Annotated in this window: 52 protein-coding genes, 1 pseudogene and 1 riboswitch (2 of these 54 cut by a window edge); of the genes and pseudogenes, 16 read left to right on the plus strand and 37 right to left on the minus strand. The window is 70.2% G+C overall.

What is annotated here, in order from left to right; genetic code table 11:
• From AB0D59_RS36775 to AB0D59_RS36785, 3 genes are all read right to left on the minus strand, one after another.
• On the minus strand, positions 1 to 538 hold the 5' end (the start) of the coding sequence (locus AB0D59_RS36775) for an acetolactate synthase large subunit (RefSeq protein WP_362574970.1). Its footprint begins 1,313 nt before the window's first position; only the first 538 of its 1,851 coding nucleotides appear in the window; its start codon is at positions 536 to 538; its stop codon lies beyond the left edge, outside the window.
• Between the two features lie 243 nt (positions 539 to 781).
• Entirely contained in the window at positions 782 to 3,772 is a 2,991-nt protein-coding gene (locus AB0D59_RS36780; RefSeq protein ID WP_362574972.1) for an EAL domain-containing protein, read from the minus strand.
• A gap of 402 nt (positions 3,773 to 4,174) precedes the next feature.
• Positions 4,175 to 5,125 (minus strand): 2-hydroxyacid dehydrogenase, encoded by a 951-nt coding sequence (locus tag AB0D59_RS36785; RefSeq protein WP_362574974.1) that lies wholly within the window; start codon positions 5,123 to 5,125, stop codon positions 4,175 to 4,177.
• A 72-nt stretch (positions 5,126 to 5,197) separates the two neighbouring features.
• Between AB0D59_RS36785 and AB0D59_RS36790 the strand changes: the two genes are divergently transcribed.
• Together AB0D59_RS36790 and AB0D59_RS36795 are read left to right on the plus strand one after the other, a co-directional pair.
• Positions 5,198 to 6,196, plus strand: a complete 999-nt coding sequence (locus AB0D59_RS36790) for an aldo/keto reductase (protein WP_362574976.1) — start codon at positions 5,198 to 5,200, stop codon at positions 6,194 to 6,196.
• A gap of 227 nt (positions 6,197 to 6,423) precedes the next feature.
• The gene (locus AB0D59_RS36795) at positions 6,424 to 7,596 is read left to right on the plus strand and encodes a PQQ-dependent sugar dehydrogenase (protein WP_362574978.1); all 1,173 of its coding nucleotides are present in this window, start codon (positions 6,424 to 6,426) and stop codon (positions 7,594 to 7,596) included.
• Here AB0D59_RS36795 and AB0D59_RS36800 read toward each other — a convergent pair.
• From AB0D59_RS36800 to AB0D59_RS36820, 5 genes are all read right to left on the minus strand, one after another.
• On the minus strand, positions 7,584 to 10,664 hold the full coding sequence (locus tag AB0D59_RS36800; protein ID WP_362574980.1) for an AAA family ATPase: 3,081 nt from the start codon (positions 10,662 to 10,664) through the stop codon (positions 7,584 to 7,586). The genes AB0D59_RS36795 and AB0D59_RS36800 overlap by 13 nt on opposite strands.
• Before the next feature lie 436 nt (positions 10,665 to 11,100).
• Positions 11,101 to 11,292, minus strand: a complete 192-nt coding sequence (locus AB0D59_RS36805; protein WP_362574982.1) for a hypothetical protein — start codon at positions 11,290 to 11,292, stop codon at positions 11,101 to 11,103.
• 197 nt (positions 11,293 to 11,489) lie between these two features.
• Entirely contained in the window at positions 11,490 to 12,134 is a 645-nt protein-coding gene (locus AB0D59_RS36810; protein WP_362574984.1) for a hypothetical protein, read from the minus strand.
• A 35-nt stretch (positions 12,135 to 12,169) separates the two neighbouring features.
• On the minus strand, positions 12,170 to 12,745 hold the full coding sequence (locus tag AB0D59_RS36815) for a GNAT family protein (RefSeq protein ID WP_362574986.1): 576 nt from the start codon (positions 12,743 to 12,745) through the stop codon (positions 12,170 to 12,172).
• Between the two features lie 99 nt (positions 12,746 to 12,844).
• Positions 12,845 to 13,168: a hypothetical protein gene (locus AB0D59_RS36820; protein ID WP_362574988.1), complete on the minus strand. Its 324-nt coding sequence runs from the start codon at positions 13,166 to 13,168 to the stop codon at positions 12,845 to 12,847.
• A gap of 186 nt (positions 13,169 to 13,354) precedes the next feature.
• On the opposite strand from AB0D59_RS36820, the gene AB0D59_RS36825 reads away from it, so the two are divergent.
• Complete coding sequence (locus AB0D59_RS36825) at positions 13,355 to 14,152, plus strand: methyltransferase domain-containing protein (RefSeq protein WP_362574990.1); 798 nt, start codon at positions 13,355 to 13,357, stop codon at positions 14,150 to 14,152.
• 52 nt (positions 14,153 to 14,204) lie between these two features.
• Here the strand turns inward: AB0D59_RS36825 and gatB are convergent, their stop codons facing one another.
• The 6 genes from gatB to AB0D59_RS36855 all read right to left on the minus strand — a co-directional run bounded on the left by gatB (position 14,205) and on the right by AB0D59_RS36855 (position 18,803).
• Positions 14,205 to 15,719, minus strand: a complete 1,515-nt coding sequence (gene gatB, locus AB0D59_RS36830) for an Asp-tRNA(Asn)/Glu-tRNA(Gln) amidotransferase subunit GatB (RefSeq protein WP_362574992.1) — start codon at positions 15,717 to 15,719, stop codon at positions 14,205 to 14,207.
• 15 nt (positions 15,720 to 15,734) lie between these two features.
• Positions 15,735 to 15,977, minus strand: a complete 243-nt coding sequence (locus AB0D59_RS36835; protein ID WP_351739584.1) for a hypothetical protein — start codon at positions 15,975 to 15,977, stop codon at positions 15,735 to 15,737.
• Positions 15,974 to 17,482, minus strand: coding sequence for an Asp-tRNA(Asn)/Glu-tRNA(Gln) amidotransferase subunit GatA (gene gatA, locus AB0D59_RS36840; protein ID WP_362574994.1), 1,509 nt, complete (start codon positions 17,480 to 17,482; stop codon positions 15,974 to 15,976). The genes AB0D59_RS36835 and gatA overlap by 4 nt, the downstream gene beginning before the upstream one ends.
• Before the next feature lie 6 nt (positions 17,483 to 17,488).
• Positions 17,489 to 17,785 carry an Asp-tRNA(Asn)/Glu-tRNA(Gln) amidotransferase subunit GatC gene (gatC, locus tag AB0D59_RS36845; RefSeq protein ID WP_018544665.1) on the minus strand — a complete coding sequence of 99 codons (297 nt, stop codon included), beginning with the start codon at positions 17,783 to 17,785 and terminating at the stop codon, positions 17,489 to 17,491.
• A gap of 111 nt (positions 17,786 to 17,896) precedes the next feature.
• Positions 17,897 to 18,388, minus strand: a complete 492-nt coding sequence (locus AB0D59_RS36850) for a cupin domain-containing protein (RefSeq protein WP_362574997.1) — start codon at positions 18,386 to 18,388, stop codon at positions 17,897 to 17,899.
• Positions 18,389 to 18,431: 43 nt separating this feature from the next.
• Positions 18,432 to 18,803 (minus strand): DUF4267 domain-containing protein, encoded by a 372-nt coding sequence (locus AB0D59_RS36855; protein WP_362574999.1) that lies wholly within the window; start codon positions 18,801 to 18,803, stop codon positions 18,432 to 18,434.
• Positions 18,804 to 18,897: 94 nt separating this feature from the next.
• On the opposite strand from AB0D59_RS36855, the pseudogene AB0D59_RS36860 reads away from it, so the two are divergent.
• Positions 18,898 to 19,140 (plus strand): annotated as a pseudogene (locus tag AB0D59_RS36860) (helix-turn-helix domain-containing protein); the annotation flags it as partial.
• Positions 19,141 to 19,291: 151 nt separating this feature from the next.
• On the opposite strand, the gene AB0D59_RS36865 reads toward AB0D59_RS36860, so the two are convergent.
• From AB0D59_RS36865 to AB0D59_RS36885, 5 genes are all read right to left on the minus strand, one after another.
• Positions 19,292 to 21,523 (minus strand): bifunctional diguanylate cyclase/phosphodiesterase, encoded by a 2,232-nt coding sequence (locus tag AB0D59_RS36865; protein ID WP_362575001.1) that lies wholly within the window; start codon positions 21,521 to 21,523, stop codon positions 19,292 to 19,294.
• Positions 21,524 to 21,736: 213 nt separating this feature from the next.
• The gene (gene ligA, locus AB0D59_RS36870) at positions 21,737 to 23,932 is read right to left on the minus strand and encodes an NAD-dependent DNA ligase LigA (RefSeq protein ID WP_362575003.1); all 2,196 of its coding nucleotides are present in this window, start codon (positions 23,930 to 23,932) and stop codon (positions 21,737 to 21,739) included.
• Between the two features lie 13 nt (positions 23,933 to 23,945).
• On the minus strand, positions 23,946 to 24,947 hold the full coding sequence (locus AB0D59_RS36875) for a methionine synthase (RefSeq protein ID WP_362575005.1): 1,002 nt from the start codon (positions 24,945 to 24,947) through the stop codon (positions 23,946 to 23,948).
• Positions 24,948 to 25,099: 152 nt separating this feature from the next.
• On the minus strand, positions 25,100 to 25,789 hold the full coding sequence (locus AB0D59_RS36880; RefSeq protein ID WP_362575007.1) for an SDR family oxidoreductase: 690 nt from the start codon (positions 25,787 to 25,789) through the stop codon (positions 25,100 to 25,102).
• 16 nt (positions 25,790 to 25,805) lie between these two features.
• A complete protein-coding gene (locus AB0D59_RS36885; RefSeq protein WP_362575009.1) occupies positions 25,806 to 26,345 on the minus strand; it encodes a TIGR00730 family Rossman fold protein in 540 nt (179 codons plus the stop codon).
• A gap of 50 nt (positions 26,346 to 26,395) precedes the next feature.
• Here AB0D59_RS36885 and AB0D59_RS36890 point away from each other — a divergent pair, with 50 nt between their 5' ends.
• A complete protein-coding gene (locus AB0D59_RS36890; RefSeq protein ID WP_362575011.1) occupies positions 26,396 to 26,722 on the plus strand; it encodes a DUF427 domain-containing protein in 327 nt (108 codons plus the stop codon).
• 18 nt (positions 26,723 to 26,740) lie between these two features.
• On the opposite strand, the gene mnmA is transcribed toward AB0D59_RS36890, so the two are convergent.
• A complete protein-coding gene (mnmA, locus tag AB0D59_RS36895; protein WP_362575013.1) occupies positions 26,741 to 27,874 on the minus strand; it encodes a tRNA 2-thiouridine(34) synthase MnmA in 1,134 nt (377 codons plus the stop codon).
• 60 nt (positions 27,875 to 27,934) lie between these two features.
• Here mnmA and AB0D59_RS36900 point away from each other — a divergent pair, with 60 nt between their 5' ends.
• Together AB0D59_RS36900 and AB0D59_RS36905 are read left to right on the plus strand one after the other, a co-directional pair.
• Positions 27,935 to 28,588 (plus strand): N-acetylmuramoyl-L-alanine amidase, encoded by a 654-nt coding sequence (locus tag AB0D59_RS36900; RefSeq protein WP_362575015.1) that lies wholly within the window; start codon positions 27,935 to 27,937, stop codon positions 28,586 to 28,588.
• 222 nt (positions 28,589 to 28,810) lie between these two features.
• Complete coding sequence (locus tag AB0D59_RS36905; RefSeq protein ID WP_362575017.1) at positions 28,811 to 30,427, plus strand: multicopper oxidase domain-containing protein; 1,617 nt, start codon at positions 28,811 to 28,813, stop codon at positions 30,425 to 30,427.
• Between the two features lie 82 nt (positions 30,428 to 30,509).
• Here AB0D59_RS36905 and AB0D59_RS36910 read toward each other — a convergent pair whose 3' ends face one another.
• The 3 genes from AB0D59_RS36910 to AB0D59_RS36920 form a co-directional block, all read right to left on the minus strand.
• Positions 30,510 to 31,673 (minus strand): cysteine desulfurase family protein, encoded by a 1,164-nt coding sequence (locus AB0D59_RS36910; RefSeq protein ID WP_362575019.1) that lies wholly within the window; start codon positions 31,671 to 31,673, stop codon positions 30,510 to 30,512.
• A gap of 164 nt (positions 31,674 to 31,837) precedes the next feature.
• A complete protein-coding gene (locus AB0D59_RS36915; protein ID WP_362575146.1) occupies positions 31,838 to 32,110 on the minus strand; it encodes a DUF4190 domain-containing protein in 273 nt (90 codons plus the stop codon).
• A gap of 33 nt (positions 32,111 to 32,143) precedes the next feature.
• Entirely contained in the window at positions 32,144 to 32,311 is a 168-nt protein-coding gene (locus tag AB0D59_RS36920) for a hypothetical protein (protein WP_362575021.1), read from the minus strand.
• Positions 32,312 to 32,433: 122 nt separating this feature from the next.
• Between AB0D59_RS36920 and AB0D59_RS36925 the strand changes: the two genes are divergently transcribed.
• Positions 32,434 to 33,063 carry a TetR family transcriptional regulator gene (locus tag AB0D59_RS36925; protein ID WP_362575023.1) on the plus strand — a complete coding sequence of 210 codons (630 nt, stop codon included), beginning with the start codon at positions 32,434 to 32,436 and terminating at the stop codon, positions 33,061 to 33,063.
• A 64-nt stretch (positions 33,064 to 33,127) separates the two neighbouring features.
• Here the strand turns inward: AB0D59_RS36925 and AB0D59_RS36930 are convergent, their stop codons facing one another.
• Both AB0D59_RS36930 and AB0D59_RS36935 read right to left on the minus strand, forming a co-directional pair.
• On the minus strand, positions 33,128 to 33,514 hold the full coding sequence (locus AB0D59_RS36930) for a hypothetical protein (RefSeq protein WP_362575025.1): 387 nt from the start codon (positions 33,512 to 33,514) through the stop codon (positions 33,128 to 33,130).
• Between the two features lie 205 nt (positions 33,515 to 33,719).
• Positions 33,720 to 34,598: a thioesterase family protein gene (locus AB0D59_RS36935; RefSeq protein ID WP_362575027.1), complete on the minus strand. Its 879-nt coding sequence runs from the start codon at positions 34,596 to 34,598 to the stop codon at positions 33,720 to 33,722.
• 172 nt (positions 34,599 to 34,770) lie between these two features.
• On the opposite strand from AB0D59_RS36935, the gene AB0D59_RS36940 reads away from it, so the two are divergent.
• On the plus strand, positions 34,771 to 36,000 hold the full coding sequence (locus AB0D59_RS36940; protein ID WP_362575029.1) for an alpha/beta hydrolase-fold protein: 1,230 nt from the start codon (positions 34,771 to 34,773) through the stop codon (positions 35,998 to 36,000).
• Here AB0D59_RS36940 and AB0D59_RS36945 read toward each other — a convergent pair.
• From AB0D59_RS36945 to AB0D59_RS36975, 7 genes are all read right to left on the minus strand, one after another.
• The gene (locus tag AB0D59_RS36945; protein ID WP_362575031.1) at positions 35,909 to 36,568 is read right to left on the minus strand and encodes a trimeric intracellular cation channel family protein; all 660 of its coding nucleotides are present in this window, start codon (positions 36,566 to 36,568) and stop codon (positions 35,909 to 35,911) included. The genes AB0D59_RS36940 and AB0D59_RS36945 overlap by 92 nt on opposite strands.
• A 47-nt stretch (positions 36,569 to 36,615) precedes the next feature.
• Positions 36,616 to 38,007: a M1 family metallopeptidase gene (locus tag AB0D59_RS36950; protein WP_362575033.1), complete on the minus strand. Its 1,392-nt coding sequence runs from the start codon at positions 38,005 to 38,007 to the stop codon at positions 36,616 to 36,618.
• Positions 38,008 to 38,107: 100 nt separating this feature from the next.
• Positions 38,108 to 39,523 carry a dipeptide ABC transporter ATP-binding protein gene (locus AB0D59_RS36955; protein ID WP_362575035.1) on the minus strand — a complete coding sequence of 472 codons (1,416 nt, stop codon included), beginning with the start codon at positions 39,521 to 39,523 and terminating at the stop codon, positions 38,108 to 38,110.
• On the minus strand, positions 39,520 to 40,617 hold the full coding sequence (locus AB0D59_RS36960) for an ABC transporter ATP-binding protein (protein ID WP_362575037.1): 1,098 nt from the start codon (positions 40,615 to 40,617) through the stop codon (positions 39,520 to 39,522). Before AB0D59_RS36960 ends, AB0D59_RS36955 begins: the two co-directional genes overlap by 4 nt.
• The gene (locus AB0D59_RS36965) at positions 40,614 to 41,615 is read right to left on the minus strand and encodes an ABC transporter permease (protein ID WP_362575039.1); all 1,002 of its coding nucleotides are present in this window, start codon (positions 41,613 to 41,615) and stop codon (positions 40,614 to 40,616) included. The genes AB0D59_RS36960 and AB0D59_RS36965 overlap by 4 nt, the downstream gene beginning before the upstream one ends.
• A 125-nt stretch (positions 41,616 to 41,740) precedes the next feature.
• Complete coding sequence (locus AB0D59_RS36970; protein ID WP_362575041.1) at positions 41,741 to 43,510, minus strand: ABC transporter substrate-binding protein; 1,770 nt, start codon at positions 43,508 to 43,510, stop codon at positions 41,741 to 41,743.
• Between the two features lie 92 nt (positions 43,511 to 43,602).
• Positions 43,603 to 44,598 carry an ABC transporter permease gene (locus AB0D59_RS36975; protein ID WP_362575043.1) on the minus strand — a complete coding sequence of 332 codons (996 nt, stop codon included), beginning with the start codon at positions 44,596 to 44,598 and terminating at the stop codon, positions 43,603 to 43,605.
• A gap of 615 nt (positions 44,599 to 45,213) precedes the next feature.
• On the opposite strand from AB0D59_RS36975, the gene AB0D59_RS36980 reads away from it, so the two are divergent.
• Positions 45,214 to 45,516: a hypothetical protein gene (locus AB0D59_RS36980; protein ID WP_362575045.1), complete on the plus strand. Its 303-nt coding sequence runs from the start codon at positions 45,214 to 45,216 to the stop codon at positions 45,514 to 45,516.
• Between the two features lie 71 nt (positions 45,517 to 45,587).
• Here the strand turns inward: AB0D59_RS36980 and AB0D59_RS36985 are convergent, their stop codons facing one another.
• From AB0D59_RS36985 to AB0D59_RS36995, 3 genes are all read right to left on the minus strand, one after another.
• A complete protein-coding gene (locus AB0D59_RS36985) occupies positions 45,588 to 46,385 on the minus strand; it encodes an enhanced serine sensitivity protein SseB C-terminal domain-containing protein (protein WP_362575047.1) in 798 nt (265 codons plus the stop codon).
• A 175-nt stretch (positions 46,386 to 46,560) separates the two neighbouring features.
• Positions 46,561 to 47,352, minus strand: coding sequence for an enhanced serine sensitivity protein SseB (locus AB0D59_RS36990; RefSeq protein ID WP_362575048.1), 792 nt, complete (start codon positions 47,350 to 47,352; stop codon positions 46,561 to 46,563).
• Between the two features lie 103 nt (positions 47,353 to 47,455).
• A complete protein-coding gene (locus AB0D59_RS36995) occupies positions 47,456 to 48,184 on the minus strand; it encodes an AAA family ATPase (protein ID WP_362575148.1) in 729 nt (242 codons plus the stop codon).
• Between the two features lie 155 nt (positions 48,185 to 48,339).
• Positions 48,340 to 48,437, plus strand: a riboswitch (glycine riboswitch).
• 157 nt (positions 48,438 to 48,594) lie between these two features.
• Here AB0D59_RS36995 and gcvT point away from each other — a divergent pair.
• The 6 genes from gcvT (at position 48,595) to AB0D59_RS37025 (ending at position 54,717) form a co-directional block, all read left to right on the plus strand.
• A complete protein-coding gene (gcvT, locus tag AB0D59_RS37000) occupies positions 48,595 to 49,722 on the plus strand; it encodes a glycine cleavage system aminomethyltransferase GcvT (protein ID WP_362575050.1) in 1,128 nt (375 codons plus the stop codon).
• A 139-nt stretch (positions 49,723 to 49,861) separates the two neighbouring features.
• Positions 49,862 to 50,239, plus strand: a complete 378-nt coding sequence (gcvH, locus tag AB0D59_RS37005) for a glycine cleavage system protein GcvH (protein ID WP_351323430.1) — start codon at positions 49,862 to 49,864, stop codon at positions 50,237 to 50,239.
• Between the two features lie 38 nt (positions 50,240 to 50,277).
• Complete coding sequence (gene glyA, locus AB0D59_RS37010) at positions 50,278 to 51,540, plus strand: serine hydroxymethyltransferase (protein ID WP_362575052.1); 1,263 nt, start codon at positions 50,278 to 50,280, stop codon at positions 51,538 to 51,540.
• A gap of 56 nt (positions 51,541 to 51,596) precedes the next feature.
• On the plus strand, positions 51,597 to 52,964 hold the full coding sequence (locus tag AB0D59_RS37015; RefSeq protein WP_362575054.1) for an L-serine ammonia-lyase: 1,368 nt from the start codon (positions 51,597 to 51,599) through the stop codon (positions 52,962 to 52,964).
• A gap of 239 nt (positions 52,965 to 53,203) precedes the next feature.
• Positions 53,204 to 53,818, plus strand: coding sequence for a type IV toxin-antitoxin system AbiEi family antitoxin domain-containing protein (locus tag AB0D59_RS37020; RefSeq protein ID WP_362575056.1), 615 nt, complete (start codon positions 53,204 to 53,206; stop codon positions 53,816 to 53,818).
• Positions 53,818 to 54,717 (plus strand): nucleotidyl transferase AbiEii/AbiGii toxin family protein, encoded by a 900-nt coding sequence (locus tag AB0D59_RS37025; protein WP_362575058.1) that lies wholly within the window; start codon positions 53,818 to 53,820, stop codon positions 54,715 to 54,717. The genes AB0D59_RS37020 and AB0D59_RS37025 overlap by 1 nt, the downstream gene beginning before the upstream one ends.
• Before the next feature lie 268 nt (positions 54,718 to 54,985).
• On the opposite strand, the gene AB0D59_RS37030 is transcribed toward AB0D59_RS37025, so the two are convergent.
• On the minus strand, positions 54,986 to 55,633 hold the full coding sequence (locus tag AB0D59_RS37030; RefSeq protein WP_362575060.1) for a hypothetical protein: 648 nt from the start codon (positions 55,631 to 55,633) through the stop codon (positions 54,986 to 54,988).
• 42 nt (positions 55,634 to 55,675) lie between these two features.
• Positions 55,676 to 55,913: the 3' portion of a hypothetical protein gene (locus tag AB0D59_RS37035; RefSeq protein WP_362575062.1), read on the minus strand. The gene runs 797 nt beyond the window's last position; 238 of the gene's 1,035 nt are visible here — the last part of the coding sequence; its start codon lies off the right edge, out of view; the stop codon is at positions 55,676 to 55,678.

Here is a 55,913-nt window from a genome sequence, read left to right on the forward strand (position 1 = left end):
GGCCGGGACGGCCGGTGGAGGCGATGTGGAACGCCTGGGCGATGACCCGGGGGATGTCCTCGGCCTTGGTGACCAGGAAGTTGTGCTTGGTGATCGGCATGGTGATGCCGACGATGTCCGCCTCCTGGAAGGCGTCCGTGCCGATCGAGGAGGACGCGACCTGCCCGGTGATCGCCACGAGCGGCACCGAGTCCATGTGCGCGTCCGCGATCGGCGTCACCAGGTTGGTGGCGCCCGGACCCGAGGTGGCCATACAGACGCCGACCTTCCCGGTGGCCTGCGCGTAGCCGGTGGCCGCGTGACCGGCGCCCTGCTCGTGCCGGCACAGGACGTGGCGCACCCGGGTGGAGTCCATCAGCGGGTCGTAGGCCGGCAGGATCGCGCCGCCGGGGATACCGAATACCGTGTCAGCGCCGACCTCCTCGAGGGAGCGGATGAGGGACTTCGCACCCGTGACGTGCTCGACGGGCGCGGACTGCTGTCCTCCGGAACGGGGCCGCGGCTGCGGATGGTGGGCCCCCGGGGCCTGCTCGGTCATCGGCATTCTCTTCTCGATGCTGAGGGTTTTTGCGAGGTTCGTACGGATTTCTGCCGCCGTACGTCTGGTGCTGGTGCAACAAAAAACCCCTCGTGCCGGAAGGCAAGCGAGGGGAGCGCGTCGGTGTGGTCGCTGGGGGTTCCGGATACTTCTCCGGTGGTTCCCAGCTCAGCCGACGCGCTGTCCAAGTACGAGAATTCGGGTGCGCATGGAACTGACCCTCCCTCTGACGCGCACCACGTGTCAAGTGGGTGGGACGGGAGTCTCATTATGTGAGCGAAGGGCACTGCCGCCTCCGAGCACCGCGGGCACACCACTGGTGTACACCCCGCCGCCTCCGCCCGCGAACGCCGGCTCGGCCGGTGCGTGCGGCACCGGATAGTGGCCGGAACCGAGGGCCCGGCGCAGCCGGTACTCGTCCACCGGGCCGGAGAAGGCCATGCCCATCCCGTGCGTGCATCCCATCGCGCGCAGCGCCGTGACCTGCTCGGGCAGGTCCACGCCCTCGGCCACCGACTGGAGCCCGAGATCGCCGGCGATCCGCAGCAGCCCGCTGGTGATCTTGTGCAGCCGGGGCGACTCGACGACCCCCTCGACCAGACTGCGGTCGAGCTTGAGCATGTCGACGGGAAGCTTCCGCAGGGCCGTGATCGCCGCGTAGCCGCTGCCGAAGCCGTCCAGCGCGATCCGGACACCGTGCCGGCTGAGCGCGGTCAGACGCCGCTCCAGCTCGTCCAGCGGAACCCTGGGATCGGTGTCGGACAGCTCCAGGATCAGCGCCCCCGACGGCAGCCCGTGCCGGGTGAGCAGAGCCTCCACGGAGCCGAGCGGCGAGGACCGGTCGAGCAGCCGCCGGGCGCACGTCCGGACGGCGACCGGCACCACGAGCCCGCCCGCGGCCCGCTCGGCGGCCTGTTCGACCGCCTCCTGGAGGATCCAGCGGTCCAGTTCGGAGGTCTTGTCGCTGTCCTCGGCGACCCGCAGGAACTCGGCCGGTGTGAACAGCACCCCCTGCGAGGAGCGCCAGCGCGCCTGTGCGGAGACCGAGTCGATCCGGCCGCTCTCCAGGCACACCACGGGCTGGTGCAGCAGCGCGAACTCGCCGTCGTGCAGCGCGGCCCGCAGCCGGGTGGCCAGTTCCGCCTTGCGTACGACGTCCTGCTGCATCTGCGGCTTGTACAGCTCGACGCGGCCCTTTCCTGCCGACTTGGCGCGGTACATCGCGAGGTCGGCGTTGCGCAGCAACTCCCCGGCGCCAAGACCCGGTTCGGCGAAGGCGACGCCGATGGACGCGTTGACACGGACATCGTTGCCGTCAATGGCGTACGGCTGCGAGAGGGTCACCCTGAGGCGGTCGGCGAGCTCCAGGATGTGCCGCTCCCGGGCACTGCGTTCACGGGTGCCGTCACCGACGATCAGCGCCGCGAACTCGTCGCCGCCCAGCCGGGAGGCGGTGTCGCCGTGGCGAACCGCGTCCTGGAGTCTGCGCGCGGCCTGGACGAGCAGTTCGTCGCCGGCCTGGTGCCCGATCGTGTCGTTGACGGCCTTGAACCCGTCCAGGTCGATGAAGAGCACGGCCGTGTTCCGCAGGGCGGGACCCCGGTCCGAGGAACGGCGGCCGGACAGGGCCTGCTGCACGCGCCGGGTGAACAGGGCGCGGTTGGGCAGGTCGGTCAGCGGATCGTGCTCGGCGTTGTGCTGGAGCTGCGCCTGCAGCCGCACTCTTTCGGTCACGTCCCGGCTGTTGAAGATGAGGCCGCCGTGGTGCCGGTTGACGGTGGACTCGACATTGAGCCAGCCGCCGTCGCCGGACCGGAAACGGCACTCGATACGGGTGGTGGCTTCCTCCAGGGGGCTGGTGGCGAGGAAGCGGCGCACCTCGTGCACCACGCAGCCCAGGTCCTCCGGGTGGATGAGGTTGCCCAGCTCGGAGCCGACCAGCTCCTCGGCGGGCCGACCGTAGACCCCGGCGGCGGCCGGGGAGACGTACCGGAGGATGCCGTTGGGCGCGGCGATCATGATGACGTCGCTGGAGCCCTGCACCAGGGAGCGGAAGTGGTTCTCCTTCTGCGCCAGTTCCTGGGTGAGGGTGATGTTGTCGAGCAGCATGATGCCCTGGCGCACCACGAGCGCGAGGACCACACAGCCGGCGGTGATCAGGACGACGTGGTCCGGGCTGCGACCGTTGAGCACGTTGTAGAGGATGCCCAGCGTGCACACGGCGGCGGCCAGGTACGGGGTGAGCGCGGCCAGCGAGCCGGTCAGGGGGCGGCCCACCGGGTACCGGCTGATCTCGCCGCCCGGGGCGGACGCCTGCTTGGGTGCCGTGGCCCGTCCGCCGGGCACGTGCTCGTGGACCACGCGCGTGTGTCCCTCGGGCTCCCCGGTCGGTCGGGGAGCGGCCCAGGGGGCGTACGCCAGCAGCAGCGAGCCGGCGAACCAGCCCGCGTCCAGCAGCTGGCCGGAGCGGTAGCTGCTGTGCAGCAGTGGGGAGGTGAACAGGGCGTCGCACATCACGGTCAGGGCCAGCGCGCCGATCGCGGTGTTCACCGCGGTGCGGTTGCCCGGCGAGCGCCGGAAGTGCAGCGCGAGCACCATGCTGACCAGGGCGATGTCCAGCAGCGGATACGCCAGCGAGAGCGCGGTGTGCGCGACGCTGGGCCCGTCGAGCCGGGCGGCTTGGGCGAGCGCGAGGCTCCACGACAGGGTGAGCAGCGAGCCGCCGATCAGCCAGGCGTCCAGCGCCAGGCAGGTCCAACCGGCCCTGCTCATCGGCCGCTTGGCCAGCACCAGCAGACCGACGATGGCGGGCGGCGCGAAGCACAGGAAGAACAGGTCGGCGTAGCTGGGGCTGGGCACGGGCCGCTGGAGCACGACCTCGTACCACCCCCAGACCGCGTTGCCCAGGGCCGCCATCGCCGAGGAGAGGGCGAACAGCAGCCACGCGGGACGAAAGCGGACCCGCGGGGAGCGGGCGTAGCAGAAGCAGGACACGGCGGCGGTGCCAGCGGCCGCGGTCAGACCGAAGTCACCCATGAACAGGGCGATTTGGTTCGAGCCCCAGTCGAACGCGGAACCGACGGCGTATCCCGCGCAGAGCAGGGCCAGGACGAGTTGGCGGACCATGCCGGTCCCGCCGCCGGTGGCCGGCGGCCGGGAGTGCGGCATCCCCGCCGGAGGCTGTGCCCGCAGCGCTCCGGGGAGGGTGGTCGTCACAGGCGTCGGCGCTGTCACCGGATGCTCCCGGTCTGCGCCGCTCCCGAGTCCCTCGGGTCCCGGTGCGCCGGGTGAGCGTGCCTCCTGCGTCCGCTGTGCCTGCGGTGGTGGTGATGGCTGGTGTGGTGGCCGCGTCTGCGCGCAGCTGTGCGCCAGGGTCGCCGCCGGCGGCTCCGCCGCGTCGGATCGTTCGCCCATAGGCCGTGCATCGCCCGTCGCCCCCCTCACAAATCTGAAATGTCCATCCCCGGCGCCGAACGGTGCGCGGCGCAGCCCCTGTCGGGACGATACACCAGTCTCGTCACTCAGGGACATAGCTTCTCTACGCTCCGTGACGGCCAGCGGCTATACGCGTACGCACCGCGCCCGGAAGGTCGCGGACCGTACCGGAAGCGGATTACACGCGTGTTGCTGCGATTGTCAGTTGTCGGTGGATCCCGTCGTAAGGATCACGTTTCGCAACGGCTCCCGGTTCACGAAGCGGGTCAACTGGTCGGTGACGAGCCGCTTGGCGCGCGGCAGGAAGGCCGAGGTGGGACCGCCGACATGAGGGCTGATCAGCACGCCGGGCGCCTGCCACAAGGGATGTCCGGCGGGCAGCGGCTCGGGATCGGTGACGTCCAGGGCGGCGGTGAGGCGGCCGCTCTCCAGCTCGGTGAGGAGCGCCTTGGTGTCCACGACGGGCCCGCGCGCGATGTTCACGAGCAGTGCGCCGTCCTTCATCCGCGCGAGGAACTCCGCGTTGACCAGGCCACGCGTGGTGTCCGTGAGCGGCAGGGCGAGGATGACGACATCGGCTTCCGGAAGCAGTTGCGGCAGTTCGGTGAGCGGATGCACAGGACCGCGCGCCGAGGCGCGCCCGGAGCGCGCGACGCGCGCCACCCGCGCAACCTCGAACGGCACGAGCCGGTCCTCGACGGCCGAACCGATGGCGCCGTAACCGACGATGAGGACGCTCTTGTCGGCGAGGGCGGGGTGGAAGCCGCCCTCCCAGTGCTCCTGCTGCTGGGCCCGCACGAACCCCGGGACACCGCGCAGGGACGCCAGGGTCAGGGTGAGCGCGAGTTCGGCGGTGCTCGCCTCGTGCACCCCGCGCGCGTTGCACAGCGGCACGCCGGGGACGATGAGGGCGCGGGCCGCGATCATGTCGTCGACACCGGCGGTGAGGGTCTGGATGAGGCGCAGGTTGCGCATCTCCGGCAGCGGCCGCGCTCGCACCTTCTGCGGCTTCGTGTAGGGGACGACATACACGGCGCAGTCGGCGGGATCACCGGGAAAGTCCTGGTCCCCGTCCCAGAAGAGATAGTTGAGGCCGTCGGGGAGCTCCTGGAACTCCTTCAGCGGGATGGGGAGCCATGCGTCTTGGGTCATGCCAGGAGGCTATGTCAGGGAGTGCGCGCGCAGAGGTTAGGTTGGGGGCTCTAGAAGGAGGTTCACGAGCTGGTGGAGCGCAGGACGATCGGCGCGGGGGCGCTCGCGGTGGGGGCCGTCGGACTCGGGTGCATGCCGATGAGCTGGGCCTACAGCGGGTCGCGGCAGCGCGGTGACGAGTCGGTGAGGGCGGTGCACCGGGCGCTGGACCTGGGCGTGACGCTGCTGGACACCGCGGACATGTACGGCCCGTTCACCAATGAGCTGCTGCTGGGGCGGGTGCTCAAGGAGCGGCGTGCCGAGGCCTTCGTGTCGACCAAGGTGGGCCTGCTGGTCGGCGACCAGCACATCGTGGCGAACGGCCGGCCCGGCTATGTGAGGCGCGCCTGCGACGCGTCCCTGCGGCGGCTGCAGACCGACGTCATCGACCTCTACCAACTGCACCGCGCCGATCCCGAGGTTCCCGTCGAGGAGACCTGGGGCGCGATGGCAGAGCTGGTGCAGGCGGGGAAGGTGCGCGCGCTGGGGCTGTGCGCCCTGGGGGCGCGCGGGGGGCGCAGGTCCGGCGCGCGGCTGCACGACGCGACCCTGCGCCAGTTGCGGCGGGTGCAGCAGGTGTTTCCGGTGAGCGCGGTGCAGGCGGAGCTGTCGGTGTGGTCGCCGGAGGCGCTGGAGGCGCTGCTGCCGTGGTGCGAGGCGCGGGGTGTGGGTTTCCTGGCGGCGATGCCGCTGGGCAACGGCTTCCTCACCGGCACGCTCACGCCGGGCGAGGGCTTCGAACCGGACGACGTGCGGGCTCGGCACCCTCGCTTCACGGCGGAGATGATGGCGGCCAACCAGCCGATCGTCGCGGGGCTGCGGCGGGTCGCCCGGCGGCACGGTGAGGAGGTCACCGCGGCTCAGGTGGCGCTGGCGTGGGTGCTGTCGCGGGGGCGGCACGTGGTTCCGGTGCCGGGGACCAAGCGGGAGCGGTGGGCGGCGGAGAACGCGGATGCGGTGGATGTGCGGCTGACCGCGCAGGACCTGGGGGAGCTCGGGCTGCTGCCTGCCGCGCAGGGCTCGTGGGACTGAGGGCGCTGTCGGAGGTGCCGCGACGGGTGGTCGGGGCGCTGCCGCGCCTTCGTGGCTGGTCGCGCCCGCGCGGCGGAGCCGCACAGCAACACGGCCCCGCGCCCCTTACGGGGCGCCTGTTCGGGGCGCTTCCCGGAAACGCCCCGCGTCATGATCCGCCGGACAGGTGCCCGGCCGCCGGGCTACGGTCGAAGGTGCCGGTGGACCGTGTCCGTGTCGAAGGGACCATGATTGTGCGACGTCGTGCTGTGCCGGCCGTGTTGGCCGCGGCCGGACTCCTGCTGGTGGCGGGGTGTTCCTCCGGCGGCGGTGATGAGGATCTGCCCACGCCGTCCTGGGCCGGGGGTACGTCGGCCGCCGGTTCCTCCGCGTCCGCAGGGGCGAGCCGGTCGCCCGCGCCCGCGAAGGGCTCGGTGAAGGTGGTGCGCACGGTCGCCGAGGGCCTGAAGTCGCCGTGGGGGCTCGCGCCGCTGCCGGACGGTTCCGGGCTGCTCGTCTCCGACCGCGACGACGGCACGATCAGCAAGGTCGACGAGAAGACCGGGAAGAAGACCGAACTGGGCACCGTCTCCGGGGTGTCCGCGGCCGGTGAGGGGGGTCTGCTGGGCATCGCCCTCTCCCCCGGCTTCGCCTCGGACCACATGATCTACGCGTACTTCACCTCGGCCTCCGACAACCGCGTCGTGCGCATGCTCTGGGACGAGGGCAAGCCGGCCGGGGAGCAGCTGGGCGCCCCCGACACGATCTTCAAGGGCATCCCCAAGGGGTTCATCCACAACGGCGGCCGGATCGCCTTCGGCCCGGACGGCATGCTCTACGCCGGCACCGGCGAGAGCGGGCAGCGGGGCCTCGCCCAGGACAAGGACTCCCTCGGCGGCAAGATCCTGCGGCTTACCCCGGAGGGCGAACCGGCTCCCGGCAATCCCTTCCCCGGCTCGCCGGTCTACACCTACGGCCACCGCAATGTGCAGGGCCTGGCCTGGGACGACCACCAGCGGCTGTTCGCCTCGGAGTTCGGCCAGGACACCTGGGACGAGCTGAACGCCATCAAGCCCGGCGGCGACTACGGCTGGCCGAACGCGGAGGGCCGGTCCTCCGACGCCAAGTACGTGAACCCGATCGCCCAGTGGCACACCGACGACGCCTCCCCCAGCGGCATCGCCTACGTCGACGGCGTGATCTGGATGGCCGGGCTCAAGGGTCAGCGGCTGTGGCGCATCCCGCTGAAGGGCACCGTCGCGGGCGCCGAACCCCAGGCCTTCCTCAAGGGCGAGTACGGCCGGCTGCGCACGGTCGTCGCGGCGGGCGGCGACAAGGTGTGGCTGGTGACCAGCAACACCGACGGGCGCGGGAAGCCGAAGCCGGGCGACGACCGGATCCTGGAGCTTCAGGTGCGCTGACCGGCGGTGGCGCCGCGGTCGGTGCGGTCCGTGCGGTCGGGCCGGTCCGTGCGGTCGGGCGGGAACAGCTCCAGACGGTGGGCCATCGCCGCGGCCTCTCCCCGCCCCGAGACGCCGAGCTTGCCCAGGATGTTGGAGACGTGGACGCTGGCGGTCTTCGGGGAGATGAAGAGCTCCTCGGCTATCTGGCGGTTGGTACGGCCCGCCGAGACCAGCCGCAGGACGTCCCGCTCCCGGCTGGTGAGGCCGAGGCTCTCGGCGGGGTCCAGGGACCGGCGCGGGCTGCCGGTGGTGAGGCTGAGACGGGCACGCTGGGCGAGCAGGGCGACGGCCTCGGCGAGCGGGCGGGCGCCCAGGTGGCCGGCGACCGCCCCGGCCAGCCGGAGCAGTTCGGTCGCGCGGTCGCGCTCGTCGTCGCCGGACGCCTCTTCGAGGAGGACCTGGGCGAGGCGGCGGCGAACCCGGGCGAGGTCGTAGGGGCGGTCCAGGCGCTCGAAGTCGGTGACCACGTCGGACCAGATCGCGGCGGTGTCGGTGCCCCGGGCCCGGTGCAGTTCGGCCCGGGTCCAGCGCTCGTACGCCAGCCAGAGGGGCGCACCGGTGGTGAGTTTGCGGACGGCCTCGGTGAGCCGGTCCAGGAACTCGGCGCGGCCGTCGGCGACCGCGGGCAGGGCCCGGGCGTCGGCCTCGGCAACGGCGGCGGCCAGCAGCAGGGGCCAGCCGTAGCGCTGGGTGCCCGGCGGGAAGCCGCGCTCCAGGGCACGGTCCAGCTCGGCGCGGGCGTCGAGGAACCGGCCCTCCTCGGCGGCGACGCCGACCGCGATCCGGGCGACGGGCAGCAACGCCTGGGGCATCGGATCGTGGGTGCCGTAGTGCTCGTGGGCGATGGCGAGTTGGCGGGCGGCCTCGGCGGCGTCCCCACGGGCGAGGGCGATTTTCGCGAGACGCAGGGCGCCGGCGCCCCGGGGCTTGGCGGTGGCCGCGGAGCCGAGGGCGCCCGCAGCGGCTTCGGCGGCCTCGTCCCACTGACCGAGCGCGTACAGCGAGTCGGAGAGGTTGCCCCAGATCCACACCTCGGAGTCCAGCAGGCCGTACCTGCGGGCGAAGACGAGGCCCTCGCGCAGGATGGGCACCGCCTCCCCGCTGCGGCCGACCGAGTCCAGCTCGGAGGGCAGGTTCACATAGGCGCGGCCCGCGACACCGGCCGCGCCCTCCCGGAGGGCGGCCTCCTTGACCTGGCGCAGTTCCGCCATCCCGTTCTCGACATCGCCCGCGTCGACCATGAGGCAGCCCACGGTGATGCGGGCGTTGAGCTCGATCTCCCGGGCGCCCACCATCCGCGCGTACTCCACGGCCCGTTCGGCGGCGGCGAAGGCCTCGGGGCCGGGTTCGTGGAGCATGCACCAGTTGGCGACGTTGGCCAGGACATCGGCGTGCACCTCCGAGGGCGGCAGGCCGCGCACCAGCTCCTGAGCGGTGTCGAGCTCCTGCCAGCCGTCGCCCCGGGCCAGGTCCTGGACCAGGCGGGAGCGCTGCACCCAGAACCAGGCCGCGCGCAGGGGATCCCCCTCGTCCTCGACCATCCGCAGCGCCCTCTTGGTGATCTTCAGGGCGCGTTCGCGCTCCCCGCAGAAGCGGCCCGCGACCGCCGCCTCCGCCATCAGGTCGAGATAGCGCAGCGGTGTGGTGGCCGGATCGCAGCCGCAGGGAGGGTAGACGTCGGTGTAGTCGACGGGGCGCAGGGCGGCGCGGATCTCCTCGGGGGCCGAGTCCCACAGCTCCATCGCCCGCTCCAGGAGCCGCAGTTGCTCGCTGTAGGCGTACCGGCGGCGGGCCACGACGGAGGCGCCGAGGACGGCGGGCAGGGCCTTGGCGGGGTCGTGGGCCTGGTACCAGTAGCTGGCCAGCCGGGTCACCCGCGCGTCGGCCGGCACCAGCCCCGGGTCGGACTCCAGGGCCTCGGCGTAGCGCCGGTTGAGGCGGGAGCGTTCGCCGGGGAGCAGGTCGTCGGCGACGGCCTCGCGGACCAGGGAGTGCCGGAAGCGGTAGCCGTCGCCGGCGGGCGTGGCGGTGAGGATGTTGGCTCCGACGGCGGCCCGCAGCGCCTCGATGAGGTCGTCCTCGGCGAGCTGGGCGACGGCGGCGAGGAGCCGGTACTCGACGGTGGAGCCGCCCTCGGCGACGATCCGGGCGACCCGCTGGGCGCTCTCGGGCAGCGCCTCGACCCGCACCAGCAGCAGGTCGCGCAGTGAGTCGGTGAGCCCGGTGCAGCAGCCCTCGGCCCAGGCGACGGCGAGCTCCTCGACGAAGAAGGCGTTGCCGTCGGAGCGCTCGAAGATCTTGTCGACCTGGGCGGGGTCGGGTTCGGCGGCGAGGATGCCGGCCATCTGGCGGCCGACCTCCTCCCTGTTGAAACGGGCGAGTTCGACACGGCGGACGGTGCGCAGCCGGTCGAGTTCGGCGAGGAGCGGGCGCATCGGGTGGCGGCGGTGGATGTCGTCGGAGCGGTAGGTGGCGAGGACGACGAGCCGGCCGGTGCGCAGGGTGCGCAGCAGATAGGAGAGGAGGTGGCGGGTGGAGGCGTCGGCCCAGTGCAGGTCCTCCAGGGCGACGACCACCGTGCGCTCGGCGGCGACCCGTTCCAGCAGCCGTGCGGTGAGCTCGAAGAGCCGGGCCATACCCTGCTCGTCATGGCGACTGGAGGAGGCCTCGCCGAACTCCGGCAGCAACCGGGCCAGCTCGTCCTCCTGCCCGGCGGCGGCCGCGGCCAGTTCGTCGGGCAGCGCGGCCCGCAGCGCGCGCAGCGCGGTGGAGAAGGGGGCGAACGGCAGCCCGTCGGCGCCGATCTCCACGCAGCCGCCGAGCGCGACGACCGCACCCCGGCGGCAGGCGGCCGCGGCGAACTCCTCGACCAGCCGTGTCTTGCCGACCCCGGCCTCGCCGCCGAGCAGCAGCGCCTGAGGCTCGGCGGCCTCGGCACGCGCCAGCGCGTCGTGCAGCGTCCCCAACTCGTCGCTGCGGCCTACGAACACGGGACTCACGGACCTGGTTTCCACAGGCCAGAGCATCGCATGCGGTTCGGAGCGGACGGCAGCGGTTTTCCACAGTCCCGGTGCGCTTGTCATACGACCCCCCGACGAGCCGCCCAACGGTGACCGACCCCCCGCGCACCCTCCAACGACACACGACCTGACGGCATCCCGCCCGACGGCACACGGACAGACGGCCCACCACTCACCGGCAGACGGACCGACGGCCCACCACTCACCGGCACACGACCCGACAGCGTCCCGCCCACCGGCACACGACCCGACGGCGTACAGGCCGACGGCGTAGGAACCGAAGACGTAGGAGCCGAAGACGTAGGAGCCGAAGACGTAGGAGCCGAAGGCAGTCCCGGGGACCGGTGGCCGACCCCCGTACGGCCACCGGTCTCCGGGTCCTCGGCCGGGCCCCCGGCCGGGTTCTGGGTCGCCGGGCGGTCGGTGCCGCCCGGCCCCCTGTTCACACCGTGCCCGGGAGCCGGCGTCGGCTGCGGCGGCCGGTATGGACTTCCTCCGGCACGGCGGCCTGGCGGGCCGTCTGCGCGCTGCGGGCGACCCGGCGGGAGCGGACGGCCTCGCGGGCCAGGCGGGCCTCGGCGGCCTGGCGGTGCAGTTCGGCGGCACGGACCTGCTGGAGTTCGAACTCGAACATGATGTTTCCCTTGTGAGAGACGGCGGTTGGGCTTCGCTTGTCGCGATGCCTCCACCTTCGTCTCCCAGGGGGGTCCGCCACATCGGGAGAGTTCCGCATCTTCGGACGGCCGCCGGGCCCCGGGCACGCATAAGGGGCCTCAGGTCGTCCATAAGGTGCTTACGGACGCCCTAAGGCCCCTTCCGACCTGGGCTGTCTCAGCTGGTCGAGGGGAGTCCGAGGAGCGCGTCGGAGTACTTGAGGACGGCCAGCAGCAGGCCGATGACACCGAGGGCGACACCCGCCCAGGCGACCGACTTGATCCACGGCGCCTGCGGCTTGCCGGGGGCACCGAAGGCGGGCCGGGCGAGCACCACGACGCCGGTGATCAGCGCCACCAGCGCGAACGCGCCGGCCCACAGCGCGGTGGTCTGCCAGGCGTCGCCGTAGACCTCCTTGACCTGCTTGGCGACGCTCGCGCTCGACGAGGTCTGGAGCTGGCCGACGAGTGTCTCGCGGGCGGCGGCCACCGTACCGATCCAGCCACCCGTGAGGGAGACCAGGCCGAGCACGACGGAGACGACGGCGGCGGCGCCCTGGCCGACCCCGGACGGGCCCTCGGCCAGGTCCTCGGCCGGCTCTCCGGCAAGGTCGGCGTCGTCCTCCAGGTCCTCCGCGTCCAGTTCGGCGTCCGTGCCGTCGGCGGCCTCGGTCCCGGCGGCCGCCGCCTCCGGCTCGGCACCGGCCTCCGCCTTGGACTCCGTCACGTCGTCGGCGTTCTTGGTGACGCTCACCTTCTCCTCGTCGGTCGTGGCCTCGGCGCCCGTCTCGGCACCGGTCTCGTCAGCTGTCTTGGTTCCCATGTCCGGCACCGTACGGATCCTGTCTGAGAGGCGTCTTAATGATCGTTCTGTGCGGCACGCGCGCGTGCTTCGCGCCATTCCGGGGCGAGGATCGACCACACCTCCAGGTCGTGCCGTAGGCCACCATAGGGGTGCGCCTGGCGGCGTACGCCATCGCGGGTCATCCCCAGCCGCCGTGCCACGTTCAGGCTGGGCTCGTTGCCCGAGGCGGCGACCCACTCGATCCGGTGGATGCCGCGCTGCTCGACCGCGAAGTCGATCAGTACCCGCATCGCGCGCGTGACGAGTCCGCGCCCGGTGCCGGCCGGCTCCAGCCAGCAGCCGACCTCGCAGTTCCCGGTCTCCGCGTCGAAGTTCAGGAAGAGCACCCCGCCGACGAGCGTGCCCTTCAGCCACAGGCCGTGCAGGGAGCCGGTGTCGGCGGCGCGCAGGTCGGCGTACCGCTGGAGCATCGCCCGCGCGGAGGGCACGTCCGTCTCCCTGGAACCGAAGGAGATGAACTGTCCGATGAACTCCCGCCCGCGTTCCAGGTGGGCCAGGAACTCCTCGGCGTGCCAGGGCTCCAGCGGACGCAGTTCGGCGCCGTCGTCGCCCAGGGATATCGCGTACATCGTGCTTCTCCAGTTCCACCACGTCTTCGACCAGCACGTCGAGCCTCTCATGCGCGGCGCGGCACTCGGGCGGCTCGATGCTGATCCGGGGCGGGTAGCTCAGTCGAACTGGTCTCCGAGAGCCATGACCATGACCCCCAGGATCATCAGCCAAAGGGCTCTGCGGGTACGGCCCCGGGCCCCGAGCGCCCCCGCGGCCACACACACGGCGGAGCCCACCGCATAGGCGGCCGGGACCAGTACGGGTACGCCGCCGCCCAGTCTCATCAGGGAGGCGGTCAGACCCATCAGGGTCAGCAGGACCCCGGTCAAGGTGGCGGTCCAGCGGGCCCGACGGGCGTCCTCGTAAGGATCCTCGTCGTCCTCCGCGGCCTCCACCTCGGTTATCTCGGGTTCGGTGTCGGATTCCGCGTATCCGGTCATGGCGGGCGAGCGTAGTACCCGCACCTGAGGAAACCTGCTGCGAATGATGTCGACAACTGCTAGCTTCCGCTGGTCAGCCTTGATCGGCCCCTCGCCGACGACCGAAGCGGGTGCATTGTTTGCCGGTCCGAATGAGCTCCTACGCATCGCCTTCCACTACGAAGATCACAAGGAGCCCGTTCACCCATGTCCGACACCAGGACCGGGGGCGACCGCCTCACTGACCGGCTGACCCACCCCCGTTACCCGCTCAGCAACTCCTATGACCCCCGCTGGGTGGTCGAGAACCAGATGGGCCCGCACGCCCTGTGGCTGCTGGAATGGCTGGCACCCGCCCTCGGTCTGGACGCCCTGCGCCCCTGCGCCCGCGTGCTCGACCTCGGCTGCGGCCGGGCGATGACGTCGGTCTTCCTGGCCCGGGAGTTCCACGCCCAGGTCACCGCCGCCGACCTCTGGATCAAGGCCGACGACAACGCCCGGCGCATCGCGGAGGCCGGGTTCGCCGACCGGGTGCAGCCCGTGCGTGCCGAGGCACATGACCTGCCGTTCGCCGAGGGCGGCTTCGACGCGATCGTAAGTATCGACGCCTACCAGTACTTCGGTACCGACGACCTCTATCTCCCCACGCTGGCCCGTCTGTTGCGGCCCGGCGGCCGGATCGGTGTGGTCGTACCGGCGCTGCGGGAGGAACCCGCGGGGGCGGAGCCGCCCGAGCACCTCAGGCCCTGGTGGGAGCCCGGCTACTGGTGCTTCCACTCGCCCGGCTGGTGGCGCCGGCACTGGACCCGCAGCGGGGCGGTCGAGGTCGAAACCGCCGACTGGCAGCCGGACGGCTGGCGGGACTGGCTGCTGTGGTGCGAGGTGGTCGCCGAGGAGAGCCCGGAGGAGTTCCGTCGCACGATGGCCCGCCAGGTCGCCGAGATGCTGCGGGCCGACGAGGGCCGGACCCTGGGATTCGTCCGCGTGGTCGCGCGCCGCAGATAGCCGTACGGCCCCGGAGGCATCGCCTCCGGGGCCGTACCGCCGTCCATGGGGCTCAGCCCTCGCTGACGCCCAGCCGCTCCAGGATCAGCTCCTTGACGCGGGCCGCGTCGGCCTGGCCGCGGGTCGCCTTCATGACCGCGCCGACCAGGGCGCCGGCCGCGGCCACCTTGCCGCCGCGGATCTTGTCGGCGACGCCCGGGTTGCCGGCGATGGCGTCGTCGACCGCCGTACCGAGCGCCGAGTCGTCGGAGACGACCTTCAGACCGCGCTTGTCGACGACCTCGTCCGGGGTGCCCTCGCCCGCGAGGACGCCCTCGATGACCTGGCGGGCCAGCTTGTCGTTGAGGTCACCGGAGTTGACCAGCGCGGTGACCCGGGCGACCTGCTCGGGGGTGATCGCCAGCTCGTCCAGCGCCTTGCCCGACTCGTTGGCGCTGCGCGCCAGTTCGCCCATCCACCACTTGCGGGCGGAGGCCGCGTCGGATCCGGCGTCGATGGTGGCGACGATCAGGTCCAGCGCGGCGGCGTTGATGATCGCCTGCATCTCCACAGCGGAGATGCCCCACTCGGTGAGCAGCCGGTTGCGGCGGGCCAGCGGCATCTCCGGGAGCGCGGCGCGGATCTCCTCGACCCACGCGCGGGACGGGGCGACCGGGACCAGGTCGGGCTCCGGGAAGTACCGGTAGTCCTCGGCCTCTTCCTTCACGCGGCCCGAGGTCGTCGACCCGGTGTCCTCGTGGAAGTGCCGGGTCTCCTGGATGATCGTCCCGCCGCCGTTCAGCACGGCCGCGTGCCGCATGATCTCGAAGCGGGCCGCGCGTTCCACGGACCGCAGGGAGTTCACGTTCTTCGTCTCGGAGCGGGTGCCGAACTTCTCGGTGCCGTTGGGGCGCAGCGACAGGTTCACGTCGCAGCGCATCTGGCCCATCTCCATACGGGCTTCCGAGACACCGAGCGCCTTGATGACCTCGCGCAGCTCACGGACGTACGCCCGCGCGACCTCGGGAGCCCGCTCGCCGGCGCCCTCGATCGGCTTGGTGACGATCTCGATGAGCGGGATGCCCGCGCGGTTGTAGTCCAGCAGCGAGTGCGAGGCGCCGTGGATACGCCCGGTCGCGCCGCCCACGTGGGTGGACTTGCCGGTGTCCTCCTCCATGTGGGCGCGCTCGATCTGCACCCGGAAGGTCTCGCCGTCCTCCAGCTGGACGTCGAGGTAGCCGTTGAAGGCGATCGGCTCGTCGTACTGGGAGGTCTGGAAGTTCTTCGGCATGTCCGGATAGAAGTAGTTCTTCCGGGCGAAGCGGCACCACTCGGCGATCTCGCAGTTCAGCGCGAGACCGATCTTGATGGCCGACTCGATGCCGATCGCGTTGACGACCGGGAGCGCGCCGGGCATGCCGAGGCAGGTCGGGCAGGTCTGCGAGTTGGGCTCGGCGCCCAGCTCGGTCGAACAGCCGCAGAACATCTTGGTCTTGGTGCCGAGTTCGACATGGACCTCGAGGCCCATGACGGGGTCGTACGACGCCAGCGCGTCCTCGTACGACACCAGGTCGGTCGTGGTGGTCACGGTGAAACTTCCCTCTCAGCCCAGCAGGACGTCGTCGTCGCCCAGCCGCTTCAGCTCGCGGTAGAGGATGGCGAGGCCGGTGACGATCGCGACGGCGGACACGGTGGCATCGATCAGCCGCAGCGTGTCGTGCTCGGCGCGGGCCTTCTTGATCTGCTTGGCGACACCGACCGCGCCGAACACGGTGGTGGCCATCGACAGGTACGTACCGGACTTCGACTTCTTGAAGCCCTTGGCCTTGGACAGTGCGTTGCTCACAGCGACGGTGCCTCCTCAAGGAGCGGGTGCCCCCACCTTTCCACGAAGGCGGCCTCGACAGCGGCTCCGACCTTGTAAAGGCGGTCGTCCTTCAGCGCCGGCGCGATGATCTGCAGGCCCACCGGGAGGTTGTCCTCCGGGGCGAGACCGCAGGGCAGCGACATGGCGGCGTTGCCCGCCAGGTTGGTCGGGATGGTGCACAGGTCGGCCAGGTACATCGCCATCGGGTCGTCGGCACGCTCGCCGATCGCGAAGGCGGTGGTCGGAGTCGTGGGCGACACGATCACGTCGACCTGCTCGAAGGCCTTCTCGAAGTCGCGCGTGATGAGCGTGCGGACCTTCTGCGCGGAGCCGTAGTACGCGTCGTAGTACCCGCTGCTCAGCGCGTAGGTGCCGAGCATGATGCGGCGCTTCACCTCGGGGCCGAAGCCCGCCTCACGGGTGAGGGAGGTGACCTCCTCGGCGGAGTGCGTGCCGTCGTCGCCGGTCCGCAGGCCGTAGCGCAGGCCGTCGAAGCGGGCGAGGTTGGAGGAGCACTCGGAGGGCGCGATCAGGTAGTACGCGGAGAGCGCCAGGTCGAAGGACGGGCAGTCCAGCTCGACGATCTCGGCGCCCAGCTCCTTCAGCAGCGCGACGGACTCGTCGAAGCGCTGGATGACACCGGCCTGGTAGCCCTCGCCGCGGAACTGCTTGACGACACCGACGCGCATGCCCTCGACGCTGCCGTTGCGGGCGGCCTCGACGACCGGCGGGACGGGCGCGTCGATGGAGGTGGAGTCCATCGGGTCGTGTCCGGCGATGACCTCGTGCAGGAGGGCGGCGTCCAGGACCGTACGGGCGCACGGGCCGCCCTGGTCCAGCGAGCTGGAGAACGCGACCATGCCGTACCGCGAGACCGCCCCGTACGTCGGCTTAACACCGACGGTGCCGGTGACGGAGGCCGGCTGACGGATGGAGCCGCCGGTGTCGGTGCCGATGGCGAGCGGCGCCTGGAAGGAGGCGAGGGCGGCGGAGGAGCCGCCGCCGGAGCCGCCGGGGATCTTGGTGAGGTCCCAGGGGTTGCCGGTCGGGCCGTAGGCGCTGTTCTCGGTGGAGGACCCCATGGCGAACTCGTCCATGTTGGTCTTGCCGAGAATGACCACGTCAGCGGCCTTGAGCCGCTTGGTGAGGGTGGCGTCGTACGGCGGGATCCAGCCTTCCAGGATCTTCGAGCCGACGGTCGTCGGAACGCCCTCGGTGGTGAAGATGTCCTTGAGCGCGAGCGGGACGCCGGCGAGCGGCCCGAGCTTCTCGCCCCGGGCCTTCTTCTCGTCGACGGCACGCGCCTGGGCGAGCGCCCCCTCGCGGTCGACGTGCAGGAAGGCGTGCACCTTCTCGTCGACGGCCTCGATCCGGGCGAGATGGGCCTCGGTGACCTCGACGGCCGTGAGCTCGCCGGAGGCGATCTTCGCGGCGGTCTCGGCGGCGGTGAGCCTGATGCAGTATTCGATCTTATTGGCCGTCATGGCTGTCTAGTCCTCCCCCAGGATCTGCGGCACCTTGAAACGCTGCTGCTCCTGGGCCGGGGCGCCGGAGAGCGCCTGCGCGGGGGTGAGCGAGGGACGGACCTCGTCCGCGCGCATGACGTTCGTCAGCGGCAGCGGGTGTGAGGTCGGCGGTACGTCTTGGTCGGCGACCTCGCTGACGCGGGCGACCGCGCCGATGATGTCGTCGAGCTGTCCCGCGAAGTGGTCGAGTTCTTCGGGCTTCAGCTCCAGACGCGCCAGCCGGGCGAGGTGGGCGACCTCCTCGCGCGTGATGCCAGGCATGCAGCGTTCCTCTGGGGTGAGTGTGTGTTGTTTGGAGCCAATCCTATGGGGCGGGGCCCGGTGACCGTGAAACGGATTCCCCGGACCCCGAGACCCCGGCGGCTCACCGGCTCAGTGACGCTGCTCCCAGGCCACGCTCTTCAGGTAGTGGTTGTCGTACAGCTCCTGCACCTCCAGGAGGCTCTCCAGGGTGGCCTCGCCCAGGCGCAGGCGCTGGAGGTGGCGGAAGTACTCGAAGCGCTCCACGCCCGGTGTGATGACGATCAGGATGTCCGCGGTGCTGCCGGGGACAGCGGCGAAGGCGTGCGGCCTGCCGGGCGGGACGATGACCAGGTCGCCGCGCTCGACGGTGACGACGTCGTCACCGGAGAGCAGTTCGGCGGCGCCGTCGAGCAGGTAGAACATCTCGGCGGAGTTGCGGTGCAGGTGCGGTACGGCACCGTCGGCGCCCTCGCCGAGGGTGACGCGCACGGTGGAGAGCGCGCCGCCGGTGGCACTGCTGTCGGCGAGCAGCCGGACCCGGGTCGGGTCACCGCCGACCACCTCGGCGTCGGCCTCCCGCACGATCACGGACTCATCGAACTTCGGTACGAACAACGACATTCCAGAACCCCCTGTTGATTGACCTGCCGTTCACGCGAGTCGTTCACACGAGGAACAGCAGCACCGCGCTGATCAGCACAACGATCGCGGTGGCGAAGTGAATCCCGTACGCAACCGCCTTCGTCCCGCCGTGGCGCAGCACTATCAGCGTGTCGAACAGCGGCACGAGTGCCACGCAGAGCATGAACCAGGCCTCGGCATGGGCGCCGGCGAAGGCGAGCAGGGCGAGACCGATGACGCCGAAGGTGCCGTCCCTGAGGCCCTTGATCGCGAGGTAGGCGGAGGCGTCGCCGTCCGGGTCGGCGGGGACGCCGTAGCCGATGGCGGACGGCCCGGGCTGGAGCAGGAACCGGGCACCGATGAAGAGGATGAACAGGTCGAGTACGACGGCGAGCGTGTAGGCGGTGATGGTCATGACGGCCCCCCGAAGTGTGTTCTATCAGCGCTAGGACTGAAAGCGAAGCTAGCAGAGCGTTGGCAGATTGGCTAGCGTCGCTAGAATCTCTGGCATGTCGATTCGGACGCGCCGGGAGCGCGAGCGGGCAGAGCGGGAGCAGCTGATCGTCACGGCCGCGCGGGACCTCGCGGAGGCGGCGGGCTGGGACGCGGTGACGACCCGGCGCCTGGCCGCCGAGATCGAGTACAGCCAGCCGGTCCTCTACAGCCACTTCAAGGGCAAGGGCGCGATCATGACGGCGGCGGTGGCCGTCCAGGGCTTCGCCGACCTGGCGACGGACCTACGGGCGGCGCGCGAGGGGGCCGAGGGCAGGCGGGCGGCGCGCGAGGGCGAGGGCAAGCGGGCGGCGCTGACGGCGGTGGCCGAGCAGAAGGGGCGCGGGGAACTGCGCGACCAGCCACCACGCACCCGCGGCCCCGACACCACCGTCCCCCGTCGGCGGATGGCTACTCGGCCGCCGGCAACGCGGCCCGCGGCCGCTGCCACCCCCGCGACCCCCGCGCCAACAGCCACGCCGTCGTCTCCTCCGGCGGCATCGCCGCGGCGACCAGCCACCCCTGCACGGCGTCACACCCGAGGTCCCGCAGCCGCTCCCACGTCTCGTCGTCCTCCACGCCCTCCGCGACGACCAGCAGCCCCAGCGAATGTGCGAGGTCCACCGTGCAGCGCACGATCTCCGCGTCCTCGTTGTCCACGGCCAGCCGGGCCACGAAGGACCGGTCGATCTTCAGCTCGCTCACCGGCAGCCGCCGCAGATGCACCAACGACGAATAGCCCGTGCCGAAGTCGTCCAGCGACATCTTCACGCCGTGCCCGGTCAGACCCGCGAGGGTGTCGGCGGCCCGCTGCGGGTCCTCGAGCAGCACATGCTCGGTTATCTCCAGCTGGAGCGCCCCCGCCGGGACCCCGTGCCGGGCCAGCCGCGCCGCCACCGAGCCCGCGAAGCCCGGGGTGTGCACGTCGCGCGGCGAGACGTTCACCGCCACCGGCACCCGCAGCCCCTGTGCCCGCCACCGGGCGACCTGGGCGAGCGCGGTCTCCAGGACGTACTCCGTCAGATGGGGCATCAGACCGGACGACTCGGCGATCGCTATGAACTCGTCCGGCGGTACCTTGCCGCGCTCGGGGTGCACCCACCGCACCAGCGCCTCAAGACCGGCCACCTGCCCGTCGAAGCGCACCTTCGGCTGATAGTGCAACTGCACCTCGTGCGCGTCCAGGGCGCGGCGCAGATCGCCCAGCAGCCCCAGCCGGTCCGGGGTGTTGGAGTCCCGCTTGGACTCGTACACCTCGACGCCCGTACGGTCCCGCTTCGCCTGGTACATCGCCACGTCCGCCCGGCGCAGCAGCCCCTCCGCGTCCAGCGCGTGGTCGGGGAAGACGGCGACGCCCGCGCTGGCCTCCAGGACGAGGGTGAGGCCGTCGAGGTCGAGCGGGGAGGAGAGGGCCGTGACCAGGCCCCGGGCGATCCGGGTCGCGGACGTCGTGGAGTCGGCGACCGGCAGTAACACCGCGAACTCGTCGCCGCCGAGCCGGGCCGCCTCCGCACCGCGCGGCAGCGCGGCCCGCAGCCGGTCGGCTATCTGCAGCAGCAGCCGGTCACCGGCGAGATGACCGAGCGTGTCATTGACCGAACGGAATCGGTCGAGGTCGATCAGCATGAGGGCGGCGCGGGCGCCGATGCGTTCGGCGTCGTCGAGGGCGGTCCAGATCCGCTCCAGCAGCCACTGCCGGTTGGGCAGTCCGGTCAGCGGGTCGCGCAGCTGTTCCTCCGCGCGGGCCCGGGCTATCCACAGGGTGGAGTCGAGGGCGACCAGCGGGATGGAGAACAGCGGGAGCAGCAGCGGCTGGGCGACGGCGACCACGCAGATCAGCGGGGCGATGCCGAGCAGTGCGACGGCGACCAGGCCCTGTCGCATCAGGGCGGTGCGGGCGACGGTGGGCACTCCGCCGCCGCGCGGTGCGTGCAGGTACCAGAGCAGGGCGCGGGTGACCGCGAGATAGGCCACCGCGACGAGGACGACCTCGGGGGCGGTGGCGACGCTCCAAGTGCTGGGGTTCCAGGGCGACTCGACGGTCGGTACCCGCCCGAAGACGCCGAGTACCAGCGCGCCGGCGCCGATGCCGAGGATGTCCACCGCGCCGTGCAGGACGCCCTGCCGCCAGCGGTGGCGCCTGGCTATGCCGACCAGGACGACGACGGTGAGGCTGACCATGCCGGCGGGCACCCAGCCGTACAGCAGGAGTACGGCGAGGGTGAGGGCGGCGCCGGAGCCGGTGCCGCCCCACCAGCGGGCGCGGCCGAGCAGCACCAGGTGGCCGACGATGACGCCGGTCAGCACGGCCAGCGACCAGCCGACCGTGCCGGACGGGAACAGGGCGTGGTTGTCGGTGAAGGCACGGTAGAAGCCGGCGCCGAGGGCGAACGCGGCGGCCGCGACGACTCCGGCGGGCAGCGCGGGCCAGGACAGGTGCCGTTCGTGCTCGTGGCCGGGCAGGTCGGGCGGCGGCTCGACGGCGGCCAGCGGCAGCGGGTCACGCGCGTCCAGTGCGACGCTCGCCCCCGGTATGCCGACGCGCCGGTCGCCCCGTACCGTCCACCGAGCCCCCCGCCACGCGCTCGCCCGGCGGCGCAGCGGCAGCCGCGCTTCCGGGGCGGCGCTCTCGGTCGGTTCCATTCCCGTCCCTCTCACAGCCGGCGGTGCCCACGCCATGCGGTCCGTGCCCTGCAGGAGCACGGGAATGCCCCAACCGCAGCTGGGCACGGCAGGTGCACACCTCAACAGTAGGCCGCAGAAGGCTTTCACGGGCAGCGGTCGTCGACGGTTGCCCGATTACGCACCGGCCACCCGTATGCATCTGGTATGCGCCGAACGGGTGGCCTTCAACCGCTACTCCTCGGTTGGAAGGGCGACTTCTGCCGCCGCGTCCGGTCCCTGCTCCAAAAGGACGACAAATCCGTCCTCGTTCAGAACCGGAACCTTCACCTGCATCGCCTTGTCGTACTTCGATCCGGGGTTGTCACCCACGACCACGAACGACGTTTTCTTCGATACCGAGCCGGTCACCTTGGCTCCGCGGCTCTGCAGTGCGTCCTTGGCACCGTCCCGGGTGAAGTGCTCCAGGGTTCCGGTCACGACGACGGTGAGGCCTTCCAGCGGACGCGGCCCCTCGTCCTCGCCGGTGGACTCGTCCTCGAGCGGGACTCCAGCGGTCTTCCACTTTCGGATGATCTCGCGGTGCCACTCCTCGGCGAACCACTCCTTGAGCGCCGTCGCGATGATGCCGCCGACGCCGTCGATGTTCGACAGCTCCTCCTCGCCGGCCTGCTCGATGCGCTCGATGGAGCGGAACTCGCGGGCCAGGGCCTGCGCGGCGACGGGTCCGACGTGCCGGATGGACAGGCCGTTGAGGAAGCGGGCGAGCGGGCGGGTCTTCGCCTCCTCGATGTTCTGGAGCAGGGCGAGGGTGTTCTTCTTGGGCTCGCCCTTCTGGTTGGCGAAGACCGTGACGACCTTCTCCTCGCCGGTCTTGGGGTCGCGCTTGGGCAGTCCGCTGTCCGGGTCCAGGACGTACGCCTTGATGGGCAGCAGCTTCTCGACGGTGAGGTCGAACAGGTCGCCCTCGTCCACCAGCGCCGGTTCGGCCGGCTCCAGCGGCCGGGTGAGCGCGGCCGCCGCCACCGCGCCGAAGTTCTCGATGTCCAGGCATTCCCGGCCGGCGAGATAGGAGACGCGCTCTCTCAACTGGGCCGGGCAGGTGCGGGCGTTGGGGCAGCGGAGGTCGATGTCACCCTCCTTCATGGCCCGCAGCGGTGTCCCGCACTCGGGGCACTCGGCCGGCATCACGAACTCGCGCTCGCTGCCGTCCCGCAGGTCGACGACCGGGCCGAGGATCTCCGGGATCACGTCACCGGCCTTGCGCAGCACCACCGTGTCGCCGATCAGCACGCCCTTGGCCTTGACGACCTCCTGGTTGTGCAGGGTCGCGAACTCCACCTCGCTGCCCGCCACCGTGACCGGCTCGACCTGCGCGTACGGCGTGACCCGGCCGGTGCGGCCGACCCCGACCTTGATGTCGACGAGCTTGGTGTTGACCTCTTCCGGCGCGTACTTGTAGGCGATCGCCCAGCGCGGCGCCCGCGCGGTGGAGCCGAGCCGGCCCTGGAGGCGGATCTCGTCGAGCTTGACGACGACCCCGTCGATCTCGTGCGCCACGGAGTGCCGGTTCTCGCCGTAGTAGGCGATGAACTCCCGTACGCCGTCGAGGTCGTCGACCACCCGGTTGTGCGGCGAGGTGGGCAGACCCCAGGTCTTGAGCAGGTCGTAGGCCTGGGAGAGCCGGGTCATGCCCTCGAAGCCCGCCAGGGCGCCGATGCCGTGGACGACCATGTGCAGCGGGCGGGAGGCGGTGACCCTCGGGTCCTTCTGGCGCAGCGAACCGGCCGCCGCGTTGCGCGGGTTGGCGAACGGCTTGTCGCCGGCCGCGACCAGCCGCTCGTTGAGCTCGGCGAACTTCTCCATCGGGAAGTAGACCTCGCCGCGGATCTCGACCAGGTCCGGCACCGTGTCGCCGTGCAGCCGGTCCGGGATCTCGGCGATCGTACGGACGTTGGGCGTGATGTCCTCGCCGGTGCGGCCGTCGCCGCGGGTCGCCGCGCGGGTGAGCCGGCCGTGCTCGTAGGTGAGGTTGACGGCGAGACCGTCGACCTTCAGCTCGCACAGGAAGTGGTACTCCTGGGCGCCCAGTTCCTTGTGGATCCGCTCGGCCCAGGCGGCGAGGTCCTCGTCGTTGAACGTGTTGTCCAGCGACAGCATCCGCTCGCGGTGCTCGACCGCCGTGAACTCCGTCTCGTACGCCCCCGCGACCTTCTGGGTCGGCGAGTCCGGGGTGCGCAGCTCGGGGTGCCGGTCCTCCAGCGCCTCCAGGGACTTCAGGAGCTTGTCGAACTCCGCGTCGCTGATGACCGGAGCGTCCTTCACGTAGTACCGGAAGCGGTGCTCCTCGATCTGCTCGGCGATCCGCGCGTGCTGTTCCCGTGCCTCCGCGGGCACCGCCGTCTCCGCCTGCTGCTTGTCGCCGGCCACCGTGTTCCTCCCGTTACTCTGGGTTGTCCGCGAGTGATCTCGCCGCCCGGACGCAGTGGGCGAGCGCCTGCCGGGCGTACGCGGGGGAAGAACCCGCGAGCCCGCACGACGGGGTGACCGTCACGGCCTCCGCGAGAAGCCCTGGTTGCAGCCCCAGCCTGCGCCACAGCGTCCTGACACCCATGACGCTACCGGCAGGGTCTGACAATGCCGTGTCCGTGCCCGGCACGACACCGACGAACAGCTGGGTACCGCCCTCCACGGCCTCGCCGATCGCGTCCTCGTCACGTTCGGTGAGAAGCGAGAAGTCGAAGGAGACGGCGGCGGCCCCGGCCCGGCGCAGCAGCGCGAAGGGCACGTCGGGGGCGCAGGAGTGGACGGCCACCGGGCCGCCGGCGTGGACGCCGATGACGTCCCGCAGCGTCGACTCGACGGCCTGGCGGTCCACGGCCCGGTGGGTGCGGTAGCCGCTGGCGGTCCGCACCTGACCGCGCAGTACGGCGGTGAGGGACGGCTCGTCGAGTTGCAGGACGAGCCGGGCGCCGGGGATCCGGCGCCCGACCTCGGCGAGGTGCAGGCGCAGGCCTTCGCCGAGGGAGGCGGCCAGGTCGCGGCAGGCGCCGTGGTCGGAGAGAACCGCCTCGCCGTTCCGCAGCTCGAGGGCGGCGGCGAGGGTCCAGGGGCCGACCGCCTGCACCTTGAGCGGACCCTCGTAGTCCTGGGTGAACTCCTCCAGCGCGTCCAGGTCCTCCCCCAGCCAGGAGACGGCGCGCCGGGTGTCCCGGCCCGGCCGGTCGCCGAGCCGCCAGCCACTGGGCTCCACGCGCGCGTAGAGCTCGACGAGCAGGCCGGCGGCACGGCCGATCATGTCGGCGCCGGGGCCGCGGGCGGGCAGCTCCGGGAGGAAGGGGAAGTCCTCGAAGCTGCCGGTCGCGGCCTTGGCTGCCTCGCGGGCGTCGGTGCCGGGGAGCGAGCCGATGCCGGTGGCGGGGCCGAAGGAGGGGGTTGCGTTCACGTGGGAAGCCTAGGTTCGGTTGGCCGACGGGGGGGTGCGACGGTGGTTCGTCACCGTGCGGGTTGTGGGGGCTGGTCGCGCCCCCGCGGCGGTGGCCGCATGTCGAACGCGGCCCCGCGCCCCTTACAGGCGCTCTGCCACAGGGTGTTGCATCAGGCGCCGGGGCGCACCGTCACGTCGTTGATCTCCGCGTCTCTCGGGAGGTCCAGAGCCGTCAGGATCGTGGTCGCCACCGATTCCGGGTCGATCCACTTCGCCGGGTCGTACTCCTTGCCCTCCTGCTGGTGGACCTTGGCCTGCATCGGGCTCGCCGTGCGGCCGGGGTAGACCGAGGTGACCCGGACGCCGTTGCCGTGTTCCTCGTGGCGGAGGGCGTCGGCGAGGGCCTTCAGGCCGTGCTTGGAGGCCGCGTACGCCGACCAGCCCGCGTTGGCGTTGAGGCCGGCGCCCGAGTTCACGAAGAGCACGTGGCCGCGGGCGGCGCGCAGTTGGGGCAGGAAGTGGCGGGTCAGCTCGGCCGGCGCGACCAGGTTGACGTTCAGCTGGTGGCGCCAGGACTTCGGGGTCAGCTCGCCGATCTCGCCGAGGTCGACCACGCCCGCGATGTGCAGCAGCGAGTCGATCCGGTCCGGCAGCGACTGGTGCGAGAAGGCCCAGGAGAGCTTGTCCGGGTCCGCCAGGTCGCCCACCAGGGTGCGGGCGCCGGGGAGCGAGGCGGCCAGTTCCTTCGCGCGGCCCGCGTCGCGCGCGTGCAGGACCAGGTCGTCCCCGCGCGCGTGCAGTCGGCGGGCCACGGCGGCGCCGATGCCGGATCCGGCACCGGTGATCACATGAGTTGCCATGGGGGCCATGCTCGCATCAGTCGACGGGCCGGTTCGCCTCCAGGTAGGTGAGCGCGTCGGCGGGTTCGGCGGTGAAGTGCATCAGCTCCGCCAGGGGGCGGGGCAGGAAGCCCTCCTCCTCCATGCGGTGGAACTGCTGCTCGAGACCGTCGTAGAAACCGGCGGTGTTCAGCAGGACGACCGGCTTGTCCGTGCGGCCGTGCTTCTTCAGCTCCAGGATCTCGGTGGCCTCGTCCAGGGTCCCGGTGCCGCCGACCATGATCACCACGGCGTCGGCCTTCTCCAGCAGAAGCCGCTTGCGCTCCGCGAGGTCGGACGCGATGACCATCTCGTCGGCGCCGGGGCGGACCTTGTTCGCGAGGAACTCGACCGAGACGCCCAGCAGCCTGCCGCCGGCGTCGTGGACGCCGTCCGCGACGACCTTCATGAGGCCGGTGTCGGAGCCGCCCCAGACGAGGGTGTGGCCGCCTTTGCCGATCAGTTCCCCGAAGTGCCGGGCCGGCCGGGTGTAGCGCTCGTCCAGGTCGGCGGCGGAGAGGAAGACACAGATTCGCATGAGGTCAGGGTAGGCGGGAACAACCCGGTCCCCGCCGCTGTCATCCCTGTATGGCTTCTGGACACACGATCACCATCGAGAAGAGCGACCAGCGCGTGCGCGTGGTGCACGGCGATCTGATTCTGGCCGAAAGCGATCGGCCCCTCGTCCTGCGTGAGACCGGCTCCCCGGTGCGGTATTACATCCCCGCCGAAGACGTCCGGCTCGATCTCCTGACGCCCTCCGAGTCGCACAGCGTGTGCCCCTTCAAGGGCACCGCCTCCTACTGGTCCCTGCCGGACGCGCCGGACCTGGTGTGGGCCTACCCCGACCCCAAGTCCGACGTCGCCGCGATCAAGGACCACCTCTGCTTCTACGAGGTCGAGGTCGTCGGCTGATCAGCGGGCCGTGACCGGTCAGGCGCGGGCCACGTCGGCCGCGCGGACCGTCGAGGCGATGGTCGCCGAGCCGACGACGCGGGTGCCGTCGTACAGGACGATCGCCTGGCCGGGGGCGACGCCCCGGACCGGATCGGTGAACGTGACGCGCAGCTCGCCGTCGACCGGTTCGGCGCCGACCTCGGTCTCGCCGCCGTGCGCGCGGAGCTGGGCGGTGTAGCGGGCCGGGCCGGTGGGGGCGGTGCCGCACCAGCGGGGCCTGATCGCCGTCAGTCCGGTGACGTCCAGGGCGGCGGCCGGGCCGACCGTGACCGTGTTGTCGACCGGCGAGATGTCGAGGACGTAGCGCGGCTTGCCGTCGGCCGCCGGGGTGCCGATCCGCAGCCCCTTGCGCTGGCCGATGGTGAAGCCGAACGCCCCCTCGTGGGTGCCGACCTTGGCGCCGGACTCGTCGACGATGTCGCCCTCGGCCCTGCCGAGCCGCTGGGCCAGGAAGCCCTGGGTGTCGCCGTCGGCGATGAAGCAGATGTCGTGCGAGTCGGGCTTCTTCGCGACCGCGAGGCCCCGGCGCTCGGCCTCGGCGCGGATCTCGTCCTTGGTCGTCAGTGTGTCGCCGAGCGGGAAGAGGGCGTGGGCGAGCTGCCGCTCGTCCAGGACACCGAGGACGTACGACTGGTCCTTCGCCATGTCGGAGGCGCGGTGCAGCTCGCGGGAGCCGTCGGGGAGCGTCACGATCTTCGCGTAGTGACCGGTGCAGACCGCGTCGAAGCCCAGCGCCAGCGCCTTGTCCAGCAGCGCCGCGAACTTGATCTTCTCGTTGCAGCGCAGGCACGGGTTGGGGGTGCGCCCCGCCTCGTACTCGGCGACGAAGTCCTCGACGACGTCCTCGCGGAAGCGGTCGGCGAGGTCCCAGACGTAGAACGGGATGCCGATGACGTCGGCGGCACGGCGGGCGTCGCGGGAGTCCTCGATGGTGCAACAGCCCCGCGCGCCGGTACGGAAGGATTGGGGGTTCGCGGAGAGCGCGAGATGGACGCCGGTGACGTCGTGGCCCGCCTCTGCCGCACGGGCGGCGGCGACGGCGGAGTCCACGCCGCCCGACATGGCGGCGAGGACGCGGAGGGGGCGGTTGCGCTGCGGGGTGTCAGTCATAGCCCCTCCAGGGTAAGGGGACGCGGGAACCGGGGCCCGCGAGTATCCGTTGGAGATCACATGGGGGCGACGAGTGGCGATCGGGACCGGCGGATCGGGCGGCGGGCACTGCTGGTCGGCGGGGCGGCGGCGGCCGCGGGCACGGTGGCGCTGACCAGGCACGAACTGACGCGGCTGTACTGGCGGCTGCCGGGGGTGCGCAAGGCGCGGGTGGCGGGCGCGGTGGACTTCAGGGGTGCGCGCTGGGTGGCCGCGTCGCCTGCGAACTACCGGACGGCGGACCGGCCGGACGACTATCCGATCGACCGGGTGGTCATCCATGTCACCCAGGGCGGCTACGCGAGCGCGGTGAAGGTGTTCCAGGACCCGGCGCACGAGGCGGCCGCGCACTACATCGTGCGCAAGGACGGGCGGATCACCCAGCTGGTCCGTGAGCTGGACGTGGCGTTCCACGCGGGCAACCGGTCGTACAACGAGCGCAGTGTCGGCATCGAGCACGAGGGTTTCGTGGACCGCCCGGAGGACTTCACCGACGCGATGTACGCGGCGTCGGCGCGGCTGACGGCCGCGATATGCCGGCGGTACGGCATGCCCGTGGACCGGGAGCATGTGATCGGTCATGTGGAGGTGCCGGGGACGGACCACACCGACCCGGGCAAGCACTGGGACTGGGATCGCTACATGGGTCTTGTACGACGGGTCGGACAGGCCTGACCCCAGGTTCCGCATGTGACTGAATCGTTATCCTGTGCTCGCTCTGCGTGCCGTCTGTGTCCGTTGCGTCCCCCACCCCTGGCACAAGCTGCGCCTGGTCAACTCCGTCTCCTTTCACGGGAGTTAAGCATCACCGGCACCCACGGCCGCCTCACAGTCCCCCCGCTCTCTTCCTAACTTCACCTCAGATTTCACACAGTCCTCAGGTCAAACATCCCCGCCATGACCCACACCTCAGAGCCCTCCTTCGAGACGGGCGGCAGCGAAGAGCAGGACACCCGCGGCAGGCGCCGGCGCGCCAAGGGCGCGGAGCACTCCAAGGACGAGCGCGTCACCGGGGCCGAGCACTCCAAGGACGCGACGGCCAAGCGCGGCAAGGGCGTTCACCGGCGGAAGTTCCTCGGCGGCATGGCCGGTGTCGGCCTGGGCGCCGTCGCCGCGGGCGGGGCGACCTTCGCCCTGCTGACCGACGCGAACGGCAACAAGGCGGGCGCCGCGACCAACACCGCCACCCTGTCCGTCCCGGACCTCCTGGAGGGCACCACCTCCGACAGCACCACCACCTACACGATCGAGGCGCAGACCGGCAGCGCCGAGGTGATCAGCGGTGTCACCAGCACCACCGCCGGCTACAACCAGTCCTTCCTCGGCCCGACCATGAAGTGGACCAAGGGCAACACGGTCCTCCTCAACATCACCAACAGCCTGGGCGAGGACACCACGGTCCACTTCCACGGGGCGCACGTCCCGGCCAAGATGGACGGCGGTCCCCAGGTCGCCTTCGCCGACGGGGAGACCTGGGCGCCGACCTTCGAGGTGCTCGACGAGCCCATGACGCTCTGGTACCACCCGCACGCCCTGGGCACCACGGCCAAGCAGGCCGTGCACGGCCTGGCCGGCATGATCATCGTCGAGGACGACGACAACACCACCAGCGCCGCGCTGCCCACCACCTACGGCACCGACGACATCCCGCTGATCTTCCAGTGCCTGGCCGTGGACGCCGACGGTGACATCAAGTACGACCTCACCGGCTACCTCAGCGGCGACCTGAACTACCCACTGCTGGTCAACGGCACCAACGTCGACGACACCACACTCACCTTCTCCGCGACCAAGACCCGGACCCGGTTCCGGCTGCTCAACGCCTCGCCGTCGGACATCATCACCATCCAGCGCAGCGACGGCGGCACGATGTCGCAGATCGCCACCGACCAGGGCTATCTGTCCGCGGCGACGGACGTGACCGAGATCCGGCTGGTGGCCGGCGCCCGAGCCGAGATGGTCATGGACCTGTCGGACGATGTCACCCTCCAGGCGGTCGTCACCACCGGCTGGGTGCGCGGCGGCAGCGGCACGTACGACTTCCTGACCGTCGCCGCCGGCGGCACCGACACCCCGGACGACCTGCCCACCTCGCTGCGGACCATCGACCGGTACGACACCAGCGACTTCACCGCGCGGACCATCACCCTCGGCCAGTCCGGCACGACCATGACCATCAACGGCTCGGCCGGCACGAGCATGAGCTCGATGGCCATGATCAGTACGACGCTGGGCTCCAAGGAGATCTGGACGATCAAGAACGGCACGCAGCTGGAGCACTCGTTCCATCTGCACGACGTGCCGTATCAGCTGATCTCCATCAACGGCGAGGATCCGACCGGCGTCCAGCTCGGCTGGTACGACACCTACGAGGTGGTCGGCGGCGGCTCCATCGAGATCGCCATGGAGTTCACCGACTTCACCGACGACACGTACATGTACATGCTCCACTGCCATCTCCTGCAGCACGAGGACGAGGGGATGATGGCGTCCCTCATGGTCACCGAGAGCTAGCCTGAACCTGGTCTCTCGGGAAGGCTGCCGCCGGCGGTGGAAGCGCCGGCGGCAGCCGCTCGACTCGCCCTCGTCGCCGGGCTCAGCTCAGTCCGGCGGCCCGGGCCCGCTCCACCGCCGGGCCGATCGCCTTCGCGACCGCCTCCACGTCGGCCTGGGTGGAGGTGTGGCCGAGCGAGAAACGGAGGGTGCCGCGGGCCAGGTCCGGGTCGGTCCCGGTGGCCAGCAGGACGTGGCTGGGCTGGGCCACCCCGGCCGTGCACGCGGAGCCCGTCGAGCACTCGATGCCCTGCGCGTCGAGCAGCAGGAGCAGCGAGTCGCCCTCGCAGCCGGGGAAGGTGAAGTGCGCGTTGGCCGGGAGGCGTTCCACCGGGTCGCCGCCGAGGATCGCGTCCGGTACGGCCGTCCGCACGGCCTCGATCAAGTGGTCGCGCAGGGCGCCGATCTCGCGGGCGAACCACTCGCGGCGCTCGACGGCGAGCTTCGTCGCGACCGCGAAGGAGGCGATCGCCGGGACGTCGAGGGTGCCGGAGCGGACGTGCCGCTCCTGGCCGCCACCGTGCAGCACCGGTACGGGGGTGTAGTCACGGCCGAGGAGCAGGGCTCCGATGCCGTAGGGGCCGCCGACCTTGTGGCCGGAGACGGTCATCGCGGCGAGGCCACAGGCGGCGAAGTCCACCGGGGTCTGGCCGACGGCCTGGACCGCGTCGGCGTGCAGGGGGATACCGAACTCGCTTGTCACGTCGGCGAGTTCACGGACCGGCAGGATCGTGCCGATCTCGTTGTTGGCCCACATGACGGTGGCGAGGGCCACGTCGTCGGGGTTGCGGGCGATCGCCTCGCGCAGCGCCTCGGGGTGGACCCGGCCGTAGCTGTCGACGGGGAGGTACTCCACCGTCGCGCCCTCGTGTTCGCCGAGCCAGTGGACCGCGTCGAGGACCGCGTGGTGTTCGACGGGGCTGCACAGTATGCGGGTACGGGTGGGGTCGGCGTCGCGGCGGGACCAGTAGAGGCCCTTGACCGCGAGGTTGTCGGCCTCGGTGCCGCCGGAGGTGAAGACGACCTCGCTGGGGCGGGCGCCCAGTGCTTCCGCGAGGGTTTCCCTGGATTCCTCGACCGTGCGGCGGGCCTTGCGGCCGGAGGCGTGCAGGGAGGACGCGTTGCCGGTGACGCCGAGGGTGGCGGTGAGGGTTTCTACCGCCTCCGGGAGCATCGGGGTCGTGGCGGCGTGGTCGAGGTAGGCCATGGTGGGGTCGATTCTACGGGGGGCGGGGCGAGGATCGCCCAGCGCCGTAGGAGTCGATCGCCGTGGGCGGGTGCGGGCCGCCGGTGGCCGGTCACGCCCACGCGGCGGAGCCGCACATGGACACAGCCCCGCGCCCCTTTGGGGCGCGCTGTCCTGAGCTCTGTTTACAGGCTCCAGGACACCGTGTTCGAGACCTCCATCGCGATCGCGAGGACGGCCAGGTCCGCGATGCCCAGGGCCAGGCCCAGGTAGGCGCGGCCCTTGCGGCTCGTGCCGCGCCACAGGGACACCAGGGCCAGGACGATGGCGATCGGGCCCAGGAACAGGTTCAGGACGAGGAGGCCGAGGAGGCCGAGGATGAAGGACGCCACGGCCATGCCGTCGGCGTCGCGGGTGCCGGCTTCGGGGTGGGTGGTGGCCGGGGCGGTGAGGTGCAGCATGGCTCAGCTCCTGGAAGTCGTGGTGGACGGTCAGTTGGCCGAGGTGCGGCGTCGGCGGGCGAGGCGCTCGCGGAGCGCGAAGACGGCCAGCCAGACGGCGATCACGGCGGCGAGTCCTACGGTGACGTCGAGCGGCGTGTGGGCCACGGTGCCCAGCACCACGCCGAGCAGCATGAGTGCGGCGACGAGGAACAGCATGGGATTCGATCCCCCCTCCGTTAAGTTTGGGTGAACGGTTGTAGTAACAGTTGTTCACTGACTTCGAGTCTAGCAACTCCCACGGCTTTCCAATTCCGGAGAACAGTTGTTAACTGGATGACATGAGTCACACCCTCGGCATCCGACAGGCCCAGAAACAGAAGACCCGCCAGGCCTTCCTGGACGCGGCGCTGGGGCTGTTGGAGGAGCAGAGCCTGAGCAGCCTGGGACTACGCGAGGTCACCCGGGCCGTCGGTGTCGCCCCGACCGCCTTCTACCGGCACTTCCGTTCCACCGACGACCTGGGCGTCGCCCTCGTCGACGAGGCGCTCGGCAGCCTGCACCCCATGGTCCGCACGACCGTCTCCACGCCCGGCCCGGAGCGCATCACCCGTGCCGTGCGGCTGATCGCCGACCATGTGGCCGCGCACCCGGCGCACGTGCGGTTCATCGCCCGGGAGCGGCACGGCGGAGTACAGCCGGTGCGCGAGGCCATCCGGGACCAACTGGCCCGGTTCGCCGAGGAGGTCAGGACCGAGCTGGCCAAGGACCCCGAGGCCGCCGGGTGGAACGACGACGACCTGCTGATGCTCGCCCACCTGTACGTGGACCAGATGCTCATCACCGCGTCCCTGTTCCTGGAGACCCTGGAGTCGCCGGAGCCCTCGGAGGCGGAGCGGCAGCGCGTCACCCAGGTCGCCGCCCGCCAGATGCGGCTGATCAGCCTCGGCCGGCAGCACTGGCTGGACTAGGACACACGAAGGGGCGGTGCGTCCGGTCGCCGGACGCACCGCCCCTGTCGTGCCACGCCTGGCGTCAGCTCTTCGTGGCCTGCTGGGTCGGTGCCCCGCTGGGCGCCGCACCGCCCGCGCCGGGACCGCCCTGACCGCCGCCGCAACCGCCGCCGCCCTGACCGCCGCCGGGGCCGCCCTGGCCGCCGGCGCCCGCACCGCCGCTCGGCATGCCGGTGGGGGTGCCGGTCGGCTTGACGGTGGAGTTGCCCGTGGGCGCACCGGAGGGAGCGCCGCTCGGCCTTCCGGAGGCGTTGCCGGTCGGCATGCCCGACGGCGCCTGACAGGACTGCGTTTGGCCGGAGTTGCCGCTGCCGGAGGACGACGACGAGTCGCCCGAGCCGCACGCGGTCAGCAGCAGCGGAGACACGGCGAGCAGGGCGACCGCGGGGACGAGACGTACACGCTTCATGAGAGCCAGCTCCATAAAGGATGAGGGAGTCCTGAGACGTGGCACTCAACCAACGGCGCTTAGGGCGTACTTGGGCCCGCGCTGTCCCCGGCCTGTGACTCGGGTAAAGGGCGGCTCGAATCACGGCGCTGACCTGCGTCTTTCCGGACGGCGCGGTTTACTCGCTGGTACACGTCCGTGACAGAACGGGGTCCCGGCGGAGACGTCAGCCGAGGCGGACCCGGGCCAACTGCCGCGACTGGGCGACGAGTCGGTCCGCACTGTCCCAGACCTCGGCGTCCTCCTCCAGGAAGCCGCCGGCCAGGTTGCGGGTGGTGATGGAGACGCGCAGCGGGCCCGGGGCGGGGCGGTGACGGACGTGGACGGTGAGTTCGACCGTGGGGACCCAGCCCTTGAGGCCGATCTCGAAGGCGGTCGGCGGCAGCGCGTCGACCGCCAGGAGCAGGGACAGGGGGTCGGCGTCACGGCCGTCCGCGAGGCCGAACCAGGAGCGCATCTCACCCCGGCCGGAGGGGGCGCCGAGGGCCCAGCCCAGGGTCGACGGGTCCAGCTTGAGCATCAGGCGTTCGGTGATGGCGGAGCTGCCGTCGACGGGCGCCGGACCACCCGACGGCAGTCGGATGTCTGATGCGGTCTCGGGCCCGAAGCACTGGTCCATGGACGGGATGGCGGGCGGGGCCGCCGTGGTGCGCACGTCGTCGGGGAGGGTGGCGAGGTCGCCGTAGGAGGCGAGGACGCGGATGCGTTCGACCTCCTTGCCGTCGCCGTCGTACTGGAAGAGCGAGGCCTGGCCGGTGGAGAGGGTGCGGCCGGTGCGGACGGTGTCCGTGCGGATCACGGCCGGGCCCGGCTGGGACGCGGTCAGGTAGTGCGCGGAGATGGTGAACGGGTCCGGATGCGGCAGCGTGTCCGCGAGGGCCCGGCCGAGGACGGCCAGCAGATAGCCGCCGTTGACGGCGCTGATGATGGTCCAGCCGGCCGAGAGGTCGATGTCGTAGACCCCGGGCGCACGCCGGGTGACCGCGGTGTCGCGGTCGAACTCGCTGTCGCCGATCACGGCTCGCGTGGAAGCTGCTTCTGGCATGGCTGAACAGTACAACAGGAAATTACTAAGCGGTAGCTTTTCCGAGATGGGGGCCGCTCATACGATGATCGACGGGTAAGGGGTCCCCCCGCCGGGTGAGGTTCCGGCAATTTCTAGGTAAGTGTCCGGACACGTCCGTAACCCGGAGCCGGGAATTCCCCTCTATGGGGACATGAGCCTCACCGGGACTCCGTTCCTCTACACGACCATCGTCCTGTCCGTGGTCGCCCTCATACTGCCGCTCGTCCTGTGGTCGAGGATGCGCGGACCCCAGGCCGTGCGCACCGTGGCCCGGGTCCTGATGCTGCTGTTCGCGCAGGCCACCGCGGTGACGCTGATCTTCGTAGTGGTCAACAACCAGAACGACCTGTACGACAACTGGGCCGACCTGCTCGGCACCGGCGACCATGTCCAGCAGGCCGCGAACCTCGGCCAGGACGGGACCGGCGGCATAGCGCTGAAGCGGTTGCCCAAGGTGAGGCAGACCTTCACGACGGCCGAGGGAGCGGCCATGCACGCGGCCGGCGGGGTACGGGTCACCCAGCTCAAGGGCCGGGTCTCGGGCGTGAACGCCGAGGTCTACGTCTGGCTGCCGCCCCAGTACGACGAACCGGCGTACCGCAACCACAGGTTCCCGGTGGTGGAGCTGCTGCCGGGCTACCCCGGCTCGGCCAAGGCCTGGTTCGGTTCACTGAAGGTGCACGAGCAACTGCTGCCGCTGATGAGGAGCGGCAGGGTCGCGCCCTTCATCCTGGTCGCCCCGCGCACCAACCTGCTGGCCGGTGTGGACACCGGCTGCGCCAACATCCCGGGCACGGTGAACGCCGACAGCTGGCTCAGCATCGACGTGCCGAGGATGGTGACCGACAACTTCCGCGCCGCCGCGGCTCCGGCGAACTGGGCGGTCGCCGGCTACTCCGCGGGCGCGCACTGCGCGGTCAAGCTGGCCGTGGCCCACCCGGACCGCTACCGGGCCGCGATCAGCCTCTCCGGCTACAACGACCCGATCGGCGAACGCAATTCGCTCGCCGCGCAGAGCGTGACCCTGCGCGAGCGGAACAACCCCTACCTGCTCCTCAGGAAGGCGGCCACGCCACCCCGGATCGCCCTCTACCTCTCCGGTGAGTCCGGCGACGGCTACCAGGCCGGAGTGGCGCTCGAACAGCTCGCCAAGGCCCCGACCACCGTGCACGTGGTGTTCCTGCCACGCAGCGCGGGCGGCCACAACATGGCGCTGTGGCGGCCCCAGGTGCCGACGGTCTTCGCATGGCTGACGGTCAACATGGGCCAGAGCCGTGCCCACTCCGGTCCTACTCCTCGCGAACCGTCGTCCGTCGATTCCACGCACGCGGCGCTCGCCAGTGGAACCGCATCGCGAGCAGGCGCAGCACGAAAGCGGTGACGACCGCCAGCCCGCTGGTGAACGGGGTCAGCGTGTCGTAGTGGATGCACAGCGCCACCATCGTCGCCCCGACGATCGCCGGGACCGCGTACAGGTCGCGGTCCCAGCGCAGCAGCGAGGGAACCTCGTTGGCGAGCACGTCCCTGAGCACACCGCCGCCGACCGCGGTGGCGAGCCCCAGGGCGACCGAGGCGGTCAGGTTGAGGCCGTAGGAGTACGCCTTCGTGGTGCCGGTCACGCAGAACAGGCCGAGGCCGGCCGCGTCGAAGACCAGGACCGACGACTGGATGCGCTCGACGTGCGGGTGCAGGAAGAACACCACGAGCGCCGTGAGCAGCGGGGTGATGAAGTACCCCAGGTCCGTGAAGGCGGCCGGGGGCACCGCCCCGATGATCACGTCCCGGAAGATCCCTCCGCCCAGCGCGGTGACCTCGGCGAGCACGGCGATGCCGAAGACGTCGAAGTTCTTGCGGACGGCCAGCAGCGCGCCGGAGATGGCGAACACGAAGATACCGATGACGTCGAGCGTGTGCTGGACGGAGGGAGAGAAGAGTTGCTGGAGCTGCACCCTGACATTGTGACCTGTCAGGGTGCATGAACCTTACAAAGCCAGGCTCACAGGGCGGGTTTCCCTGTGGTGAACAGCCAGGTCTGGAACAGGTCGTCGAGCTGCTGCCCGGAGACCTTCTCCGCGAGCCGGATGAAGTCGGCGGTGTCGGCGTTGCCGTAGCGGTGCAGCTTCGTCCAGGCGGGGAGGAGCTTGAAGAACGCGGTGTCCCCGATCCGTTCGCGCAGCATCTGGAGGGTCATCGCGCCGCGCTGGTAGACGGCGGAGGCGAACATGGTGTCGCGCTGCGGGTCGGCGACGACGGTCCCCCAGAAGGGGTTGTCGGCGGCGCGGGAGTTGTAGCCGGCCAGGAAGGAGTCGTGGGCCGAGCGGGTGCCCTGGTGCTCCGCCCACAGCCACTGGGCGTAGGTGGCGAAGCCCTCGTTGAGCCAGATGTCCTTCCACTGCGCCACGCTCACCGAGTCGCCGAACCACTGGTGGGCCAGCTCGTGCACGATCGTCGTCTCGTTGCGCACCGCCGAGTAGGCAGGCTTGCTCTGCACCTCCAGCGAGAACCCCGCCTCCGGCATGTCGTCGACGATCGCGCCGGTCTCCTCGAACGGGTACGGCCCGAAGACCTGCGACCAGTAGTCGGTGGCGGCGGCCGTCACGGCGTACACGTCGACGCTGTTGCTGTTCGCGAGGACCGGGTCGATGGCGACGTAGATCGGGATGCCGGAGGGCGTCTTCCCGGTCTGCACGTCGAACTTCCCGATGGTGGCGGTGGCGAGATAGGTCGCCATGGGCCTGCTCTCGCGCCAGTGGCTGTACGTCGAGGCGCCCTTGTCGTACGTCGAGACCAGCCGGCCGTTGGAGACGCCGGTCAGGCCCTTGGGCGCCTTGATCCGGATGTCGTAGGTGGCCTTGTCGGAGGGGTGGTCGCTGGACGGGAACCAGGTGGAGGCGGCGTTGGGCTCGCAGGCGACGAAGACGCCGTCCGCGGTCTTCATCCAGCCGTAGTCGGAGCCGAAGACGATGGGGCCGTTGAGGGCCTCGGGTATCCCGCCGTAGGTGACGGAGACGGTGAACTCGTGTCCCTTGGGCAGCGGGTTCCTCGGCGTGACGGTGATCTCGTCGCCGGTGCGCGTGAACTGGGCGCGTCTGCCGTTCACTTCGACGCGCGTGACCTCCAGCTTCTGGAGGTCGAGATCGAAGGTGGAGAGGTTCTGGGTGGCGCGGGCGGTGAGGGTGGTACGGCCGTCCAGGCGGCCGGTGTCCGGGGCGTAGGCGACGTCGAGGTCGTAGTGGCGGGCGTCGAAGCCGCCGTTGCCGAGCTGCGGGAAGTAGGGGTCGCCGATGCCGTCGGCGCCCGGGGTGGGGGCGGGCGCGGCCGCGATGACGAAGGAGGCGGCTGCCGCGGTCGCGACAGCCGCCAGACGTGCCGAACGGGAGAGGCGCATGAGTCGTCCCTTTCGAGCGTGCTGGTCAGCGAACAGACACGGTCGACTCTGCGCCCTCCCGTCAGGGCATGTACATGCCTTTACCCAGTTGTGTCATGGGCTACTTGCCCGTTGACTCCTGGGAGTTCTGTGACTCGGCTGTGGAGGCGTCAGAAGCCTCGGACTCCTCGGCCGTCTCCGGCGCCTCCGCCTCAGCGACCGCCTCCGTTGCCTCCGCCTCGGCGACCGGTTCCGGCGTCTCCGCCTCGGCGACCGGTTCCGGTGCCTCCGCCTCAGCGACCGCCTCCGGTGCCTCCGCCTCCGCGGCCGGCTGCTCCGCCGTCTTGGCCTCGGCGGCCGTCTCCGCCTCCAGTGCGGCCACCGCCGCCGACGTCTCCGCCGACTCCGCCAGCACCTCGTCGGCGACCAGTTCGGCCGCCTCCTTGGCCACGGTCAACAGCACGGTGTCCTGCGGGGCCTGGTCCTCGAAGTTCTCCGGGTGGTGGCAGGCGACCTGCTGACCGGGCTTCAGCTCGACGAGCGCCGGCTCGGTCGTCTTGCAGATCTCCGTCGCCTTCCAGCACCGGGTGTGGAAGCGGCAGCCGCTCGGCGGGGAGATCGGCGAGGGCACGTCGCCCTTGAGGAGGATGCGGTCGCTCTTGGCGTTCCTGCGCCGCGGGTCCGGGATCGGCACCGCCGACATGAGCGCCTTGGTGTACGGGTGCATCGGCGCCTTGTACAGCGACTCGCGGTCGGCCAGCTCCACGATCTTGCCGAGGTACATCACCGCGATCCGGTCCGAGACGTGCCGGACCACCGAGAGGTCGTGCGCGATGATCACGTACGTCAGGCCGAGCTCCTGCTGGAGGTCGTCCAGCAGGTTGACGACCTGGGCCTGGATCGACACGTCGAGCGCGGAGACCGGCTCGTCCGCCACGACCAGCTTCGGGTTCAGGGCGAGCGCGCGGGCGATGCCGATGCGCTGGCGCTGACCGCCGGAGAACTCGTGCGGATAGCGGTTGTAGTGCTCGGGGTTGAGGCCCACGACCGACAACAGCCGCTGGACCTCCGCCCGGACACCGCCCGGGGGCGTGACGCCCTGGAGCTTGAAGGGGGCGCTGATGATCGTGCCGATGGTGTGGCGCGGGTTCAGCGAGGAGTACGGGTCCTGGAAGATCATCTGCACGTCGCGGCGCAGCGGACGCATGGCGCCCACACCGAGGTGGGTGATGTCCCTGCCCTCGAACTCGACCTTGCCGCCGGTCGGCTCCAGCAGCCGGGTGATCAGCCGGCCCATCGTCGACTTGCCGCAGCCCGACTCGCCCACGACGCCCAGCGTCTCACCGGACTTGACCTCGAAGTCGAGGCCGTCGACCGCGTGCACGGCACCGACCTGCCGCTGGAGCAGGCCTTTTCTGATCGGGAAGTGTTTCTGGAGCCCGGTCACCTTCAGCAGGGTCTCGCCGGGGGCGGCGTCCTTGGTGAGGGTGGCGCCTTCGCTCTGCGCAGGGATGGTCACCGCTTTGTCCTCGCTCACAGCTTCGGCGCAATCTCTTCGGTCCAGATCCGCTCCCGCTGTTCATGCGTCATGTGGCAGGCGGCCCAGTGCTGGCTGCCGACCTCGGTCAGCTCGGGGCGGACCGTGCGGGTGACGTTGTCCTTCGGGACGTCGGCGTACGGGCAGCGCGGGTTGAAGGCGCAGCCGGACGGGACGTTGATCAGCGAGGGCGGGGATCCCTTGACCGGGATCAGGCGCTCCTGCTGCTCACGGTCGAGGCGGGGCATCGAGCCGAGCAGTCCCCAGGTGTAGGGGTGGCGGGGCTCGTAGAACACCTCCTCGGCCGGTCCGCGCTCGATGCAGCGGCCGCCGTACATCACCAGGATGTCGTCGGCGAGTTCGGCGACGACGCCCAGGTCGTGGGTGATGATGATGACCGCGGAGCCGAACTCCGTCTGCAGATCCCGGATCAGGTCGAGGATCTGCGCCTGGACGGTCACGTCCAGGGCGGTCGTCGGCTCGTCCGCGATGAGCAGCTCGGGGTTGTTGACCAGCGACATCGCGATCATCGCGCGCTGGCGCATACCGCCGGAGAACTCGTGCGGGTAGCTGTCGATGCGCTTGTCGGGCTGCGGGATGCCCACCCGGTCGAGCATCTCGACCGCGCGCTTCTTCGCGGTCTTCTTGTCGACGTCGTGGTGGATCCGGTACGCCTCCACGATCTGCTGGCCGATCGTGTAGTACGGGTGCAGCGCGGACAGCGGGTCCTGGAAGATCATCGCCATGTCCCGGCCGCGCAGCTTGCGCACGTGGTCGGGGTCGGCGGACAGCAGCTCGGTGCCGTCCAGCCAGATCTCGCCGGAGATCTGTGCCTTGCGCTTGCCGTACTGGCCGGCGGTGTGCAGGCCCATGATGCCGAGCGAGGTCACCGACTTGCCGGAGCCGGACTCGCCCACGATGCCGAGGGTCTTGCCCTTCTCCAACGTGAAGCTGAGCCCGTCGACGGACTTGACCAGGCCGTCGTCGGTCGGGAAGTGCACCTTCAGGTCGCGCACTTCCAGGAAGGACGTCGGGGCGGGCGAGGTGAGCGTGGGCTCGCCCACAGCCGCTCCGCTCTGGTGCAGTTCGGTCATCCCAGCCTCACTCGCGGGTCGATGGCAGCGTACAAGAGGTCCACGGCGAGGTTGGCGACGGCGATCGCGAGGGCCGCGAACAGGGTCACCCCGAGAATGACCGGCAGATCATGACTGCTGATCGCCTGGACCGCGGCGAGGCCGAGGCCAGGAAGGTTGAACGTGGACTCCGTCAGCACGGCACCGCCGAGCAGCGCACCGATGTCCAAGCCGAAGACGGTGAGGATCGGGGTCATCGCGGAGCGCAGGGCGTGTCTGGTGATGACCACCCGCTCCCCGAGTCCCTTGGCCCGGGCGGTGCGGATGTAGTCCTCTCCGAGCACCTCGAGCATGGTGGCCCGGGTCAGGCGTGCGTACATCGCGGCGTTGAGCAGGGCGAGCACGATCCATGGTAGAAGCAGCGTCTCGAACCACACCCCGATGGAGTCGCCCGTGTTCAGGTCGTCCTTGAGGTGGATCCAGCCAAGGCTGTGCACGAACAGGCCCATGGCCACCATGCCGGTGAAGAAGACCGGCAGGGAGACACCCGCGAGCGCGCCGACCATCGCGGCACGGTCCCAGAACGAGCCCCGCTTGAGCGCGGAGACGATACCGGCGGCGACACCTGCCACCAGCCACAGGACACACGCGCCGGCGGCGAGCGCGCCGGTGACGGGCATCGCCTCCTTCAAGGTGTCCCACACCGGCTTCTCGGTGACGAAGGAGTAGCCGAAGCAGGGCGCGGGGCAGTGCGTGACGTCGTTTCCGTTGGCGTAGTCACGTCCGAGCGGGATGCCCTTGATGAAGTCCCAGAACTGCACGAGCACCGGCTGGTCGAGACCGAGCTTGGTGCGAATGCCCTCGATCTGTTCGGCCCCGGTGGCCTTGCCCGCGAACAGGACGGCGACGTCCTGGCCCGCCCATTTCGGAAGGACGTAGAAGACGGTGAAGGTCGCGAGCAGAACGACCAGCACCATGACGATTATGGCGAACAGACGCCGGATGAGATAAGCAAGCACTGTGTGCGGCCCGGCGGTGGCCGGGCCTCCTCGTGGGAGGTCCCGGCCACCGCCAGGGCCATCACCTGCCCTTCGGACTGGCGGGTTTCGGCGGCAAGGGTGCGATCACTTCGGGTGTGCGTCGACTACTTGACGACGCCCAGCGAGACGTAGTCGTAGCGGCCGTTGTAGGCAGCGGACGAGTAGATGTTCGTCAGACGCGGACCGCGCCAGGAGATGTTCTTCTCGTAGATGAACGGCATCCAGTCGGCGTTGTCGAGGAGCTGCTTGTTCATCTGCTCGTAGTACGCCTTGGACTTGGCCGGGTCGGTCGACGCGATCGCCTCATCGAACAGCTTGTCGATCTGCGGGTCCTTGATCTGCGACTCGTTGTAGTTGCCGTTGTCGAAGATGAACCGGCTGTCGAACAGCGGCTGGCCGTAGCCCTGGCCGGTGGCGAAGTCGGGACCCCAACCGCTCATCGTCATGCCGTAGCCGCGCGACTTCACGACCTTCGGCGAGCCGGTGATGCTGGAGGACTGGGCACCGTCGATCGAGTCGACCTCGATCTTGATGCCGACCTTGGCGAGCTGCTCCTGCAGGGCCTCGGCCGTGTCCACCTCGGACGGGTTGTTGGTCCGCGCTGTGATCTTGGTGGAGAAGCCACTCGGCTTGCCACACTGCTTCAGCTCGTCCTTGGCCTTGGCGTCGTCCGGCTTGCCCTTGCGGGCCAGGATCCCGTAGGGGTCGTAGTCGGAGTAGCCCGGGATGGACGTCGGGAAGACCGAGTTGGCGATGGCACCGCCCGCCTGGGCGCCGCCACGGGTCTGCTGCAGGCCCGCGAAGTCGGTCGCGTAGAAGACGGCCTTGCGGCAGTGGACGTTGTCCAGGGGCTTCGCGCTGTGGACCAGGGCCACGTACCGGACGAAGGAGGTCTGGATGTTGTCGACGTCCGCCCGGTGGTCCTCGACCGCGGTGATACGGCCCGACTGGGTCATGCCGGTGCCGTTGACGTCGAGGTCGTAGTCACCTTCCATCAGCTTCTTGTCGTTCTCCTCCAGGTTGGCGGAGATCGTCACGGTGATCTTGTCCGGCAGCGCCGGACGGATCGGGTCCGAGGCCTTGTTCCAGGCGGTGTTGCGGACCAGCGTCAGGCTCTTGCCGGCGTCGTAGGACTGAACCTTGTACGGGCCCGAGGAGAACGGGTGCTGGGTGTACTTGGCACCCGTGTCCTTGCTCGCCTTGACCGGTGCGCCGGTGGGCATGGCGAGGAACTGCTCGAAGTCGGCGTTCGGCTTGGGCAGTTTGAAGACGATGGTCTGGTCGTCGGGGGTCGCGATGGCCTTCAGACCCAGCTTGTCCTTGGTCTTGTCCTTGTACGGACCCTTGTACTCGCCCTTGGGGTCGAGGGTCTGCTTGAGGTACGCCGGGCCTCCGGTGATCACGTCGGTGGCCCAGATACGCTCGATGCCGTACTTGACGTCCTCGGAGGTCAGCTTGGAGCCGTCCTCCCAGGTGAGTCCGGAGCGCAGCTTGTAGGTGTAGGTCTTGCCGTCGGTGGAGACCTGCGCGGGGCCGGTGGCCAGGTCGCCGACCAGCTTGTTGGAGGCGTCACCCGGCTTGGTGTCGTAGGTGACCAGGGTGCGGCTGAAGTACCGCATGAAGTCCCAGGTCATGCCGTAGTAGGTGCGCTGCGGGTCAAGGGAGTCGAAGTCCTGCTTGCCTATGAACTTCAGCGTCCCGCCCTTCTTGGTGGACGCGTTGACGACCTTGTTCAGGGCAGCGTTGAAGCCGGCGCCCTTGTCCTTGCTGTCGCTGTCGTCCCCGCCGCCGCCGCATGCGGTGGTACCCACCAGCGCTGCCACCACGAGAGACGCTCCGGCGACAAATCGCCGCCTCGGGAAACCTGTGGACATTTTCTCGTAACCTCCGAGATCCGCGTTCCCGGGCCTGTGCCGGAGAACCATGAAGAGAGCCACCTGACAGTAAGGCAGGGGCAAGAGGTGCGTCAGCGTGTTCCCTTGGGGTCCAGCGCATCACGCAAGCCGTCCCCGAAAAGGTTGAAAGCAAGGACGGTGACGAAGATCGTGACACCGGGGAAGACCATGAACATCGGGTCGTGCTCGTAGGTCTGCAGCGCGTCACGGAGCATGCCGCCCCATGACGCGGTCGGCGGCCGGACACCCGCCCCGAGGAAGCTGAGGGCCGCCTCGGTGAGGATATTGGTGGGAATCATGAGGGTCGCGTACACCAGGATCGGTGCGACGAGGTTGGGCAGCAGTTCCCTGAACAGAATGTGCCGACGTCCTCCGCCCAGGCTTCGCGCCGCTTCGATGTACTCGCGCTCCCTGAGGCTGAGCGTCTGACCGCGGACGATGCGGCCGACATAGGGCCACCCGAAGAAGCCGATGACCAGGACGAGGACAGCGATGCGCACTCCCGAGCCGGTCAGACCCAGCAGGTCGTCGGGCAGGACCGAGACCAGGGAGATGATGAACAGCAACTGCGGAAAGGAGAGCAGGGCGTCCATGACGCGGCTGATCAGCGAGTCGACCCAGCCTCCGAAGTAGCCCGCCACGACACCGAACAGCGTGCCGAGGACCACCGCGACCACCGCGGCGAGAAATGCCACGAGGAGCGAAATACGGGCACCGTAGATGATACGGCTGAAAACGTCCCGCCCCTTGTTGGGCTCGACTCCGAAGAGGTAGTCACCGCTCACACCGCCCCAAGCACCCTGGGGAAGGTTGGTGAAGGGGTCCAGCTTCTCCTGGTGGAATTCGTTCGGAGGGTGGCCGAGCAGCGAGACGATCAACGGAGCGAAGACCGCGACCAGTACCAGGAAGACCACGAAGACGCCCCCTGCGAGCGCCACCTTGTCCTGCTTCAGACGGCGCCAGGCGATCTGCTTGAGGGTCCGGCCCTCGATCTTCGTGCCGCCTCCCGTCTCCGGCGACACAGTGGGGGCCGCTTCCGCGGTCGTGTCGTGCAATGGCGCCGTCATCTGGCAGGGACCCCTCTCAACCGGCGGTAGCCGGCGCGCGTTTGCCGCTGGTAGCGGCCTCGAACGATCAGTCACACAGAGGGCGAACCCCTAGCGAAGGGAGTCTTAAACGCCCAAGCGATCAGTCGCCAGCCTTGACGGCGAATGGATGCGCAACCGTGATGCAAGCAGCGGTTTCCCGTTATGCGGACGCGGAATCGCGCGGGGCGAACACAAGGCCCGCCGACCCGGACCGGAGATGTGATTCACCTCACGCCGTGGAAACAACATGAAAGCATTCGCGGCCATTGCGCGGCAATTCACTGCCTGATCAATCGGGACAATCGACTCATCGGGCACAGGGCCCATCAGACGCAAAGGACGACATTTGAGGATTCCTTGAGCCTTCGTCAGCCGCGCCCGGCAACTCCGCTGGCGGATCCCGGACCCGGACGCCAGCGTCCCCACTGCCAACAGACAGAGCGCCCAACTCGCCCTCACCCATGGGCAGTTGGTCGTGTGCAGGGAGTCATGACGACAGGCGGGTAGCTCACCGCGCCGGCGCCGCCCTCGCGACGCCGGCGGGCTCACTGACCATCGTCGCGGTGTCGGCGGGTACGGCCTCGGCCGGCGCCGTTGTGGAGTTGCCCCGGCGAGGCCGAGGCGGAGATCGGCAAGTGGATCGCCGAGGCCGAGATCAAGGCCGGCGTGCAGCTCACGAAGAAGTGGTCCCACAAAGAGGAGTGGGAGTACGTGCTCTACATCGAGAAGGGCAGGACCCAGCGCATTCGGATGTGGCACCTGGCCAAGTCCCGGACCATCACGAAGTACATCTGGGACGTCGCCAAGTGCTCCAAGACCGAGGTGAAGTGGAAACACGCCATGGTCACCCCGATGAAGGGCGACTCCCACAACGAGTGGCTGCGCGAGAACGCGTGACACGCGACGCGTAGGAACGGGACCCCGCAGCGGTGCGGGGTCCCGTTTCGTCTGTGCGGACGGCAGGCGGCTCAGTAGCCCCTGCGGGCAGGCGGGTACCCGTATCCCGCCGCGTGCGCCGGTGGCGACGCCTCATGCGCCTCACGGTCGTAGAAGGGACGGGCACTCGCTCTCATCCACATCACGATCGGGTCGTACTCATCGGTTATGGCGACCGTGGATACCGGCAACCCGTCCGGCACCGCCCCGATCGACTGCTGCATCATCGCCCGCACCGAGTCCACCGCCGGCGGCGACGTGTCGTAGACGTCGAGGCCGATCGCAAGATACGGCGCCCCCAGCGCCGGCTGCACCCAGGCACGCCGCAGGGAGCGGACCGCGGCGGTACGGTGGGCGTTCTGCGACAGCAGCGCGTAGAACTGCGGGATCTCGATGGCCGGTTCCGACAGGCGCAGCGGCCCGGCGGGCTGCCGGTCCAGTCCCGTCGCGATGCGGCGCAGGTCCAGCCAGGGGATGCCGACACCGCCGCCCGGGGCGTGCGGGTTGAGCCACAGACCGTAGTGGTCGGGATAGAGCGTGCGGGCCACGTCGAGACCGTCGACCACCTCGTACGAACGGTTCCAGCCGCTCGCCGAGAGTTCCTGGGCCGAGGTCACGCAGGGGGCGTAGCCGTGGCCGTCGACCTCCATGTTCCCGTACTGGGCGTCGGGGGAGCCGGCCTGGCCGTGCCAGAGCAGCATCCAGATCTGGCCGGAGGAGGGCGTGGCGAGGGCGCGGAGGAGTGCCTCGTAGGCGTCGTAGCGCCCGGGGGTTACCTGGCGCAGCATGTGCTCGACCTGTCCGGTCGCCGCGGTGCCGCTGGCGCTCACGTGTTACCGCCCCTTCATGTGTTACCCCGCGTTTGGAGACAGCTTATGCGCCCAAGGGGTGGGAGCCGATTGTCCGGACGCGAGTGCGGGTTCGTCGTGGAACTTCCCGCCCACGCGGCGGAGCCGCAGATCGGCACGGTCCCGCCTCCCTCGGTCGGGTACCCCAACGGCGTTTCTAGTGACCGTACTGATAGAAGGGGCGGACGTTCTCCCGCATCCAGTGGCCCACCGGGTCGTCCGCCACATCGAGCAGGACCAGGTTCACCGGCCACTTCACCGGGACCCGGCCGAGGGCCTTGCCCAGCGCCTCCAGGGGCAGCGCCCTGATGTCCCCCTCCCAGTGGGAGAGTTCGACGCCCACGAACATCACGGGGTCCGCCGTCTCGACCGCGGCCAGGCAGCGGCGGGCCGTGGCGACCACGCCGGTCCCGGCGAACTCGGCGGAGGCGGCGGCCAGGAAGTCCATCGGGTCGTCCTGCCAGTCCGGTTCGAAGAGCCGGACCCGGCCGCCCGAGGCGGGGCCGTCCAGTTCGCTGCGGCCGGTCCGGCACAGCTCGGCGACCGCCTCCGGCGGCAGCGGGACGCCCACCACTCCCCCGGGGTTCACGGCGATGCCGACCTGCGGGGGCAGACCGCGGGCGAACTCGACGGCCGGGGCGATCGTGTACGACAGATGGGAGCCGACCACCTGGCGGAACTGCTCCTCGGAGCTGAAGACCGGGACGTACACCCGGCCCTCGATCTCCGTGGTGGGCAGGTCCAGCGGGCCGCTGTGCGGGCCGCCGCCCTCCGGTAGCGGGATCCACAGGAAACTGCGGGCCAGTACCTCGATGAGCCGGCCCGCCGCCGCGGGGACGCCGAGGGAGGCCGACAGCACCTCCTCCAGTTCGTTGCCGGGCCAACCGCCGTGCGGGTGGGGGTGCGCCTGTGCCGGGAAGTCCGCGGGAATGTCCGCCGGGAAGTCCATCTGCCTACCGCCTGCTGGAAACCACTGCTGCTGAGGCTGAAAAGGCTAGCGGGTGGCTGTGACAATGCCTCACCCCGTGAGCCGCCCCGCTTTCCGGAAAGCCTCACCCGGCGGGCTCCTCCGCCTCCTGGAAGGCGATCCGGCACAGCACGTCCGCCGCGTCCCGGTCAAGCAGCACCGCGGAGCCGACGCCCTGGGGCAGCCCGCCCTGCTCCACCGCGCGCACCAGGCGGCCGGCGGCGTGACGGTGCCGCAGGAACGCGTACCGGGAGACGCCCCGGCCGCGCTCACGCTGGCCGTCCCGTGCCGTGCCCGGCGTGACGTCCAGGAGCAGCAGGTGCAGGGTGCCGCCGCGGCGGCGGGCCTCGCGGGCCAGCCAGTCGCGCACCCAGGCCTGGGTACCGCAGTCGTGCACCACCACGCCCTCGCCGGTGCGCAGCGCGCGGCGCAGTCCGGCGTAGTGCGCGAGGCGCACCAGCGGGCGGTAGAGGGCGTACGGCAGGAAGCGGGCCAGACGGGCGTCCCAGCGGTCGCGGGTGTCCTGGGAGTCGATCCGTCTGCCCTGGACGGTGCGGTGCATCAGGGTGGACTTGCCGCTTCCGGGCAGCCCGGTGACCACGACCAGGTCACGGGGGCCGAAGAGCAGACCGTGCGGGCTGTGGCCGGCCCGGTCGCGCAGATCGCGGACGACCGGCGCCATGGGGGTCCCCCCGCGCGAGCGCAGCCGAGCGTGGGGGAGCCCCCCGCACCGCTCGCGGGCCGGGGCCGTCGGCTGCTCGGGCAGGGCGATGCCCGTCGTCGCCGCGTATGCCGTGGTCCTTGTCACCGTGATCGTCCTCCCTGGGGTTCAGGAAAGGTTCTCCCCACTTAACGTAAAGAGAAGGTAATGCACGGTGTCTCGCGGTTCCGTCCGGCTCCGGCCACAGGCCTGTTACAAAGCTCCGCCCGGCATGCAATGATGTGGCCGCCAACTGCATACCGGCCGTTTGAATCCGCGCGGGAGAGTCCCCAGCAGCCTTCGCTGGGGCGCCGAAGGAGCAAGTCCCTCCCTTGAATCTCTCAGGCCCCGTTACCGCGCGGGCGAGGCACATCTGAAAAGCGGGCCGCTGTGTCGGTGGCCCCACCCAAGGTGCAAGCCGTGACCACCGGTGTGGTCAGGGCGAACCTCTCAGGTTCCGATGACAGATGGGGAGGACAGACCTCGCCTGTCATGCCCTGGGATCTTTGGGAGACGACCGACCGATGAGCAGTTCCGATTCCGCTGGACTCCGCCGTACCGCGCTCGATGCCCTGCATCGCTCGCTCGGCGCCACCATGACCGACTTCGCCGGCTGGGACATGCCCCTGCGCTACGGCTCCGAGCGCGACGAGCACGTCGCCGTGCGGACCAGGGCCGGGCTCTTCGACCTCTCTCACATGGGCGAGATCGCCGTGACCGGCCCCCAGGCCGCCGCCCTGCTGAACCACGCCCTGGTCGGCAACATCGCCTCCGTCGGCGTCGGGCGCGCCCGCTACACCATGATCTGCCGGGCCGACGGCGGCATCCTCGACGACCTGATCGTCTACCGGCTGGCCGAGACCGAGTACCTGGTGGTGGCCAACGCCTCCAACGCCCAGGTGGTCCTCGACGCGCTGACGGAGCGCGCCGCCGGGTTCGACGCCGAGGTGCGGGACGACCGGGACGCGTACGCGCTGATCGCCGTCCAGGGACCGGAGTCGCCCGGGATCCTGAAGTCGCTGACCGGCGCCGACCTGGACGGCCTGAAGTACTACGCCGGGCTGCCCGGCACCGTCGCCGGGGTCCCGGCGCTGATCGCGCGCACCGGCTACACCGGCGAGGACGGCTTCGAGCTGTTCGTGAAGCCCGAGCACGCGGTGGAGCTGTGGCAGGCGCTGACCGAGGCGGGTTCCCCGGTGGGCCTGGTGCCCTGCGGGCTGTCCTGCCGGGACACCCTGCGCCTGGAGGCGGGCATGCCGCTGTACGGGCACGAGCTGACCACCTCGCTGACCCCCTTCGACGCCGGGCTCGGCCGGGTGGTGAAGTTCGAGAAGGACGGCGACTTCGTAGGGCGCGAGGCGCTTCGGGAGGCCGCCGACCGAGCCGCCGCCGAGCCGCCGCGGGTGCTCGTCGGCCTGGTCGCCGAGGGCCGCCGGGTGCCGCGCGCCGGGTACCCGGTGGTCGCCGGCGGCGAGGTGATCGGCGAGGTCACCTCCGGTGCCCCCTCCCCCACACTGGGCAGGCCGATCGCGATGGCTTACGTCGACGCGGCGCACTCGGCGCCGGGCACGGCGGGCGTGGGCGTGGACATCCGGGGCAGCCACGAACCGTACGAGGTCGTGGCACTGCCGTTCTACAAGCGGCAGAAGTAGACCCACAGCGCCAGAAGCAGATCCACAGGGAGACACTGAGCGCGGCAGCGCGTGACCCTGCGCACATTTCCGCTGCTCACGCACGTTTCCAGCAGTCCTCTTTCACCAGCACTCCCCCGCGTACAGGAGAATTCAGGCCATGAGCAACCCCCAGCAGCTGCGTTACAGCAAGGAGCACGAGTGGCTGTCGGCCGCCGCGGACGGCGTGGCGACGGTCGGCATCACGGAGCACGCGGCCAACGCGCTCGGTGACGTCGTCTTCGTCCAGCTCCCGGCCGTCGGCGACACCGTGACCGCGGGCGAGTCCTGCGGCGAGCTGGAGTCGACCAAGTCGGTCTCCGACCTGTACTCGCCGGTCACCGGTGAGATCACCGAGATCAACGAGGACGTCGTGGACGACCCGTCCCTGGTGAACTCGGCCCCCTTCGAGGGCGGCTGGCTGTTCAAGGTGCGTTTCGCGGACGAGCCGGCCGACCTGCTCTCCGCCGACGAGTACACCGCCTTCACCGCCGGCTGAGGGCCGCACAGACACCGGTTGAGGAGTCGTAGAAACAGATGTCCGTTCTGAACACGCCCCTGCACGAGCTCGACCCGGAGGTCGCGGCCGCGGTCGACGCCGAGCTGGAGCGCCAGCAGTCCACCCTGGAGATGATCGCCTCGGAGAACTTCGCTCCGGTCGCGGTCATGGAGGCGCAGGGCTCGGTACTCACCAACAAGTACGCCGAGGGCTACCCGGGCCGCCGCTACTACGGCGGCTGCGAGCACGTCGACGTCACCGAGCAGATCGCCATCGACCGGGTGAAGGAGCTGTTCGGCGCCGAGTACGCCAACGTGCAGCCGCACTCCGGTGCCTCCGCCAACCAGGCGGCCCTGTTCGCGCTGGCCCAGCCCGGCGACACCATCCTGGGCCTCGACCTCGCCCACGGCGGCCACCTGACCCACGGCATGCGGCTGAACTTCTCCGGCAAGCAGTTCGACGTGGTGGCCTACCACGTGGACGACTCCGGTCTCGTCGACATGGCCGAGGTGGAGCGGCTCGCCAAGGAGCACCGGCCGAAGGTGATCATCGCCGGCTGGTCGGCGTACCCGCGTGAGCTGGACTTCGCCGAGTTCCGGCGGATCGCCGACGAGGTCGAGGCGTACCTGTGGGTCGACATGGCCCACTTCGCCGGCCTGGTGGCCGCCGGTCTGCACGCGAACCCGGTGCCGTACGCCGACGTGGTCACCTCCACCACCCACAAGACGCTGGGCGGTCCCCGCGGCGGCATCATCCTGGCCCGCCAGGCCTTCGCGAAGAAGCTGAACTCCTCCGTCTTCCCGGGCTTCCAGGGCGGTCCCCTGGAGCACGTGATCGCGGCGAAGGCGGTCTCCTTCAAGGTCGCCGCCTCGGAGGACTTCAAGGAGCGCCAGCGTCGTACGGTGGAGGGTGCGCGCATCCTCGCCGAGCGGCTCACCGCGCCCGACGCCCGCGAGGCCGGTGTGAACGTCCTGTCCGGAGGTACGGACGTCCACCTGATCCTCGTCGACCTGCGCGAGTCCGAGCTGGACGGGCAGCAGGCCGAGGACCGTCTCCACGAGGTCGGTATCACGGTCAACCGCAACGCCGTCCCGAACGACCCGCGGCCGCCGATGGTCACCTCGGGTCTGCGGATCGGCACCCCGGCGCTGGCCACGCGCGGCTTCACGGCCGAGGACTTCACCGAGGTCGCGGACGTGATCGCCGAGACGCTGAAGCCGTCCTACGACGCGGCGGCGCTGAAGGCCCGGGTCCAGGCCCTGACCGGCAAGCACCCGCTGTACCCCGGTCTGAACAAGTAGTTCCCCGGCGGGGGCACCCGATGGCGTGTGCCCCCGCCCTTTTCGGAGGAGTTCCCGTGGCCATCTCGGTCTTCGACCTGTTCTCGATCGGCATCGGCCCGTCGAGCTCCCACACCGTCGGCCCGATGCGCGCGGCCCGCATGTTCGCACGCCGTCTGCGCAACGAAGGGCTGCTGGACTCCGTCGCGTCGATACGCACCGAGCTGTACGGGTCGCTCGGTGCGACCGGCCACGGCCACGGCACCCCGAAGGCCGTGCTGCTCGGTCTGGAGGGCGCCTCGCCGCGCACGGTCGACGTGGAGGGCGCGGACGCCCGGGTCGAGACGATCAAGGCCACGGGACGCCTTTCGCTGCTCGGCGAGCACGAGATCGCGTTCACCTACGACGCGGACCTGAAACTGCACCGCCGCAAGACGCTCCCGTACCACGCGAACGGCATGACCCTCTGGGCGTACGACGCGTCCGGGGCGGAGCTGCTGGCCAAGACGTACTACTCGGTCGGCGGCGGGTTCGTCGTCGACGAGGAGGCGGTCGGCGCGGACCGCATCAAGCTCGACGACACGGTCCTGAAGTACCCCTTCCGCACGGGCGACGAGCTGCTGCGCCTGACGAAGGAGACGGGTCTGTCGATCTCCGCGCTGATGCTGGAGAACGAGCGGGCCTGGCGCACCGAGGACGAGATCCGCGAGGGCCTGCTGGACATCTGGCGGGTGATGCAGGCGTGCGTCGCGCGCGGGATGTCGCGCGAGGGCATCCTGCCGGGCGGCCTGCGGGTCCGCCGCCGTGCCGCCATCACCGCACGCCAGCTGCGCGCCGAGGGCGACCCGTTGGCGCACGCGATGGAGTGGATCACGCTCTACGCGATGGCCGTGAACGAGGAGAACGCGGCGGGCGGCCGGGTCGTGACCGCGCCCACGAACGGCGCGGCGGGCATCATCCCCGCCGTCCTGCACTACTACATCAACTTCGTCCCGGGCGCCGACGAGGACGGAGTCGTCCGCTTCCTGCTCGCCGCCGGTGCGATCGGCATGCTCTTCAAGGAGAACGCGTCCATCTCCGGCGCCGAGGTCGGCTGCCAGGGCGAGGTCGGCTCCGCCTGCTCGATGGCGGCGGGCGCGCTGGCCGAGGTGCTGGGCGGATCCCCCGAGCAGGTCGAGAACGCGGCCGAGATCGGCATGGAGCACAACCTCGGCCTCACCTGCGACCCGGTCGGCGGCCTGGTCCAGATCCCCTGCATCGAGCGCAACGGCATGGCCGCGGTCAAGGCGGTCACCGCGGCCCGCATGGCCATGCGCGGCGACGGCTCCCACAAGGTGTCCCTGGACAAGGTCATCAAGACCATGAAGGACACGGGCGCCGACATGAGCGTCAAGTACAAGGAGACGGCCCGGGGCGGGCTGGCGGTGAACATCATCGAGTGCTAGGGAAAGAGGCCCTGACCAGCGCGTTCGTTTCTTTCTGCGCTGTCAGGGCTTCCCTGCTTACGCGGCGGAAAGTCCCTGAAAATACCCTGAGACAGACGTGAAAGTCCCTGGGAAATCTCACGGGATGGGCGTCTGGCCTGCGGGTTCGCGGCACATAGGCAACGGCGGGAACTCCGCCCCCGCCATCTGGTTGTATCGAATCGACCCCCTAAACCCACCGGAGGGGTACCATTCGATACATGAGTGCTGCGGAAATCTCGCGCCTGGAGCAGCGGCTGGCCGGCCTCTCCCCTACGTTCACGACAGCGCAGGCACGTCAGACCCTGCTCTCCGCTCGCGATCTGGCGTACCTGGTCGCCGAAGGGGAGATAGACGAACTGTCCCGTGGCGTGTACCGGCGGGCAGACGCGCCGGAGACCGCATACGCAGACCTACTGGCCGTGTGTACGCGGGCGCCTCACGCTGTCCTGTGCGGGGAGTCCGCCCTGGCTCTGCACGAGCTGATCGACGACATCCCTAGCGCCGTACACATTGCCGTACCACGCGGATCACGCCGTCCCACGATCTCTTATCCCCCGACCGTGGTGGCGCAGTACGCGGCGAAGACCTTCAACCTCGGCGTCGAACGGTTCGAGGCCGCACCAGGAGAGACCATTCCCGCGTACAACGCCGCCCGCAGCGTCGTCGACGCGATGCGCCACCGTGGCAGAATCGGCGAGACCATGGCCCTGTCCGCACTCGGCCGCTACCTGCGTCGCAGCGGACGGAGCGGGATCGGCGAACTCCAGCTCATCGCCCGCGAGCTGGGTGCGCTCTCCGTCATCCGCCCCGCCGTAGAGGCGGTGCTCGCCTGATGGTCAACCCAACTCGCGATACCACCGCAGGCCGCGTCTACAACGACCTGCGCAATCTGGCTCGTCGCAATGGCCGTTCAACGGACGAGGTCATGGTCGAGTACGTACTCGAACGCTTCCTCTACCGCCTGGCAGCATCCCCCCTCGGCCGCGAGCACTTCATCCTCAAGGGCGGCTTGCTGCTCGCCCAGTTCGGCGCCCGCCGGATGACCCGTGACATCGACATCCTCGGCCGCGCGTTCTCCGGCGAGGAAGCCGAGATCTTTCGCAGAATCGCCGCGATCGCCACCACTGAGGTCGACGACGGCGTGGCATACGACTCCGCCACGCTCAGAACCGTACCCATCCGAGAGGAGGACGAGTATCACGGCCTACGGCTGTCCATGGCCGCATCGATCGCCCGGGCGCGTCTCAAGCTCCAACTGGACATCAGCTTCGGTGACCCCATCACTCCCGGACCTCAGACCATCAACTACCCGCAGCAGCTCACCACGGAAAGCTTCCAACTCTTCGGCTACCCGCTCGCCACCGTCATCGCCGAGAAGCTCTCCACCGCCGTCTCACTCGGCGATCTCAACACCCGCGACCGGGATTACGCGGACCTCTACCGCCTGCTGACGCTCAACAATCTCAACGGCGGAGAACTGGCCGCAGCACTGACCGCCACCGCCACACACCGCGGCATCAAGCTGAAGCCCCTCAGCGCCGCGATCACCGACCTCGCCGAGCGCCGCCAATCCTCCTACGCCGCTTGGCGCCGCCGACAGGGGCCTTCCTCGACCGGCTATCCGAATCTCTTCACTGACGTGGTCGGCCTGGTCATCGCATTCGCAGACCCACTGCTCGCAGGCACTGCCGCCACACGTAGTTGGAACAGCTCAGCCAGTACGTGGACGTGATCCAACTCCCTCACAAACCGCAGGAGATGTCCCACGCCCCGAAGCGTCAATGGCGTCCTGTCACTGACTGTCGGAGGCGCCCGACATACGGAGTGGTGGATGCCCACTCGTTCGTGATGCCGAGGAAATGCGGGAACTTCCCATCCGTAGAACAACGTTGCGAACCGGGGCTACATGGGTCCGGAACAGTGGCCTGGAGCCCGGCGGCCACGGCAACGAGGCCGCGGGCGCAAGCAGGAAGCAAGGTGGACCCGTTCGGCCCCGGCGGTCACACTGGTCCGGACCCTACCCACAACTTGTCAATCAGACGCATCAGGACATCGTATGTCTCTCCACGGCGGTATTTGATCACGGGGGACTCCCTGCCATGCCGGTCCGCCGAGTACGGAGTCAGATAGACGACCCGTTCGGTTGCGATAATCCGGCCGATGTGTGGAACGCCATAACCACGTGCTTCGAGGTGTCCCGCGACCGTGAGCGGAGCAAGGTAGTCGTAGGTCGCCGCGATCTGGCGGCGCAGCAGACCGGTACCGAAAGCGGAGTCGAAGACTTGGATCTCCTCTTCCCGGTCGGTGATCCAATCCGGCTCGCCTGCGGGAACATCAAGTTTCGGCAGCAGTATGCGGCAACGGCAGCGGCGAGCCCGACAGCGAAGGAGCAGTTCCTCGAACATGTCGCGCTGTAGTTCAGCACCACGGCCGGTCAGAATGGACACCTCCCTCGCCCGACCGAGTTCCCGCTTGATGTCGTGCGCCGCATCTCGACTGTTGGCGAAGACCTCTTCCACATCCAGGTGTAGTAGATGGGCAGCAAGGCCACGCAGAAAGCGACGGGCAGTCTTCGAAAATGCCCATACCAATGCCAAGAAAAGAGCGCTGGCAAGCAACGATGTGCCAATATCGCGTAGAAAAGCCATTCCTCACCCCCGCTGCACCACTCGCTCCGCCCGGTCAGCGTCTCATGCCGACCGGCTCTTGCGCACCGCAAGCAGAGCCCTGAGCGGCTCCAGAGCTTTCTCGTCGGGACGGGCTTGTTCCAGTGCCGTGAGCAGGGCAAGCCGGGCCTCCGGGCCGCCCTCGCCGTAGGCGTACCCGGCGATCGCCCGCAAATGGTCGTGCGCCATGTTGTGGTCCGCGATGGGCAGGAGTCGGTCAGAATTCATGAGCCGCCGCACATCCCGCACGATCCCCTCGCGG

Source organism: Streptomyces sp. NPDC048417 (genome assembly GCF_040651615.1).
GTDB lineage: Bacteria > Actinomycetota > Actinomycetes > Streptomycetales > Streptomycetaceae > Streptomyces.

What these genes read in the sequence shown, in the direction of transcription:
- gatC (WP_018544665.1), bottom strand. Translation starts at nt 17,785, where the DNA reads ATGCCTGGCATCACGCGCGAGGAGGTCGCCCACCTCGCCCGGCTGGCG.
- AB0D59_RS36880 (WP_362575007.1), bottom strand. Translation starts at nt 25,789, where the DNA reads ATGGCAACTCATGTGATCACCGGTGCCGGATCCGGCATCGGCGCCGCC.
- AB0D59_RS37030 (WP_362575060.1), bottom strand. Translation starts at nt 55,633, where the DNA reads ATGGCTTTTCTACGCGATATTGGCACATCGTTGCTTGCCAGCGCTCTT.
- AB0D59_RS36950 (WP_362575033.1), bottom strand. Translation starts at nt 38,007, where the DNA reads ATGCGCCTCTCCCGTTCGGCACGTCTGGCGGCTGTCGCGACCGCGGCA.
- AB0D59_RS37020 (WP_362575056.1), top strand. Translation starts at nt 53,204, where the DNA reads ATGAGTGCTGCGGAAATCTCGCGCCTGGAGCAGCGGCTGGCCGGCCTC.
- AB0D59_RS36795 (WP_362574978.1), top strand. Translation starts at nt 6,424, where the DNA reads ATGATTGTGCGACGTCGTGCTGTGCCGGCCGTGTTGGCCGCGGCCGGA.
- AB0D59_RS36890 (WP_362575011.1), top strand. Translation starts at nt 26,396, where the DNA reads ATGGCTTCTGGACACACGATCACCATCGAGAAGAGCGACCAGCGCGTG.
- AB0D59_RS36785 (WP_362574974.1), bottom strand. Translation starts at nt 5,125, where the DNA reads ATGACCCAAGACGCATGGCTCCCCATCCCGCTGAAGGAGTTCCAGGAG.
- AB0D59_RS36935 (WP_362575027.1), bottom strand. Translation starts at nt 34,598, where the DNA reads ATGCCAGAAGCAGCTTCCACGCGAGCCGTGATCGGCGACAGCGAGTTC.
- AB0D59_RS36815 (WP_362574986.1), bottom strand. Translation starts at nt 12,745, where the DNA reads ATGTACGCGATATCCCTGGGCGACGACGGCGCCGAACTGCGTCCGCTG.
- AB0D59_RS36810 (WP_362574984.1), bottom strand. Translation starts at nt 12,134, where the DNA reads ATGGGAACCAAGACAGCTGACGAGACCGGTGCCGAGACGGGCGCCGAG.
- AB0D59_RS36865 (WP_362575001.1), bottom strand. Translation starts at nt 21,523, where the DNA reads ATGGAACCGACCGAGAGCGCCGCCCCGGAAGCGCGGCTGCCGCTGCGC.
- AB0D59_RS36825 (WP_362574990.1), top strand. Translation starts at nt 13,355, where the DNA reads ATGTCCGACACCAGGACCGGGGGCGACCGCCTCACTGACCGGCTGACC.
- glyA (WP_362575052.1), top strand. Translation starts at nt 50,278, where the DNA reads ATGTCCGTTCTGAACACGCCCCTGCACGAGCTCGACCCGGAGGTCGCG.
- AB0D59_RS36990 (WP_362575048.1), bottom strand. Translation starts at nt 47,352, where the DNA reads ATGGACTTCCCGGCGGACATTCCCGCGGACTTCCCGGCACAGGCGCAC.
- AB0D59_RS36970 (WP_362575041.1), bottom strand. Translation starts at nt 43,510, where the DNA reads ATGTCCACAGGTTTCCCGAGGCGGCGATTTGTCGCCGGAGCGTCTCTC.
- AB0D59_RS37025 (WP_362575058.1), top strand. Translation starts at nt 53,818, where the DNA reads ATGGTCAACCCAACTCGCGATACCACCGCAGGCCGCGTCTACAACGAC.
- gatA (WP_362574994.1), bottom strand. Translation starts at nt 17,482, where the DNA reads ATGACGGCCAATAAGATCGAATACTGCATCAGGCTCACCGCCGCCGAG.
- AB0D59_RS36905 (WP_362575017.1), top strand. Translation starts at nt 28,811, where the DNA reads ATGACCCACACCTCAGAGCCCTCCTTCGAGACGGGCGGCAGCGAAGAG.
- mnmA (WP_362575013.1), bottom strand. Translation starts at nt 27,874, where the DNA reads ATGACTGACACCCCGCAGCGCAACCGCCCCCTCCGCGTCCTCGCCGCC.
- AB0D59_RS36925 (WP_362575023.1), top strand. Translation starts at nt 32,434, where the DNA reads ATGAGTCACACCCTCGGCATCCGACAGGCCCAGAAACAGAAGACCCGC.
- AB0D59_RS36920 (WP_362575021.1), bottom strand. Translation starts at nt 32,311, where the DNA reads ATGCTGTTCCTCGTCGCCGCACTCATGCTGCTCGGCGTGGTGCTGGGC.
- AB0D59_RS36960 (WP_362575037.1), bottom strand. Translation starts at nt 40,617, where the DNA reads ATGACCGAACTGCACCAGAGCGGAGCGGCTGTGGGCGAGCCCACGCTC.
- AB0D59_RS36855 (WP_362574999.1), bottom strand. Translation starts at nt 18,803, where the DNA reads ATGACCATCACCGCCTACACGCTCGCCGTCGTACTCGACCTGTTCATC.
- AB0D59_RS36940 (WP_362575029.1), top strand. Translation starts at nt 34,771, where the DNA reads ATGAGCCTCACCGGGACTCCGTTCCTCTACACGACCATCGTCCTGTCC.
- AB0D59_RS36820 (WP_362574988.1), bottom strand. Translation starts at nt 13,168, where the DNA reads ATGACCGGATACGCGGAATCCGACACCGAACCCGAGATAACCGAGGTG.
- AB0D59_RS36975 (WP_362575043.1), bottom strand. Translation starts at nt 44,598, where the DNA reads ATGACGGCGCCATTGCACGACACGACCGCGGAAGCGGCCCCCACTGTG.
- AB0D59_RS36800 (WP_362574980.1), bottom strand. Translation starts at nt 10,664, where the DNA reads ATGCTCTGGCCTGTGGAAACCAGGTCCGTGAGTCCCGTGTTCGTAGGC.
- AB0D59_RS36805 (WP_362574982.1), bottom strand. Translation starts at nt 11,292, where the DNA reads ATGTTCGAGTTCGAACTCCAGCAGGTCCGTGCCGCCGAACTGCACCGC.
- AB0D59_RS36885 (WP_362575009.1), bottom strand. Translation starts at nt 26,345, where the DNA reads ATGCGAATCTGTGTCTTCCTCTCCGCCGCCGACCTGGACGAGCGCTAC.
- AB0D59_RS36900 (WP_362575015.1), top strand. Translation starts at nt 27,935, where the DNA reads ATGGGGGCGACGAGTGGCGATCGGGACCGGCGGATCGGGCGGCGGGCA.
- gcvH (WP_351323430.1), top strand. Translation starts at nt 49,862, where the DNA reads ATGAGCAACCCCCAGCAGCTGCGTTACAGCAAGGAGCACGAGTGGCTG.
- AB0D59_RS36910 (WP_362575019.1), bottom strand. Translation starts at nt 31,673, where the DNA reads ATGGCCTACCTCGACCACGCCGCCACGACCCCGATGCTCCCGGAGGCG.
- gcvT (WP_362575050.1), top strand. Translation starts at nt 48,595, where the DNA reads ATGAGCAGTTCCGATTCCGCTGGACTCCGCCGTACCGCGCTCGATGCC.
- AB0D59_RS36850 (WP_362574997.1), bottom strand. Translation starts at nt 18,388, where the DNA reads ATGTCGTTGTTCGTACCGAAGTTCGATGAGTCCGTGATCGTGCGGGAG.
- AB0D59_RS36930 (WP_362575025.1), bottom strand. Translation starts at nt 33,514, where the DNA reads ATGAAGCGTGTACGTCTCGTCCCCGCGGTCGCCCTGCTCGCCGTGTCT.